At 70.9% G+C, this 47679-nt stretch carries 59 protein-coding genes and 1 pseudogene (1 of these 60 running past the window's edge); 29 read left to right on the forward strand and 31 right to left on the reverse strand.

Annotated elements, in window-relative coordinates; translation table 11 throughout:
* The 3 genes from ACK4YQ_RS09155 to ACK4YQ_RS09165 all read right to left on the reverse strand — a co-directional run.
* Window positions 1-265, reverse strand: the 5' portion of a protein-coding gene (locus ACK4YQ_RS09155) for a cupin domain-containing protein (RefSeq protein WP_409610551.1). 86 nt of this gene lie to the left of the window's left edge; only the first 265 of its 351 coding nucleotides appear in the window; the start codon lies at window positions 263-265; its stop codon lies off the left edge, out of view.
* A gap of 63 nt (window positions 266-328) precedes the next feature.
* Window positions 329-775 (reverse strand): ester cyclase, encoded by a 447-nt coding sequence (locus tag ACK4YQ_RS09160; RefSeq protein WP_409610553.1) that lies wholly within the window; start codon window positions 773-775, stop codon window positions 329-331.
* A gap of 52 nt (window positions 776-827) precedes the next feature.
* Window positions 828-1643, reverse strand: a complete 816-nt coding sequence (locus ACK4YQ_RS09165; RefSeq protein ID WP_409610555.1) for an SDR family NAD(P)-dependent oxidoreductase — start codon at window positions 1641-1643, stop codon at window positions 828-830.
* Window positions 1644-2000: 357 nt separating this feature from the next.
* On the opposite strand from ACK4YQ_RS09165, the pseudogene ACK4YQ_RS09170 reads away from it, so the two are divergent.
* The 3 genes and pseudogenes from ACK4YQ_RS09170 to ACK4YQ_RS09180 all read left to right on the forward strand — a co-directional run bounded on the left by ACK4YQ_RS09170 (window position 2001) and on the right by ACK4YQ_RS09180 (window position 4225).
* Window positions 2001-2885: pseudogene (locus tag ACK4YQ_RS09170) on the forward strand (LysR family transcriptional regulator).
* Window positions 2886-3441: 556 nt separating this feature from the next.
* Entirely contained in the window at window positions 3442-3696 is a 255-nt protein-coding gene (locus ACK4YQ_RS09175) for a hypothetical protein (RefSeq protein WP_409610557.1), read from the forward strand.
* 157 nt (window positions 3697-3853) lie between these two features.
* On the forward strand, window positions 3854-4225 hold the full coding sequence (locus tag ACK4YQ_RS09180) for a DUF1622 domain-containing protein (protein WP_409610559.1): 372 nt from the start codon (window positions 3854-3856) through the stop codon (window positions 4223-4225).
* A 19-nt stretch (window positions 4226-4244) separates the two neighbouring features.
* On the opposite strand, the gene infA is transcribed toward ACK4YQ_RS09180, so the two are convergent.
* From infA to ilvD, 9 genes are all read right to left on the reverse strand, one after another.
* Window positions 4245-4514, reverse strand: a complete 270-nt coding sequence (infA, locus tag ACK4YQ_RS09185) for a translation initiation factor IF-1 (protein WP_409610561.1) — start codon at window positions 4512-4514, stop codon at window positions 4245-4247.
* 71 nt (window positions 4515-4585) lie between these two features.
* Window positions 4586-4780: a hypothetical protein gene (locus ACK4YQ_RS09190; RefSeq protein ID WP_409610563.1), complete on the reverse strand. Its 195-nt coding sequence runs from the start codon at window positions 4778-4780 to the stop codon at window positions 4586-4588.
* Between the two features lie 247 nt (window positions 4781-5027).
* Window positions 5028-5237, reverse strand: a complete 210-nt coding sequence (locus ACK4YQ_RS09195; RefSeq protein ID WP_409610565.1) for a cold-shock protein — start codon at window positions 5235-5237, stop codon at window positions 5028-5030.
* A 284-nt stretch (window positions 5238-5521) separates the two neighbouring features.
* On the reverse strand, window positions 5522-5728 hold the full coding sequence (locus ACK4YQ_RS09200) for a hypothetical protein (RefSeq protein WP_409610567.1): 207 nt from the start codon (window positions 5726-5728) through the stop codon (window positions 5522-5524).
* Between the two features lie 68 nt (window positions 5729-5796).
* On the reverse strand, window positions 5797-6330 hold the full coding sequence (locus tag ACK4YQ_RS09205; RefSeq protein WP_409610569.1) for a DUF6692 family protein: 534 nt from the start codon (window positions 6328-6330) through the stop codon (window positions 5797-5799).
* Window positions 6330-6785, reverse strand: coding sequence for a DUF305 domain-containing protein (locus tag ACK4YQ_RS09210; RefSeq protein WP_409610571.1), 456 nt, complete (start codon window positions 6783-6785; stop codon window positions 6330-6332). Before ACK4YQ_RS09210 ends, ACK4YQ_RS09205 begins: the two co-directional genes overlap by 1 nt.
* Before the next feature lie 15 nt (window positions 6786-6800).
* Window positions 6801-7397, reverse strand: coding sequence for a c-type cytochrome (locus ACK4YQ_RS09215; protein ID WP_409610573.1), 597 nt, complete (start codon window positions 7395-7397; stop codon window positions 6801-6803).
* A 144-nt stretch (window positions 7398-7541) separates the two neighbouring features.
* Window positions 7542-8162: a glutathione S-transferase family protein gene (locus ACK4YQ_RS09220; protein WP_409610575.1), complete on the reverse strand. Its 621-nt coding sequence runs from the start codon at window positions 8160-8162 to the stop codon at window positions 7542-7544.
* Window positions 8163-8237: 75 nt separating this feature from the next.
* A complete protein-coding gene (ilvD, locus tag ACK4YQ_RS09225; protein WP_409610577.1) occupies window positions 8238-10091 on the reverse strand; it encodes a dihydroxy-acid dehydratase in 1854 nt (617 codons plus the stop codon).
* 134 nt (window positions 10092-10225) lie between these two features.
* Between ilvD and ACK4YQ_RS09230 the strand changes: the two genes are divergently transcribed.
* The 10 genes from ACK4YQ_RS09230 to der all read left to right on the forward strand — a co-directional run bounded on the left by ACK4YQ_RS09230 (window position 10226) and on the right by der (window position 17289).
* Window positions 10226-10582, forward strand: a complete 357-nt coding sequence (locus ACK4YQ_RS09230; protein WP_409610579.1) for an ArsC family reductase — start codon at window positions 10226-10228, stop codon at window positions 10580-10582.
* A 60-nt stretch (window positions 10583-10642) separates the two neighbouring features.
* Window positions 10643-11134 carry a hypothetical protein gene (locus tag ACK4YQ_RS09235; protein ID WP_409610581.1) on the forward strand — a complete coding sequence of 164 codons (492 nt, stop codon included), beginning with the start codon at window positions 10643-10645 and terminating at the stop codon, window positions 11132-11134.
* Window positions 11131-11670: an RNA polymerase sigma factor gene (locus ACK4YQ_RS09240; protein WP_409610583.1), complete on the forward strand. Its 540-nt coding sequence runs from the start codon at window positions 11131-11133 to the stop codon at window positions 11668-11670. The genes ACK4YQ_RS09235 and ACK4YQ_RS09240 overlap by 4 nt, the downstream gene beginning before the upstream one ends.
* Complete coding sequence (locus ACK4YQ_RS09245; protein ID WP_409610585.1) at window positions 11657-11965, forward strand: hypothetical protein; 309 nt, start codon at window positions 11657-11659, stop codon at window positions 11963-11965. The genes ACK4YQ_RS09240 and ACK4YQ_RS09245 overlap by 14 nt, the downstream gene beginning before the upstream one ends.
* Before the next feature lie 106 nt (window positions 11966-12071).
* Window positions 12072-12449, forward strand: a complete 378-nt coding sequence (locus tag ACK4YQ_RS09250) for a DUF6249 domain-containing protein (RefSeq protein WP_409610587.1) — start codon at window positions 12072-12074, stop codon at window positions 12447-12449.
* 27 nt (window positions 12450-12476) lie between these two features.
* Window positions 12477-13055, forward strand: a complete 579-nt coding sequence (locus ACK4YQ_RS09255; RefSeq protein ID WP_409610589.1) for an RNA polymerase sigma factor — start codon at window positions 12477-12479, stop codon at window positions 13053-13055.
* On the forward strand, window positions 13048-13428 hold the full coding sequence (locus ACK4YQ_RS09260; protein WP_409610591.1) for a hypothetical protein: 381 nt from the start codon (window positions 13048-13050) through the stop codon (window positions 13426-13428). Before ACK4YQ_RS09255 ends, ACK4YQ_RS09260 begins: the two co-directional genes overlap by 8 nt.
* A 97-nt stretch (window positions 13429-13525) precedes the next feature.
* Window positions 13526-14281, forward strand: coding sequence for a tetratricopeptide repeat protein (locus ACK4YQ_RS09265; protein WP_409610593.1), 756 nt, complete (start codon window positions 13526-13528; stop codon window positions 14279-14281).
* Window positions 14278-15663: a PQQ-binding-like beta-propeller repeat protein gene (locus ACK4YQ_RS09270; protein ID WP_409610595.1), complete on the forward strand. Its 1386-nt coding sequence runs from the start codon at window positions 14278-14280 to the stop codon at window positions 15661-15663. The genes ACK4YQ_RS09265 and ACK4YQ_RS09270 overlap by 4 nt, the downstream gene beginning before the upstream one ends.
* 18 nt (window positions 15664-15681) lie before the next feature.
* Window positions 15682-17289, forward strand: coding sequence for a ribosome biogenesis GTPase Der (gene der, locus ACK4YQ_RS09275; RefSeq protein ID WP_409610597.1), 1608 nt, complete (start codon window positions 15682-15684; stop codon window positions 17287-17289).
* Here the strand turns inward: der and ACK4YQ_RS09280 are convergent.
* From ACK4YQ_RS09280 to radA, 5 genes are read right to left on the reverse strand one after another with little or no spacing between them, the layout of a single operon-like run.
* On the reverse strand, window positions 17237-17986 hold the full coding sequence (locus ACK4YQ_RS09280; RefSeq protein WP_409610599.1) for an SDR family NAD(P)-dependent oxidoreductase: 750 nt from the start codon (window positions 17984-17986) through the stop codon (window positions 17237-17239). The genes der and ACK4YQ_RS09280 overlap by 53 nt on opposite strands.
* 10 nt (window positions 17987-17996) lie before the next feature.
* A complete protein-coding gene (locus ACK4YQ_RS09285; protein WP_409610601.1) occupies window positions 17997-18995 on the reverse strand; it encodes a bile acid:sodium symporter family protein in 999 nt (332 codons plus the stop codon).
* Window positions 18992-20518 carry an amidophosphoribosyltransferase gene (gene purF / locus ACK4YQ_RS09290; protein ID WP_409610603.1) on the reverse strand — a complete coding sequence of 509 codons (1527 nt, stop codon included), beginning with the start codon at window positions 20516-20518 and terminating at the stop codon, window positions 18992-18994. The genes ACK4YQ_RS09285 and purF overlap by 4 nt, the downstream gene beginning before the upstream one ends.
* Complete coding sequence (locus ACK4YQ_RS09295) at window positions 20515-21120, reverse strand: CvpA family protein (RefSeq protein WP_409610605.1); 606 nt, start codon at window positions 21118-21120, stop codon at window positions 20515-20517. The genes purF and ACK4YQ_RS09295 overlap by 4 nt, the downstream gene beginning before the upstream one ends.
* A gap of 5 nt (window positions 21121-21125) precedes the next feature.
* Window positions 21126-22493 carry a DNA repair protein RadA gene (gene radA / locus ACK4YQ_RS09300; RefSeq protein WP_409610607.1) on the reverse strand — a complete coding sequence of 456 codons (1368 nt, stop codon included), beginning with the start codon at window positions 22491-22493 and terminating at the stop codon, window positions 21126-21128.
* A gap of 141 nt (window positions 22494-22634) precedes the next feature.
* Here radA and ACK4YQ_RS09305 point away from each other — a divergent pair, with 141 nt between their 5' ends.
* Window positions 22635-23816 (forward strand): Yip1 family protein, encoded by a 1182-nt coding sequence (locus ACK4YQ_RS09305; protein WP_409610609.1) that lies wholly within the window; start codon window positions 22635-22637, stop codon window positions 23814-23816.
* Window positions 23817-23826: 10 nt separating this feature from the next.
* On the opposite strand, the gene alr is transcribed toward ACK4YQ_RS09305, so the two are convergent.
* The 7 genes from alr to ACK4YQ_RS09340 all read right to left on the reverse strand — a co-directional run bounded on the left by alr (window position 23827) and on the right by ACK4YQ_RS09340 (window position 29001).
* A complete protein-coding gene (gene alr, locus ACK4YQ_RS09310; protein WP_409610611.1) occupies window positions 23827-24915 on the reverse strand; it encodes an alanine racemase in 1089 nt (362 codons plus the stop codon).
* 50 nt (window positions 24916-24965) lie between these two features.
* The gene (locus ACK4YQ_RS09315; protein ID WP_409610613.1) at window positions 24966-26456 is read right to left on the reverse strand and encodes a replicative DNA helicase; all 1491 of its coding nucleotides are present in this window, start codon (window positions 26454-26456) and stop codon (window positions 24966-24968) included.
* An 85-nt stretch (window positions 26457-26541) separates the two neighbouring features.
* On the reverse strand, window positions 26542-26925 hold the full coding sequence (locus ACK4YQ_RS09320) for a GFA family protein (RefSeq protein ID WP_409610615.1): 384 nt from the start codon (window positions 26923-26925) through the stop codon (window positions 26542-26544).
* 80 nt (window positions 26926-27005) lie between these two features.
* Window positions 27006-27590 (reverse strand): 50S ribosomal protein L9, encoded by a 585-nt coding sequence (gene rplI, locus ACK4YQ_RS09325; RefSeq protein WP_409610617.1) that lies wholly within the window; start codon window positions 27588-27590, stop codon window positions 27006-27008.
* Between the two features lie 13 nt (window positions 27591-27603).
* Window positions 27604-27879, reverse strand: coding sequence for a 30S ribosomal protein S18 (gene rpsR, locus ACK4YQ_RS09330; protein WP_409610619.1), 276 nt, complete (start codon window positions 27877-27879; stop codon window positions 27604-27606).
* A 15-nt stretch (window positions 27880-27894) separates the two neighbouring features.
* Entirely contained in the window at window positions 27895-28254 is a 360-nt protein-coding gene (gene rpsF / locus ACK4YQ_RS09335) for a 30S ribosomal protein S6 (RefSeq protein WP_409610621.1), read from the reverse strand.
* 201 nt (window positions 28255-28455) lie between these two features.
* Window positions 28456-29001 carry a peroxiredoxin gene (locus ACK4YQ_RS09340; protein WP_409610623.1) on the reverse strand — a complete coding sequence of 182 codons (546 nt, stop codon included), beginning with the start codon at window positions 28999-29001 and terminating at the stop codon, window positions 28456-28458.
* A 129-nt stretch (window positions 29002-29130) separates the two neighbouring features.
* On the opposite strand from ACK4YQ_RS09340, the gene ACK4YQ_RS09345 reads away from it, so the two are divergent.
* The gene (locus ACK4YQ_RS09345; RefSeq protein ID WP_409610625.1) at window positions 29131-29910 is read left to right on the forward strand and encodes an acyl-CoA thioesterase domain-containing protein; all 780 of its coding nucleotides are present in this window, start codon (window positions 29131-29133) and stop codon (window positions 29908-29910) included.
* Between the two features lie 7 nt (window positions 29911-29917).
* On the opposite strand, the gene ACK4YQ_RS09350 is transcribed toward ACK4YQ_RS09345, so the two are convergent.
* The 3 genes from ACK4YQ_RS09350 to ACK4YQ_RS09360 form a co-directional block, all read right to left on the reverse strand.
* Complete coding sequence (locus ACK4YQ_RS09350; RefSeq protein ID WP_409610627.1) at window positions 29918-30697, reverse strand: dienelactone hydrolase family protein; 780 nt, start codon at window positions 30695-30697, stop codon at window positions 29918-29920.
* 11 nt (window positions 30698-30708) lie between these two features.
* The gene (locus ACK4YQ_RS09355) at window positions 30709-32235 is read right to left on the reverse strand and encodes an MFS transporter (protein WP_409610629.1); all 1527 of its coding nucleotides are present in this window, start codon (window positions 32233-32235) and stop codon (window positions 30709-30711) included.
* A gap of 154 nt (window positions 32236-32389) precedes the next feature.
* Window positions 32390-33469: a zinc-binding dehydrogenase gene (locus ACK4YQ_RS09360; protein WP_409610631.1), complete on the reverse strand. Its 1080-nt coding sequence runs from the start codon at window positions 33467-33469 to the stop codon at window positions 32390-32392.
* A gap of 116 nt (window positions 33470-33585) precedes the next feature.
* Between ACK4YQ_RS09360 and fabD the strand changes: the two genes are divergently transcribed.
* The 13 genes from fabD to ACK4YQ_RS09425 all read left to right on the forward strand — a co-directional run bounded on the left by fabD (window position 33586) and on the right by ACK4YQ_RS09425 (window position 44338).
* Entirely contained in the window at window positions 33586-34530 is a 945-nt protein-coding gene (fabD, locus tag ACK4YQ_RS09365) for an ACP S-malonyltransferase (protein WP_409610633.1), read from the forward strand.
* 21 nt (window positions 34531-34551) lie between these two features.
* Window positions 34552-35289 (forward strand): 3-oxoacyl-[acyl-carrier-protein] reductase, encoded by a 738-nt coding sequence (gene fabG / locus ACK4YQ_RS09370; RefSeq protein ID WP_409610635.1) that lies wholly within the window; start codon window positions 34552-34554, stop codon window positions 35287-35289.
* A gap of 159 nt (window positions 35290-35448) precedes the next feature.
* A complete protein-coding gene (locus tag ACK4YQ_RS09375) occupies window positions 35449-35688 on the forward strand; it encodes an acyl carrier protein (protein ID WP_374570130.1) in 240 nt (79 codons plus the stop codon).
* A 104-nt stretch (window positions 35689-35792) separates the two neighbouring features.
* Window positions 35793-37073, forward strand: a complete 1281-nt coding sequence (gene fabF, locus ACK4YQ_RS09380; protein WP_409610638.1) for a beta-ketoacyl-ACP synthase II — start codon at window positions 35793-35795, stop codon at window positions 37071-37073.
* Window positions 37070-38137 (forward strand): endolytic transglycosylase MltG, encoded by a 1068-nt coding sequence (gene mltG, locus ACK4YQ_RS09385; RefSeq protein ID WP_409610640.1) that lies wholly within the window; start codon window positions 37070-37072, stop codon window positions 38135-38137. Before fabF ends, mltG begins: the two co-directional genes overlap by 4 nt.
* A 77-nt stretch (window positions 38138-38214) precedes the next feature.
* Window positions 38215-39096: a YicC/YloC family endoribonuclease gene (locus ACK4YQ_RS09390; protein ID WP_409610642.1), complete on the forward strand. Its 882-nt coding sequence runs from the start codon at window positions 38215-38217 to the stop codon at window positions 39094-39096.
* Window positions 39097-39138: 42 nt separating this feature from the next.
* Window positions 39139-39783, forward strand: coding sequence for a guanylate kinase (gene gmk, locus ACK4YQ_RS09395; RefSeq protein WP_409610644.1), 645 nt, complete (start codon window positions 39139-39141; stop codon window positions 39781-39783).
* Between the two features lie 120 nt (window positions 39784-39903).
* Window positions 39904-40776 (forward strand): glutathione-dependent disulfide-bond oxidoreductase, encoded by an 873-nt coding sequence (gene yghU / locus ACK4YQ_RS09400; RefSeq protein WP_409610646.1) that lies wholly within the window; start codon window positions 39904-39906, stop codon window positions 40774-40776.
* Between the two features lie 197 nt (window positions 40777-40973).
* On the forward strand, window positions 40974-41543 hold the full coding sequence (locus tag ACK4YQ_RS09405) for an OmpA family protein (RefSeq protein ID WP_409610648.1): 570 nt from the start codon (window positions 40974-40976) through the stop codon (window positions 41541-41543).
* A gap of 170 nt (window positions 41544-41713) precedes the next feature.
* The gene (locus ACK4YQ_RS09410; protein WP_409610650.1) at window positions 41714-42385 is read left to right on the forward strand and encodes a hypothetical protein; all 672 of its coding nucleotides are present in this window, start codon (window positions 41714-41716) and stop codon (window positions 42383-42385) included.
* 72 nt (window positions 42386-42457) lie between these two features.
* Window positions 42458-43048, forward strand: coding sequence for a response regulator (locus ACK4YQ_RS09415; protein ID WP_409610652.1), 591 nt, complete (start codon window positions 42458-42460; stop codon window positions 43046-43048).
* Window positions 43045-43494 carry a hypothetical protein gene (locus ACK4YQ_RS09420; protein ID WP_409610654.1) on the forward strand — a complete coding sequence of 150 codons (450 nt, stop codon included), beginning with the start codon at window positions 43045-43047 and terminating at the stop codon, window positions 43492-43494. The genes ACK4YQ_RS09415 and ACK4YQ_RS09420 overlap by 4 nt, the downstream gene beginning before the upstream one ends.
* A gap of 73 nt (window positions 43495-43567) precedes the next feature.
* Window positions 43568-44338 (forward strand): sulfite exporter TauE/SafE family protein, encoded by a 771-nt coding sequence (locus tag ACK4YQ_RS09425; protein ID WP_409610656.1) that lies wholly within the window; start codon window positions 43568-43570, stop codon window positions 44336-44338.
* Here ACK4YQ_RS09425 and ACK4YQ_RS09430 read toward each other — a convergent pair.
* A complete protein-coding gene (locus ACK4YQ_RS09430) occupies window positions 44335-44988 on the reverse strand; it encodes a glutathione S-transferase family protein (protein ID WP_409610658.1) in 654 nt (217 codons plus the stop codon). The genes ACK4YQ_RS09425 and ACK4YQ_RS09430 overlap by 4 nt on opposite strands.
* 89 nt (window positions 44989-45077) lie before the next feature.
* Between ACK4YQ_RS09430 and ACK4YQ_RS09435 the strand changes: the two genes are divergently transcribed.
* A complete protein-coding gene (locus ACK4YQ_RS09435; protein ID WP_409610660.1) occupies window positions 45078-45278 on the forward strand; it encodes a hypothetical protein in 201 nt (66 codons plus the stop codon).
* Here ACK4YQ_RS09435 and rsmA read toward each other — a convergent pair.
* The 3 genes from rsmA to ACK4YQ_RS09450 form a co-directional block, all read right to left on the reverse strand.
* On the reverse strand, window positions 45271-46098 hold the full coding sequence (gene rsmA / locus ACK4YQ_RS09440) for a 16S rRNA (adenine(1518)-N(6)/adenine(1519)-N(6))-dimethyltransferase RsmA (protein ID WP_409610662.1): 828 nt from the start codon (window positions 46096-46098) through the stop codon (window positions 45271-45273). The two genes, ACK4YQ_RS09435 and rsmA, sit on opposite strands and share 8 nt — an antisense overlap.
* Complete coding sequence (pdxA, locus tag ACK4YQ_RS09445; protein WP_409610664.1) at window positions 46095-47102, reverse strand: 4-hydroxythreonine-4-phosphate dehydrogenase PdxA; 1008 nt, start codon at window positions 47100-47102, stop codon at window positions 46095-46097. Before pdxA ends, rsmA begins: the two co-directional genes overlap by 4 nt.
* On the reverse strand, window positions 47099-47679 hold a 581-nt coding region (locus tag ACK4YQ_RS09450), incomplete at its 5' end, for a peptidylprolyl isomerase (RefSeq protein WP_409610666.1). The genes ACK4YQ_RS09450 and pdxA, both read right to left, overlap by 4 nt.

The following is a 47679-nucleotide window of genomic DNA, read 5'->3' on the forward strand; positions in this document are numbered from 1 at the left end:
CTTCGGGCATGTAGACAATGTCTCCGGGCTCAGCAGTCACTGTTCCGACGTCGCTCGTGACGGAGACCTTCCCCTCGAGCACAATCATCGTGTCGTAAACGGCGATGACCTCTTCCAAGACCGCTCCCGGGCCATAGCGGCCGAATCCGACCGTAACTGGTCCGCCGTGACGCTGATCCACAAGGTTGGCGGTCTCGATCAGCGCGTCCTGCTCATCCAAGCGCTCGAAAGGGGCGTCGGCGACGGCAAACTTCTGCACGGGCATGGAGTTCCTCCATTTCTTGCTGGGACGCGAAAGCGCGCCGGGCCGGCGCGCATTGGCCTTTGCTCAGCGCTTGACGGCGGCGCCGAGATTGTCGAGCGCGCCAAGCTGCTTCAGCCAGACCGAAAGCTGGTTGTAGCAGTGAAAGGCCTCGACCTTGCCGCTCCTGAGCCGGAACACGTCGCAGCAAGGCACATCGAACGTGCGGCCGGTGGCGGGCAACACGCCTTCACCGGTGTGGAAGTCGCCCGAGTGCGTGCCTTGCAGTCTGAGCTCGACGATCACCGCCTCGCCCGTCGTATAGATCCACAGCAGCTCGCGGTGCATGTCGGGGAAGGCGCCCGAGACAGCCTCAATCAGCTGGCCGACGTCCCGACCGTGCAACCGAACGCCCGAGGACTCGTCCTGAAAGTAGCCGCCCTCGTGGAACAGGGAAGCGAACTTCTCGGCGTCGCGGCGATCGCCTTCGGCCAGCGCGTAGAGCTCTCTGATGATTTCTTCGTTCGTCGCCATGTCGAAATCCTGTTCAAGGTGAGTGTTAGCGAGCCCCCTTGGCGAGGGAGCGTCAGGCGCGATCCGCGGACTGGGCGATCTCCTGCCGCAACTGGTCGACCTTCGCGTTGGCCCACTGTCGGACGTCATCGCCGAACACGAACCGCGACGGCGTCTCGTCCTGTGAAGCAAGCGCTACGATCCGCGCGGCGAGCAGCGTCGGGTCGCCCGGCTGATTGCCGTTGGCCCCGTCCACGAAGGCGCGGAACTGCGCGACCGCCTCGGCATAGTCCGGAACGTCGATGCTGCCGAAGCTCGCCGACTTCCTGTCCATGAACTCGGTGCGCAGCATCCCCGACTCGACCAGGAGCGAGCGGATGCCGAACGGCGCCAGCTCCTGTGCGAAGCCCTCCATCCATCCCTCGACCGCGAATTTGGAGGCCGAGTAGACCGCCCCTCCCGCGTTGGAGACCAGCCCGCTCACCGAAGAGATGGTCACGATGAGGCCTGAGCGACGCAATCGCATGTGGGGGGCGACCGCGCGCGCGACGTTCATCGTGCCGAACAGGTTGACCGCGAACTGGCGCCGCACCTCGGCGTCGGTGAAGGTCTCGAAGAAGCCCAGTTCGGCATAGCCGGCATTGTTGACCAGCACGTCGATCCGACCGAACCGCGCAGCGACCTCCGCCGCGACCGATTTCGCCGCATCGCCATCGACGATATCGAGCGCGAGGGCGTGCAAGCGATCGTTGTCGCTTCCGAAGGCCTCGAGCACCGCGTCGCCGGATCGCGCCGTTGCGACCACGGTTTCGCCCGCGTCGAGCGCAGCGCGCGCGATCTCACGTCCAAGTCCGCGGCTTGCGCCCGTCACCAACCAGACCTTGCCCATCGTCTGCTCCTCTTTTCCTTCGAGAACGCGCTTACTGACCGTCGGGCGGCACGGGACCGGGCAGCACCCCCGCCGATCACGTAGTCGGAACCGGTGATGAAGGCCGACCCGTCGGAACTCAGGAACAGCACGAGCCGAGTGATCTCACCTGTCTCGGCCATGCGCCGCGCGGCGAAGGGCTCCGGGGAGAAGTGATCGCTCACCGGCGCCTCTCTGGCCGCAGCGGCTCCGTGATCAGCTTCGTGTTCAGCCCATCGCCAGTTCCTCGCGCGTTGCACTGTCACCGACTAGGTAGCAATGCTAATTGATCGAGATAATGGCCTAATCAGTAATGGGGCTCAGTAGCGAGATTCATCAATGCGTCCGGACCAGCTCGGCGACCTCGCCATCTTCGCCGCGATCGCCTCCGACCGCAGCTTCACGCGAGCCGCGAGGCGGCTTGGGGTCACGCAGTCGGCGTTGAGCCAGACCATGAAGCGGCTGGAAGGCCAGCTCGGTTTCCGCCTGCTCTCCCGCACGACACGGAGTGTCGCCCCGACGGCTGCCGGCGAACGCCTGCTCGCCGCGCTGTCGCCGGCGCTGTCCGCGCTGGACCAGGAGATCGAGGCGCTGTCCCAGACGAGCGGAGCAGCGATCGGGACCGTTCGGATCACGGCAGGCAAGCATGCCGCCGACACGGTGCTATGGCCGATGCTCCCGGACTTCATGCGCCTTCACCCCGGCGTTGAGGTGGAGGTGTGCGTGGAAGATGCGATGACCGATGTCGTGGCGGGCCGATATGACGCCGGCATCCGGCTCGGCGAGCGACTGGAGAAGGACATGATCGCCGTGCCAGTCGGCCCTTAGCTTCGCGTCGCAGTCGTGGCCGCTCCCAGCTATCTGAACGACCGTCCTGCGCCGGTTGAACCCGCTGACCTCGCTGGCCATCGCTGTATCGCCTATCGCGGCGCCAATGGCGACCTGTCTGCCTGGTCGTTCGAGCGCGACGGCCATGCGGTGACGGTCGCGCCGGGACGCGGACCAGTGTTCAATGACGGCGACCTGCTGGTGGCGGCCGCCGTCGAGGGGTTCGGCATCCTCTACATCCTGGAGGATCTGGTGGCGTCCCCGATTGCCGATGGCCGTCTTACCCGCTTGCTGGAGCCGTGGTGCGAGCCGTTCCCCGGCTATCACCTCTATTTCCCCGATCGGCATGGGACGAAGGCCTTTGAGCTATTCAAGGAAGCACTTCGAGCCGCCTAGGGCGAGCTGGGCCCGCTGCGAGTGGCGGCTGTCTGGCGCTTCCAGTCGCCGGGCGGGCACGCCCCCATCGTCGGCTGTTGAGGCTGTCGCTCCGAACAAGTGAGCGGATCGTGGCTCAACGATCCCATTCAACTAGATGTCCGCGCGGCGCGCGTTCCCCGGGCGGGTGTTGCGCTGATGAACGTCCGGCCCGCGCGCGATTTTCGCCCGGCCCTCGAGATGAGCCTGGCGGCGCTGTTCCAGCCCGCTTCCACCTCTTCCAGATCCCAGACCCGGTACACTTCGCGGCGTGCACGGCTCGGATCTGAAGCCGAAAATGGCACGCCGGGAGCCGTCTTAACGGTAGGCTGAACACTCGAGTGGGAGTGAGCCGCAGCGACCCGATCGTGCAGGCGGCCGGGCGTCGGAAGGAGTAGGGTGGAACCACGATGCGCCCGGCGGCCTTAGAGCCTGGACGCCGGTGCGCGCAGGCGGGCCTGCGCCGACGCCGGGCGCCAGTCACAGAAACGCCAGGCCAGAGCCCTGCGCTGGCCGCGCCCTCACCAGATCGGCGATCATGACCTCGCTTCCCGACATCAAAGACCTCGAGCAACGGGCGCTGGCCACCGAGCGGCTTCTGAACACGCTCATCGCGCTGCTGTCCGCCCGCGACCCCAACCTGCTGAGTGACCTGCAGGCCGTGTTCGACGAGCCGGGCTTCGCATCCGACGAGGCCGGCTCTGCGGCAGCGTCCACCTGGCGGCGGATCATGGGCGAGCTCAAGGCCACAGGACGGCTGGTCGAGAGTCTGGGCGACAATCAGGGACACTAGCCGGCCACGCCGGCGCGCGGCCAGGCCAGGCGACGCCGGTTGATCCGCATCGACCCGTCAAACGTTCAGCTCTCCAGGGACGGGCGGGCGCTAGGCTGGTCCGTCGCAAGCCCCCAATAGACGCGCGGCCGTGCGCCTCGGCGGGGCAGGAGGGCGCATGTACGAGCGGGTGCACGGATTCATCGAGCAGCTTGCGAAGCTACTGGAGTTCGCCGGAGTGGGGATCATCGTCGTCGGCGCGGTGGCGGCGAGCGTGTTCTTCCTGCGCCAGGCGCGGCGCAGCGGCGACTGGCGAGCCGCCTACGAGGCCTATCGGGCGAACCTGGGCCGCGGAATCCTGCTCGGGCTGGAGCTGCTGGTCGGGGCCGACATCATCGGCACCATCACCGCGCCCCTGACCTTCGAGAGCGTGGGCCTCTTGGCCCTGATCGTGGTCATCCGGACCTTTCTCAGCTTCTCCCTCGAGACGGAGATCGAGGGCCGCTGGCCCTGGCGGCGCGCCGAGGCCGGAGGGGCGCGGACGCGCTGACGCTGCGGCGGCCGGCCGGTCAGCGGCGCCGGTTCTGCGGGCGCGGGGGGCCGGAGGTGCGGGCGCCTTCGGAACGGTGGCGATAGGTGATGCGGCCGCGTTCCATGTCGTAGGGGGTCATCTCGACGGTGACCCGGTCGCCGACGATGGCGCGGATGCGGTGCTTCTTCATCTTGCCCGCCGTGTAGGCGAGAATCTCGTGCTCGTTCTCAAGGCGCACCCGAAAGCGGCCCTCAGGCAGGAGTTCGGTGATGGTCCCGTCGAGCTCGACGGGGTCTTCCTTGGCCATGTTGAGTCCTCATGGGCCGGCGCGGGCGACGGCTCTCGCCGCCGCCCGTCGCGACCGCGTTGCAGGTGGAATCAGTCGCCCTGGCTGGGCCCGGCGCGGCGCGTGTCGCGCGCCCGCGCTTCTTCGGCCTCGGCCATCTGGGTCCAGGTGGCGGCGGAGTGACGCTGCAGTTCGCGGACCCGGTCCAGGGTCGCGTCCTCGGCCAATGCGAGCGCATGCAGCGCCCGCACACGGTATTCGGCGGCCTTGAGTTCAGCTTTGATCATATGATGACTCCTGCCGGGGCCGCCGCGGCTATTCCTGGAAAGCGAGTTGCTGGCTGTGGCGGATCCGCTCGATCCTCAGGGCGAGGTGGTCGAGCGATTGGGACCGCAGCGCTGGATAGGCGCGCCTCAACTGGTGGAGGCTCGCAGACGGAAGACGCGTGACGAGCCGCTTCAGCGGTTCATCGGCGTCGGTCGGGTATCTGAAGTTCATGACTTAAGCGTGGGGCCGCGGCGCGCCCGGCAGTCGTCAGGCGGCCTGGAGTTGGCCGGCCGAGGTCTTGCCGCTGCGCTGGTCGCGCTCCAGCTCGAAGCCGAGCTTCTGGCCTTCGTGGAGCGAAGGCAGGCCGGCGCGCTCAACGGCCGAGATGTGCACGAAGACGTCGGCGCCGCCCTCATCGGGTTGGATGAAGCCAAAGCCCTTTTGGGCGTTGAACCACTTCACGGTTCCAATTTGCATGATGGTCCCTTTCCGGACACGAGTTCTCACGCCCAGAAGCAGGCGCTGAGATCAAATTTTCGGAGAGGGTCGGTAATCAGAGCGGGCCGAAAGTACGAATTTTCCGGCGGCGCCAAACGAGCCTAAGCGACATTTGATTGTCCTATATTGGCGTATATCCCGGGAATTGCAAGCCAACGACCCGGAAATACTCGCGCCCCCCCCGCCTGCGGCAGGCGCCAGAGGCCCTCCGCGCGTGACGTCGGGAGGCTCCGCGCGAGGGTGGCGCGGCGGCGGGCGGCCCGCTAGGGCGCCGGATTCTGCGCTTCGTCCTCGGCGATCAGCGCGTCGAATTCGAGGATCTCGCGCTTGAGATCGGCGACGGCCCCGGCCGACACGTCCACCCCGCCGGCCCGAAGCGTCAGCGAGCCGCTCTCGAACATCTCCAACTGCTCGATCAGCATCGTGCGAAGGTCGCGCCAGCGTTTGACGATGTCTGAATGGGTCGGCATTCGCGGACTATAGGCCGGCCGCGGGGCGGGAGCGAGCCGCAAGACCGGCGGCCCCGAAATTCGCGAGCTCAGCCTTCTGCGGCGCCGGGGGTGCGATCCGGGGCGCGGGGGCAACCGTAGTAGCCGCGATAGCCCACCGTGAGCCCCTCGCCGGCGCGCACGTCGAAGGTCATGTCGGCCGGGGTGCGACGCGCGTCGCCGACGCGGACGGGGCGGTCCGGGCGGATCCTCAGGGTCACGTCCCCGGCCTGCAGCACCGGCGGGCCGTCGCCGGCGGACGGGCTTGTCCGCAGCGCCACGAGCTTGCCGTTCAGCTTGACCACGCCTGCGCCCGCGGGGGCGAAGGCGAGCACCGGCTTGCCGCTGCTGGTGTAGCGGAACTCGCAGCGGGGGCCGGCGCCGATCACCCGGCGGAGCTCGGCGTCGTCCATGGTGTGGGGGTCAAGGGTCGGCACGTCGGCGCCCTGCAGGGCCGCCGGGGCGGGAACCAGCTCGGCGACCGGCGGCGCTGCGAGCCCGCGGGTCTTGTCGTCGGGGCGGCCGTCGCCGCATCCGGCGAGGGCGGCGCCGGAAAGGAGGAGGGCGAGGGCGGCCGGCCGCATCAGTCCCGCGCCTCCAGGTCGCGCACCAGGTACTTCATCTCGGCGATCTCCCGCTCCTGGGCCTCGATGATCTCGTCGGCGAGCTTGCGGACCCGCGGGTCGGAGATCTGGGCGCGGCTGCTGGTGAGGATGGCGATCGAGTGGTGCGGGATCATCGCCCTCATGTAGGAGGCGTCGTCGACCGTGGCCTGGCTGCGCACGAGCCAGAGGGATCCGGCGAACACGACGGCGGCGCCGGCGAAGATCGCGATGTTGAGCCGCCGGTTCCTGTACATGCCGAGCATGAAGGCGAGCATGACGACGGCCATGGTCGCGCCCATCAGGACGGCCATCCAGACCCGCGTCTGGCTGAAGAGCACGTGCTCGAGCAGGTAGGTGTTCAGGTACATCAGGCCGTACATGACCACGGTCGAGGTCGCGATCATCGCGGCGAAGCGCCAGTAGGACATCTGCATGCGTCTTGCTCCGACCTAGGGCTCGGCGTGGCCGTGGCGGGCGGCGGACCCGCCGGCCCGGGCGTAGCGCTCGGCCTCCATCCCCGGGAGCTGCTTGACGAAGGCCGCCAGGCCCCAGAGCTCGCGGTCGTCGTGTGTGGCGCCGAAGGCGGGCATGCCGGACATCTTCACGCCGTGCTTGGCGATCCAGTAGATCTCCTTGACCTCCCATTGGGCGGCGGCCTCGGCCAGGTGCGGAGGCCTGGGGCGCATGCCGGCCGCCCAGGGCTCACGCTCGGCGCCGGGACCGGCGTGACAGTGCTGGCACATCGCCTTGTAGGCGCCGGCCCCCGACTGGAGCATCTGCGGCGTGATCTGCGGCGGCTCCAGGCCGCGGGCGCGGTTGCGCACCGAGTTGTGGAAGGTGGTGTCCAGGGCCCAGCGGCCGATGGCGGAGTGCTCCTCGCTCGCCGCGACGTCGTAGCCGCCGCTGTAGACGACGATGAGGCCGACGACCGCCCCGGCCGCGAGGAGGCCGCCGGCGCCGGCGGCGACGCCAAGGCCGAAGCGGCCCTTCGGGGGAGAGGAGGACGCTTCCCGCTCGTGCGGTGGACCGGATGTCTGATCGGGCATCAGCGCCGCCTCCCTCGACCGCCGGGCCCGGCATCGGGCCGCTGAGGGGGAGGTAACGGCGCGGGCCGGCCGCGGTTGCGGCCGGGCGCAACCCGGGCCGACGCAACCGGCCGCGGGTCAGGCCCCCGGGGTCAGGCGCCCGGGTCAGGCGTTCGCCGAAGCCTTGGCGATCAGCTCGTCGTCGATCTGGCGGGCCCGCACGGCCGCGGGACGCCCGTCGATCCGCGCCAGATAGGCCTCGAACGCGGGACGCCTGGGCAGCGTGCCGAAGTTCACCCCCCAGCCCACCTGGCTGCCCACATAGACGTCGGCGGCGGTGAAGCGCTCGCCGGCGATGTAGGGATGGGCCGCGACGGCCTTCTCCAGGGTGTCGACGGTCAGGTCGTAATCGCCGTAGCCGACCATGGCGCGGCGCTCGGCCGGGGGCTCGAAGCCGAGGGAGCGGTTGACCACCGCCGATTCCACCGGGCCGGCGGAGAAGAACATCCAGCGATAGTAGTCGGCCCGCTCCTCCGGCTGCGGCGCCAGGCCGGCCTCGGGGAACGCGTCGGCCAGATAGGCGCAGATCGCCGCGGCCTCGCTCACCACGCGCCCCTGGTGGACGATGGTAGGCACCTTGCCCATGGGGTTCAGGCGCAGGAACGCCTCGCTCCTGGCGCCGAAGTCCACGATCACCGTGTCGTACGGGGCGCCGACCTCCTCGAGCATCCAGCGGACGATGCGGCCCCGAGACATGGGGTTGGTGTAGAAGACCAGATCGCTCATGCCGTTCTCCCGGGTTTGCGGCGGCCGGAGGCTAGCACCGCGCCGGGGCCGACGACAGACGAGACGGCGGCCAGCTCAGCCCCGCCGGGACTGATCCACGTCGCGGACCGCGCCGCGGGCGGCGCTGGTGGTGAAGGCGGCGTAGGCCTGCAGCGCCTTGGACACCTTGCGCTCGCGCTTGGCCGGCTTCCAGGCCGCCGCGCCCCTGGCCTCCATCGCCGCGCGGCGGGCGGCGACGACCTCGTCGGCGACGGCCAGGCGGATGGTGCGGCCGGGGATGTCGATCTCGATGACGTCGCCGTCCTCCACCAGGCCGATCAGCCCGCCCTCGGCCGCCTCGGGCGAGACGTGGCCGATCGACAGGCCCGAGGTGCCGCCGGAGAAGCGGCCGTCGGTGATCAGGGCGCAGGCCTTTCCAAGGCCCTTCGACTTCAGATAGCTCGTCGGATAGAGCATCTCCTGCATGCCGGGGCCGCCGCGCGGCCCCTCGTAGCGGATGACCACCACGTCGCCGGCCTTGACCGAGCCGTTGAGGATGCCGCTGACCGCCGCCTCCTGGCTTTCATAGACCTTGGCCGGGCCCGAGAACTTCAGGATGCTCTCGTCGACCCCGGCGGTCTTCACGATGCAGCCGTCGAGCGCGATGTTGCCCTTCAGCACGGCCAGGCCGCCGTCCTTGGAAAAGGCGTGATCGATGTCGCGGATCACGCCGGCCTCGCGGTCCAGGTCGAGGTCCTCCCAGCGCCGGCTCTGGCTGAACGCCGTCTGGGTGGGCACGCCGCCGGGGGCGGCGCGATAGAAGGTGTGGACCGTTTCACTGTTGGCGCGGCGCACGTCCCAGCGGGCGAGGGCGTCGCCCAGGGTGGCGCTGTGGACGGTGGGCACGTCGGTGTGGATCAGGCCGCCGCGCTCCAGCTCGCCGAGGATCGCCATGATGCCGCCGGCGCGGTGGACGTCCTCCATGTGCACGTCGGACTTGGCCGGGGCCACCTTGGACAGGCAGGGCACGCGCCGCGACAGCCGGTCGATGTCCTCCATGGTGAAGTCGATCTCGGCCTCCTGGGCCGCAGCCAGCAGGTGCAGGACGGTGTTGGTGGAGCCGCCCATGGCGATGTCCAGGCTCATGGCGTTCTCGAAGGCCCGGAAGCTGGCGACCGAGCGGGGCAGCACGCTTTCGTCGTCCTGTTCGTAGTAGCGGCGCACGATGTCGACGATCAGGTGGCCGGCCTCCAGGAACAGGCGCTCGCGATCGGCGTGCGTGGCGAGGGTCGAGCCGTTGCCGGGCAGGGACAGGCCCAGGGCCTCGGTCAGGCAGTTCATGGAATTGGCCGTGAACATGCCCGAGCAGGAGCCGCAGGTGGGGCAGGCCGAGCGCTCGATGGCGGCGACCTCCTCGTCGCTCACCTTGTCGTCGGCGGCCGCGACCATGGCGTCGATCAGGTCCAGGGCGACTTCCTTGCCCTTCAGCACGACCTTGCCGGCCTCCATCGGCCCGCCGGAGACGAACACGCTGGGAATGTTCAGGCGCAGGGAGGCCATCAGCATGCCGGGTGTGATCTTGTCGCAGTTGGAGATGCAGACCATGCCGTCCACGCAGTGGGCGTTGGCCATGTACTCCACGCTGTCGGCGATCAGCTCGCGCGAGGGCAGGCTGTAGAGCATGCCGTCGTGGCCCATGGCGATCCCGTCGTCCACGGCGATGGTGTTGAATTCCTTGGCCACGCCGCCGGCGCGCTCGATCTCGCGGGCGACGAGCTGGCCCAGGTCCTTCAGATGCACGTGGCCGGGCACGAACTGGGTGAAGGAGTTCACCACGGCGATGATCGGCTTGCCGAAATCCGAGTCCTTCATGCCTGTGGCGCGCCACAGGCCGCGGGCGCCGGCCATGTTGCGGCCGTGGGTGGAGGTGCGGGAACGGTAGACGGGCATGGGCGGTCCCTGATCGTCGGCTTACGCGGTGACATATGGGGGCGCGGCGCGAAAACGGCGCCCGCGGATGGCGGTAGCGCCTCAGGACGGCTATGTCACCCGCCGTCGTTCCGATTCCCGGCGAAGGAGCCCCGGTGTCCCAGACCGCCACCCTCTACGGCATCAAGGCGTGCGACACGATGAAGAAGGCCCGCGACTGGCTGGACGGCCACGGCGTGGCCTACGCCTTCCACGACTACAAGACCGCCGGGATCGACCGGGCGCGGCTCGAGGCCTGGGTGGACGAGCTGGGCTGGGAGACCGTGCTGAACCGGGCCGGGACCACCTTCCGCAAGCTGCCCGAGGCGGCGCGGCAGGACCTGGACGCCGGCAAGGCGGTCGAGCTGATGCTGGCCCAGCCCTCGATGATCAAGCGGCCGGTGCTGGACATGGGGGACCGGCAGCTGGCCGGCTTCAAGCCGGAACTCTACGCGGCCGCCTTCGGCAAATAGTTCCGGACCGCCGCATCCGTTCGGCGTCGCGGCGGCGACTTCAGTTTGACGGAAGCGGGCATGGGGCCCAGCCTTCCGTCCTGGAGCGCCGACATGGACGAATTCTGGCGGGACTTCTGGTGGCTGATCTTCCCGGTCGGCGCATTCCTCTATGGCGCATGGGACCGCTGGCTGGCCTATCGCCGCCGGCGCGACGCGCTGGACCTCATCAAGACGCTGTCCGCCCAGGGCAAGGACTTGCCCCCCGAACTGCTACGCGAGGTGCGCGAGGAGGCGTTTGACCCGGATCCCTTCGCCGGCGGCGCCTACGCCGGGGACCGCTACGCCCGCCGGGCGGCGCGACGCTACTACCGCTGGCGGCATGCGCCCTACCGGCGCTGGCACGCGGCGATCGTCACCGGCGCGGTGGCGGCGGGCTTCTGGGCGGCCTCGGAGTACTCGGGGGTCGTGGAGGCGGAGGGCGCGTTCCGGGTGGTTGCGATCGTGCTGACCTGCGTGGCCGGGGCCAACCTGCTGCTGGCCCTGCTTGCCGGGGGCCTGCGTGACCGATGAACCCCGAGGGCCTGGACGAGATCCTGGTCCGGGCCGCCCGCGACGGCTCGCCCGAGGCGTTCGGGCGGCTGGTGGAGCGCCACCAGCAGGCGGTGCGGGGCTTCCTGCGGCGGGCGTTCGGCGACTGGTCGCTGGCCGACGACCTGGCCCAGGAGACGTTCATCGCCGCCTGGGAGCGGCTGGGAGAGCTGCGGGAGGGAGCCAGCCTGCGCGCCTGGCTGTGCGGGATCGGCTATCGCAAGGGACTGAGCGCCCAGCGCTCGGCCGGGCGGGCGCGGCGACGCGAGGCGGACTATGCCGCGTCGCGCGAGACGGCGGCCGCGCCGCGCAGCGAGGAGCGGATCGCCCTGGAGGCGGCCATGGCCGGCCTGCCGGTGGAGCAGCGCGCTGCGGTGGCCCTGTGCCTGGCCGCGGACTTCTCGCACGCCGAGGCCGCCCAGGCGCTGGGCGCGCCGCTGGGCACGGTGAAGTCCCACGTGGCGCGCGGCCGCGCGCGGCTGGCCCAAGCCCTGGGAGTGGAAAATGGACGCGCTTGACGAGCGAATGAGGCGCCTGTTCGCCGAGGACGAGCCGCCGGCCCGCGATCCGGCCTTCGTCGCGCGGGTGGCCGAAGCGGCGGCCCGGCGCCGGCTGCGCGGCGAGCTGGCGATGCTGGCCCTGGCGAGCCTGGCGGCGGCGGGGGGGCTGTACGTCTTCTCGCCGGTGCTGACGCCGGCGGTGGAGGCGCTGGCGCGCCAGCTGGCGCCGGTGGCCGCCGGGCTCGTCCTGGCGGCGGCGGCGAGCGCGCTGGTCACCGGGCGCTTCAGCCTGGGCCTTGGTCTGCGATCATGACGAACATTTCATGGCCCGAGGCGCATCCGTAGGGCCTACTCGGCGCCTCTAAGGGGCACAGGACGGGCGCAACGAAGCCCGCGAGCTGAGAAAAGGAGATTTCGGGATGGAGATACTCGTTCCGCTGGGGTTCTTCGCGATGATCGCGGGGATCGTCATCTACCCGCGCTACCTGAAGAGCCAGGAGCGCCTGCGCCTGCAGGACACCCTGCGCACCGCCATCGAGAAGGGCCAGCCCCTGCCGCCGGAGGTGATCGAAGCGATCTCCTCCGACGCGCGGACCAAGCCGGCGCCCTCGCCGCAGCGCGACCTGCGCACCGGCATCGTGTGGCTGGGGGTGGCCGTGGGCCTGGCGGCCTTCGGCTGGATCATCGGCTTCGAGGAGCCGGACGCGACCTATCCGATGATGGGCGTCGCCGCATTCCCGGGATTCATCGGTCTGGCGTTCATCGTCATCGCCCTGCTGGGCCACCGCAAGTCGTAAGCCGGCCGCACGAAGGGGGGTGAGCCCATGGCGGGCGCCCACAGACAGACACTGACGAGCCTGCACGACGTGGAGCTGGCCGCCCAGGCGGCCACCGGCGAGCGGCGCGCCTTCGGCGAGCTGGTCCGGCGGCACGGCTCGGGCGTGCGCGGCCTGCTGCGGCGGATGGGCGTGAGCGCGGCGGAGGCCGACGACGTGGCCCAGGACGCCTTCCTGACCGCCTTCGAACGAATCGCCGAATTCCGCGGCGAGGGCACGTTCGCGGCCTGGGTGAAGCGAATCGCCGCGCGGGCCTACCTGCGCCGGCTGCAGAAGGAGCGCAGGGTGCAGAGCTTCGCCGAGGAGGCGCAGGATGCGCCCGACGCCGCCGCGGTCGATCCGGCCGGCCGCATCGACCTGGACGAGGCGCTGAAGAGCCTGGGCGCGGCCGAACGGCTGTGCGTGTCTCTATGTTACGGCGCGGGTCTGTCCCACGCCGAGGCGGCGGAGTCCTTGAACCTGCCGCTGGGAACGGTCAAATCCCATGTCAAACGTGGTCTGGATAAGCTCAGAGCGCGCCTGGCGCCTGCTGACGTCCTCGAAGAAGGGAGGCGCGAGAATGGCTGAAGTCGATTTCGAGCGCGCCCTGGAGCGGATGTACGCCGAGGCGCCGGCCTTCGCCGACGGGGAGTCCTTCGCCGCCGCGGTCGAGCGGCGGCTCAACCGCGGCTGGACGGTCCGGCGGCTGATGATCGGCGGGGCCGGGCTGGCCGGGGGCGTGATCGGCGCCTCCCAGTTGATCCTCTCGCGGGTGGTGGACCGGCTGGAGACCGCCTCGGAGGGTTCGGCGAAGATCATTTCGGCCGGCTGGCGCGAAGTCTCGCCGTCTGCGGACCTGATCGCCAGCATGCCCGCAAGCTCGCCGATGGTGTGGATGGCCCTGGCCATGGCGCTGCTGGCGCTGGGCTTCGTCGTCACGCGGCTGATCGACGAGTTCTGAGCTTGCGCCGCAGCCGGACGGTCGCGGCGTTGCGGCGCGCGGCCATGCGCTATAGGTTCGCCGCCCATTCCAACGCCCAAGCGCGGAGTCCCCGTTCGTGGTCGATCTGTTCGAAGAGGTCGAGGAGCAGCTCCGCTCCGACCGCTACAAGTCGCTTGCGCTGAAGGCGGTCCCCTGGATCGCCGGACTGCTGGCGCTGGCGCTGGTGGTCGCCCTCGGCGTCTGGGGCTGGCAGGCCTACAACCGCCGCGCCCACACCCAGGCCTCGGAGACCTACGCCCAGGCCATGGAGGCCTTCGGCCGCCAGGACCGCGAGGCGGCCATGCGCCTGTGGGGCGAAGTGGCCCAGTCGCCGTCCAAGGGCTACAAGACCCTGGCCCTGATGCAGCAGGGCGGGGTGAGCCAGAGCGAGGGCAAGACCGAGGCCGCGGTCAAGTTCTTCGACGAGGCCGCCAAGGCCGCGCCGAACCCGCTGCTGGCCGACGCCGCGCGCCTCAAATCCGCCTTGGCGCTGCTCGACACCGCTCCCTACAAGGAGATGGAGGCGCGTCTGACGCCGCTCACCGAAGAGGGCCGGCCCTATCGGGCGCAGGCGCGCGAAGCCCTGGCCTTCGCCAAGCTGATGGCGGGGAACGTCGCCGGCGCGCGCGAGGACTTCGTCATCATCCGCAACATGCTGGACGCCCAGGAGGGCGCGCGCCAGCGGGCCGCCGCGGCGATCGAGCTGATCGATTCGGGCGGCGCCAAGGGCGTGCCCGCGGCGGTGAAGGCCGCGGCGAGCCTGCCGCCCGCCTCCGCCCCGTCCGCCGGCGGCGCGTCCGCCCCGCAACAACAAGCCCCCGGTCCCCAATGAGCTCCAAGCGCCGTCTCGTCCTGACCGCCGCCCTGATCGCCGCCGCCGTCGGCGCGAGCGGCTGCTCGACGATCAACCGATTCAACCCCTTCGACCGGGACGACGAGGTGCAGGAGGTCGCCGGCGAGGGCGAGCGCATCTCGATCGTGGCGGCCGACGAGAAGGTCGAGCCGGCCGAGGGCCTGAAGGGCGCGGACTTCTTCCTGCCCGCGCCCGCGCCGCGGACGGACTGGCCGCTGCCCGGCGGCACGCCCGAGCAGTCAGTGGCCCATGTCGACGCCGCCCCCGAGCTCTCGGTCGCCTGGCGCCGAGGATTCGGCGAAGGCTCCAAGCGTGGGCGCCATGTGACCGCCCCGCCGGTGATGGCCGCGGGCAAGGTGTTCGTGATGGACGGCGAGGCCACGGTCTCGGCGATCGACGCGGCGAGCGGCGGCCAGGCCTGGCGGGTCGACCTGCGGCCGGACCTCAAGCGCGACCGCGAAGCCTTCGGCGGCGGCCTGGCCTACGCCGACGGCAAGCTCTACGTGAGCTCCGGCTACCGCTTCGTCGCCCGCCTCGACGCCCAGACCGGCCAGGTGGAATGGAAGAAGTCCACCGAACAGCCGCTGCACGCCGCCCCGACGGTGGCGCTGGGCCGGGTGATGGTGGTGGCCATCGACAACACCCTGGTCACGTTCGAGGCGGCTGACGGCGAGCCCGGCTGGACCTATCAGGCCCTGACCGAGCCGGCGCGGATCCTGAAGGCCTCGAGCCCCGCCGTGCAGGGCGACACGGTGGTCGCCTCCTTCGGCTCGGGCGAGCTGGTGGCGCTGCGCATCGCCAACGGCAACGAGCTGTGGAGCGAGACCCTGTCGCGGGCGAACCGCTCCAACGCCCTGTCGGAAATCCGCGACATTCCCGGGCGGCCGGTGATCTACGAGGGCGACGTCTACGCGGTCAGCCACTCGGGCGTGTTCGCCGCCACGGACCTGCGCACGGGGGTTCCGCGGTGGACCCTGCCGATCTCCGGGATCACCACCCCCTGGGTCGCCGGCGACGTCGTCTATGTGGTCTCGCGGAGCGGCCAGGTGATCTGCATCGCCCGCGAGTCGGGCCAGGTCTACTGGATCAGGGACCTCAACGAGGGCCAGGCCGCGACCAAGAAGGGCTTCCTGGGCTTCGGCGGCAAGAAGGACGCCCGGCCGGTGTGGTCGAGCCCGCTGCTGGCCTCCAACCGGCTCGTGCTCGGCTCCAGCACCGGGCGCGTGGTCGCCCTGAACGCCAAGACCGGGGAGATCGAGAAGTCGATCGACGTGGGCGCGCCGGTGCTGATCGCCCCGATCGCCGCGGACGGAAAGATCTTCATCGCGACCGACGAGGCCCAGCTCGTCGCCCTGCGCTAGGGCGGGGCCGGGACTCCCATGCCGCTCAAGCTGGCGATCGTCGGGCGTCCCAACGTCGGCAAGTCGACGCTGTTCAACCGCCTGGCGGGCCGGAAGCTCGCCATCGTCGACGACCGGCCGGGGGTGACCCGCGACCGGCGTTTCGGCACGGGACGCCTGGGCGACCTTGACCTGGAGCTGATCGACACCGCCGGCTTCGAGGACGTGTCCGACGAGAGCCTGGAGGCGCGGATGCGCGCCCAGACCGAGCGGGCGATCGACGAGGCGGACGTCTGCCTGTTCGTGATCGACGCGCGCGAGGGGGTCACGCCGCTCGACGAGGTGTTCGCCGAAATCCTGCGCAAGCGCGACAAGCCCGTGATCCTGGCGGCCAACAAGGCCGAGGGCAAACAGGGCGACGACGGCATACTGGAGGCGTTCGGCCTGGGCCTGGGCGAGCCGGTGGCCATCTCCGCCGAACACGGGGAGGGCATGGCCGACCTGTTCGGCGCCATCGCCGCGGTGGCCCCGGCCGAGGACGAGGAGGCCGAGGACGAGGCCGACAAGCCGGTGCGCATCGCCATCGTCGGGCGGCCCAACGCCGGCAAATCGACCCTGGTGAACCGGCTGATCGGCGAGGACCGCCTGCTGACCGGCCCGGAGGCCGGCATCACCCGCGACGCCATTCCGGTGGACTGGACCTGGGAGGGCCGGGCGGTGCGCCTGGTGGACACCGCCGGCCTGCGCCGCAAGGCGCGGGTGCAGGAGAAGCTGGAGAAGCTGTCCACAGCCGACACCATCCGGGCCATCACCTTCGCCGAGGTGGTGATCCTGGTCATGGACGCCACCCATCCCTTCGAGATCCAGGACCTGCAGATCGCCGACCTGGTGGAGCGCGAGGGCCGCGGCCTGGTGTTCTGCCTGACCAAGTGGGACCTGGTGGAGGAGCCGGGCCAGCGGCTAAAAGAGGTGATCGAGCAGGCCGAACGGATGCTGCCGCAGCTGCGCGGCGCGCCGGTGATCGCCCTGTCCGCCGAGACCGGCCGGCACCTGGACCGGCTGATGCCGGCGGTCTTCAAGGTCCACGCCGACTGGTCGACCAAGGTGAAGACGCGGGACCTGAACGACTGGCTGCAGATGGCCATCCAGCGGCACCCGCCGCCGGCGGTGAACGGACGGCGGGTGAAGCCCAAGTACATGGCCCAGACCAAGGCGCGGCCGCCGACCTTCGTGCTGTTCGCCTCGCGCGCCGACCAGCTTCCGGACCACTACCGGCGCTACCTGATCAATTCCCTGCGCGAGAGCTTCGATCTGCCGGGCGTGCCGATGCGCGTGACCGTCAAGTCGAGCAAGAACCCCTACGCCGAGGGCGAGGCCAAGAGCGGGCCGGCCCCGGTGTCGGCGCCGGCGTTCGCGCCGAAGATCGGTCCCAAGGCCAAGACCCCCAAGGGCGTGGCCGCCGCCCGAGCGCGGGCGGCCGGCGCCCCCGCGGCCAAGCCGCAGCCGGCTTCGGCCTCGGCCAAGCCGAAGGCCAAGGTCAAGAAGACCGCGGGCTCGCCGAAGGGCAGGGCGGCCAAGCTCGCCCGGCCGGGGGTCAAGCCGAAGCGAGCGTCCCGGCCGACTTCCAGGCCGCGAAGCTCACGTTGACCTTGGGCAGGCCGAGCTCGGCCTGCGCCAGCTCCACGATCAGCGGACCGATCTCGGAGGGATCGGGCAGGGTCATGGGATCCTCGCCCGGCATGGCCTCGGCGCGCATGCGGGTGCGCATCTGGCCCGGATCGACGATGGCCGCGCGGATCCTGGTGTTCTCCAGCTCGTCGGCCCAGGTGCGCACGATGTGCTCCATGCCGGCCTTGGACGCGCCATAGGGCCCCCAGAACGCCTTCGGACGCTCGACACGGCCCGAGGTGATGAAGATGGCGCGGCCGGCGTCGGAGGCGCGCAGCAGCCGTTCCATGGCCCGGATCAGGCGCCAGGTCCCGGTGAGGTTCACGGCCATCACCTTGTCCCAGGCCGAGGGGTCGATGTGGCTGACCGGCGTCAGGGGACCAAGCACCGCGGCGGCGTGGACCAGGATGTCCAGGCGGCCGAAGCGCTGATGGAGGGCCAGGCCCAGGTGGTCCAGCCCGTCCGGCTCGGCCAGGTCGAGAGGCACGAGGGTGGCGGACTGGCCGGTGGCGGCCTTGATCTCGTCGTCCAGCGCCTCCAGCGCCCCCTGGGTGCGGGCGACGGCGACGACGTGCGCGCCGGCGGCGGCCAGCGCCAGGGCGCAGGCGCGGCCGATGCCGCGGGAGGCGCCGGTGACCAGGGCGATCCTGCCCCGAAGCGGAAGGTGCGAAGTCATGGGCGGCCTTCTAGCTGCTCTTGGCGGCCGTGTCCGCCCGCTTTGCATAGGCCTGGGCGATGACGGCGCAGGCCATGAGCTGGATCTGGTGGAAGATCATGATCGGCAGCAGCACCAGCCCCAGGCTCGCGCCCGGGAAAAGCACCCCGGCCATGGGCACGCCGCTGGCGAGGCTCTTCTTGGAGCCGCAGAAGACGATGGTGATCTCGTCCTCCTTGGAGAAGCCGAAGGTGCGGGCGGCCCAGGTGGTCGCCGCCAGCACGATCGCCAGCAGCGCCGCGCAGAGGACGAGGAGGCGGGCGAGGTCGAGGGCGCCGACCTCGCGCCAGATGCCGCCGGCCACCGCCTCGCTGAACGCCGAATAGACCACCAGCAGGATCGAGCCGCGGTCGGCGTAGGACAGGAGCTTGGCCTTGTCGGCCACCCAGGCGCCGATCAGCGGCCGCAGGGCCTGGCCGGCGACGAACGGGACGAGGAGCTGGAGCACGATCGACTGGGCCGAGTGCAGCGACAGGCCGCCGCCCTGAGAGTGCAGCAGCAAGCCCGCCAGCACCGGCGTCAGGGCGATCCCCAGGAGGTTGGAGGCGGTGGCCGAGGCGACGGTGGCGGCGACGTTGCCGCGGGCGATGGCCGTGAAGCCGATCGAGGACTGGATGGTCGAGGGCAGGCAGCACAGGAAGATCAGGCCTGGCCCCAGGGCGGCGGGCGAGATCGCCGCCGGCAGCGCCGCCAGCGCCAGGCCCAGCAGCGGGAACAGGGCGAAGGTCGTCGCCAGCACCAGCAGGTGCAGCCGCCAGTGCGTGACCCCCTTGATCACCGCCTCGCGCGAGAGCCGCGCTCCGTGCAGGAAGAACACCAGGGCGATGGCGACCTTGGTCGCGGTCTTGAAGACCGGCGCGGCGGCGCCGGTGGCCGGCAGCACGCTGGCCAGACCCACCATCCCGACGATGAGGATGATGTACCAGTCGGGCCTGAGGCGTTGCAGCCAGCCCGCTCTCTTCCCGCTCACGCGTCGACGAGGAACGACAGCTGCCGGTCGGCGGAGTCGTTGCGGCCTTCAGCGATCTCGCGGTCGAGCAGCCGGGTGGGATAATCGCCCGTGAAGTAGTGGTCGGTGAACTGGGGGTCGACGGGATTGCGCGGCTCGGCGTCCATCGCCCAGTAGAGGCCGTCGACCGACAGATAGCCCATGGAGTCCACCTCCAGCAGGCGCGCAATCTCCTCGACCGAATGGTTGGCGGCCAGCAGCTTGTCGCGGTCGGGCATGTCGATGCCGTAGAAGTCGGGCCACTTGATCGGCGGCGAGGCCGAGCGCAGGTGGACCTCGGCGGCGCCGGCCTCGCGGACCATCCGCACCACCCGCACCGAATTGGTGCCGCGCACGATGGAATCGTCGATCAGCATCACCCGCTTGCCGGCCAGGACGGCGCGGTTGGGCGACAGCTTCATGCGCACGCCCAGCTCGCGGGCGCCCTGGGTGGGCTGGATGAAGGTGCGGCCGACATAGTGGTTGCGGATGATGCCCATCTCGAACGGCAGGCCGGTCTCCTGGGCGAAGCCGAGAGCGGCGGGCACGCCGGAATCGGGCACCGGAACCACCACGTCGGCGGAGACCGCGCTCTCCTGGGCCAGGCGCCGGCCCATGCGCTTGCGCACCTCGTAGACCGAGCGGCCGTTCACCACCGAATCCGGGCGGGCGAAATAGACGTACTCGAAGATGCAGGGGCGGGCCCGGGCGGCGGGGAAGGGGCGCAGGCTCTCGACGCCGTTGTGGTCGATCACCACCATCTCCCCGTGCTCGATGTCGCGCACGAAGCGGGCGCCGATCATGTCCAGGGCGCAGGTCTCGGAGGCGAGCACCGCCTTGCCGTCCAGTTCGCCGAGCACCAGCGGACGGATGCCGAGCGGGTCGCGCACGCCGATCAGCTTCTTGTTGGTGATGGCCACCAGGGCGTAGCCGCCCTCGATCTGGGTCAGGGCCTCGATGAAGCGGTCGACGAAGCGGGCTTTGCGCGAGCGGGCCAGGAGATGGAGGATGACCTCCGAGTCCGAGGTCGACTGGAAGATCGCGCCGTCGGCGACGAGCTGCTCGCGCAGGGTCAGGAAATTGGTCAGGTTGCCGTTGTGCGCCAGGGCCACGCCGCCAGCCTCGAGGTCGGCGAACATCGGCTGGACGTTGCGGATGAAGCTGCCGCCGGCGGTGGAGTAGCGGGTGTGGCCGATGGCGGTGCGGCCGGGCAGGCGGGCGACGAGGTCGGGCCCGCTGAAGGCGTCGCCCACGTGGCCCATGTGCCGCTCGGTGTGGAAGCGCTGGCCGTCGAAGCAGGCGATGCCGCAGGCCTCCTGGCCGCGGTGCTGCAGGGCGTGCAGGCCTAGGGCGGTGATCGCGGCGGCGTCGGCCACGTCGAAGGCGCCGAACACGCCGCATTCGAGCCGGGGCGTGTCGTCGTCCGGGTCCCGCTGGGGCGGCGACCACCGCTCGGCGGGGCCGGACCAGTGGCGGCCGAGGCGCGTGTCCAGGACGTCAGTCATCGGGATTTCTCCACCAGATCGTCGATGCCGCTCCGCTCGCGGGAGTCGTAGCCTTGCTGTGTCGAGGTTCCGTCGCCGCCGTTCATGGCGTCGGCGATGGCGGGCTTGAGCTTATCAGCCATGTCAAGTCCCTTGGGCGCGAAGGCTTTGAGCACCTGTGCGGCCGCCGTGGTCAAGGGATAAAGCGCCGCACCCGAGATCCAGCGAGGCACCCGCTCGGGCGGCGTGGCGGCGTTGAAGGCGAGGTTGAAGGCCCCCAGGACCACCAGGGCGCGCAACAGGCCGAAGCCGAGCCCGGCGGTGCGATCGAGGAATCCGAGGACCTCGGTCGCCTGGATCTTCTCGGCCAGGCCGCCGCCGACCAGGCGAAGGACGATGTAGACCACCACGAAGACGACCAGCACCGCGCTGACGGTCGCCGCCCAGTCCGGATCGATCGCCTGGCGCGCGAGCGGGCCGCTGAAGCGCAGGGCGTAGACCGAGGCGATCGCCGCGCCGATCAGGGCCAGCACCGTCACCATCTCCCGCGCGCCGCCGCGCACGAAACCGGCGATCCCCGAAACCGCCAGCAGCGACAGGGCGATGATGTCGAACAGGGTCACAGGGCCTAGTCCCAATCGCCGTCGCCGATGCGGCGGATGGCGTCGGCCAGGCGGGCGACGCCGCTGACGCGCATGCCGCCCGCCCCCTCCAGGTCGCGCGGGCCCAGCGCCCGGCCGAAGCCGAGCTTGGCGGCTTCCTTCATACGCGCGTCCATACGGCTCACAGGGCGGATGTCCCCTGACAGGCTCACTTCGCCAAACACAACGCAGTCCTGCGGCAGGGCCTGATCCAGGGCCGAGGAGGCGAGCGCCGCCGCCGCCGCCAGGTCCGCCGCCGGCTCGCTGATGCGAAGGCCGCCGGCGACGTTCAAATAAACGTCACGATCGCCAAATCCAAGGCCGCAACGGGCCTCCAATACGGCGAGCACCATGGCCAGGCGCCCGCCGTCCCATCCGACCACCGCCCGGCGCGGGGTGCCATAGGCGGACGGGGCGACCAGGGCCTGGAATTCCACCAGCACCGGGCGGGAGCCCTCGATGCCGGCGAACACGGCCGCGCCGGCGGCCCGCTCGCCCGAGGTGTCAAGGAACAGGGCCGAGGGGTTCTTCACCTCGGCCAGGCCGGCGTCGCCCATCTCGAACACGCCGATCTCGTCGGTGGCGCCGAAGCGGTTCTTGGCCCCGCGCAGCACGCGGAACGGATAGCCGCGCTCGCCCTCGAAGGAGAGCACCGCATCGACGATGTGCTCGATGACCCGGGGACCGGCGATGGCCCCCTCCTTGGTGACGTGGCCGACCAGGATCACCGCCACGCCGCGCTTCTTGGCGAGGCGCACCAGTTCGCCGGCGGCGGCGCGCACCTGGGTGACGGAGCCGGGACCGGCCTCGTGGGCGTCGCTCCACATGGTCTGGATGGAATCGATGACCACCAGGTCGAACGGCTCACGCTTCAGCCCGTCCACGATGTCGCGCAGGGAGGTCTCGGCGGCGAGCTTCACCGGGGCGTCGGCGAGGCCCATGCGCTGGGCGCGGGCGCGCACCTGCTCAATCGCCTCCTCGCCGGAGATGTAGGCGCAGCGGGCGCCGCGGCGGGCGGCCTCGCCGACGACCTGCAGGAGCAGGGTGGACTTGCCCACTCCCGGGTCGCCGCCCAGGAGGATGGCCGAGCCGGGCACCACGCCGCCGCCGCACACCCGGTCGAACTCGTCCACCCCGGTGCAGATCCGGGGCGGGGCGGGGGTGGCGTCGGCCAGGCCCTCGAACGCCAGCCCGCGGGCGCGGGCGCCCTTCGCCGGGGCCAGGGCGCCAGGAGGGCGGGCCTGGACCTCCTCGACCAGGGTGTTCCAGCCGCCGCAGCCGGCGCACTGGCCCGACCACTTGTTCTGCGCGGAGCCGCAGGACTGACAGACGTAGACGGCGCCGTCGCGGGCCATGCGTTCTCCTGATTCGGCGAGTTCGCCAGTCTAACCCCGGTGGCCGACACGTCCGACAGGCGAGCGGACGTTGCCGATCCGGGGTCTTGGGTTAGGTTAACGCCTGGGAACGTGGACGGCGGCAGGGCCGGGGAGCTGGTGATGAGCGTGGTCGAGCCGGGGCAGGGCCCTGCAACCTTAGTTGGCCGGGTGAGAAGCATCCTGCTGCAGCCGGGCCGCACGTGGGAGGAGATCGACCCCGAGCCGGCGACCATCGGCGGGCTCTATCGCAGCTACGTCCTGCCGTTGGCGCTGATCCCGGCGGTGTGCGGGCTGATCGGACCGCTGGTGTTCGGCTACCGCGGCCTGTTCGGCTTCCATTTCCGGCCCGCGTTCACCTGGGTGGTGGCCGCGCAGGTCTCCGGCCTGGTCGTGACCCTGATCGGCGTCTATGTGCTGGCGCTGATCATCGACCTGCTGGCGCCGAGCTTCCAGGGCCAGCGGAACCAGGTGCAGGCCTTCAAGGTGGCCGCCTATTCGGGGACGGCCGCCTGGGTGGCCGGGGTGTTCCAGATCCTGCCGGCCCTGGGCTTCTTGAGCATCCTTGGCCTCTACAGCTTCTACCTGCTCTACAAGGGCCTGCCGCGGCTGATGAAGACGCCGCAGGAGAAGGCGGTCCCCTACACGGCCGTGGTGGTGATCGCCGCCGCGGTGATCGGCGCCGTGGCCATGATGATCCTGGGCCCGCTGACGCGGATCGGCCAGGGGCCCGCGTCGATGCACGCCAACCGCGGAGAGGTGACCATGCCGGGCGGCGCGCGCGTGGACCTGGGCCAGCTCGAGGCCGCCTCCAAGCGGGCGCAGGCCGCCGCCGAGAGCATCCAGAGCGGCCAGGGGGGCGAGGCCACCGATCCCAGCCGCCTGAAGGCCTATCTGCCGGCGACGATCGCCGGCTACGGACGCACCGAGCTCACCGCCTCCAGCGGCGGGGTCGGCGGCGTCAACGGCTCGCAGGCCGTGGGCACCTACACCCGCGGCGACGGCCGCTTCACCCTCACGGTCACAGACCTTGGCGCAGCCGGCGCCCTGACCGCCATGGCCGGCGCCTTCAATCTGGAGTCCTCCAGCGAGAGCGAGGGGCGCTACGAAAAGGTCGGCGAGGTCGACGGTCGGATGACCACGGAGGAGTACGACACCGGCGCCCGCCGCGGCGAGTACAGCGTGCTGGTGGCCGACCGCTTCTTGGTGCAGGCCGAGGGCGAAGGCGTCAGCATCGAGGAACTGAAGGCCGCGGTGCGGTCGGTCGGATTCAGCCAGCTGGAGCAGCTGGCCCAGGGGGACTGAAGGCCGGCGGTCAGTCGGCGGAGCCGAGATAGACGCGCTCGCCGCGGCCGCCCAGGCGCACGAGGCACTCGTGGGCGACCGTGCCCGCGGCGTGGGCGAGGTCGTCGATGGCGACGTTGGGCCCCAGCAGCTCGACCATGTCGCCGATGCGTGCGGGCGCCTCGCCGATCTCCACGGCCGTCAGGTCCATGGTGACGAAGACGATGGGCCGGCGCTCGCCCGCCCACCAGGCGTAGCCGCCGCGGGCGGCGCGCAGGAGCCCGTCGGCGTAGCCCGCGCCCAGGATCGCCAGGCGCATCGGCCGCTCGGCCTGCAGGCTCGAGCCGTAGCCCAGGAACTCGCCGGGCGGCGCCACGCGGACGTCCAGGATCGGCGCCTCGAAGGTGGCGACGGCGCGCAGCCGCGGATCGGGCCGCTCCTCCGGTCCGCCGCCGTAGAGGGTGATGCCGCCGCGAACCTGCTCGAAGCGCCAGTCGGGGCCGAGGAAGGCGCCGGCCGAGGCGGCGAAGCTCGCCTGCGCCTCGGGGAACAGGGCGCGGACGGCGGCGAACCGCTCTAGCTGCAGGCGGTTGCGCGGGTCGGCGGGGTCGGTGGCCGAGCCGAGGTGGCTCATCAGGAGGCGCACGTCCAGCCCGCGCAGGCGGTCGCGGGCTGCCAGCAGGGCCTGGGCCTCGGCCGGGGTCAGCCCCTGGCGGTTCATGCCGCTGTCGACGTGCAGGGCGCAGGGCAGGGCGCGGCCGAGGGCGGCCGCAAGGCCTGCCGCCGCCTCCACCTGGACGGGGCTCGCCAGGACCGGACTGAGCCCCGCGGCGGCCAGACGCTCGCCGCCGCCCGGGGTCAGGCCGTCCAGGACGTGGATCACCGCCGGGCGCTCGGGCCCCAGGGCGCGGCGCAGGTCCTCGCCCTCGCCCAGGCGGGCGACGAAGAAGCTGCGCACGCCTTCGGCCCACAGGCGGGCGGCGACGGGGCCTGCGCCCAGGCCATAGCCGTCGGCCTTGACCACGGCGGCGACCTCCGCGCCGGGCGCGGCCGCGCGCAGGACGCCGAGGTTGGCGGCGAGGGCGTCGAGGTCGATCGTCAGGCGGGCGGCGCAGTCCATCCGCCCCCCTTAGCGGGCCGGGCGCCGATGTGCGAGAGGCGGGCCGCCGATCAGTGCGGATCGTAGCGGATGTGGTCGCGGGCGAGGTTGCCGAACTTGGTGAGGTCCTCGTTGAACGACAGTTTCACAGTGCCGATGGGGCCGTGACGCTGCTTGCCGATGATGACCTCGGCGATGCCGCGGACCTGGTCCATCTGCTCCTGCCACTTGAAGTGCTCCTCGGTGCCTTCGCGCGGCTCGGCGCGGCCGAGGTAGTAGCTCTCCCGATAGATGAACATGACCATGTCGGCGTCCTGCTCGATCGAGCCGGATTCACGCAGGTCCGAGAGCTGGGGCTTCTTGTCCTCGCGATTCTCCACCTGACGGGAGAGCTGGGACAGGGCGATGATCGGCACCGCCAACTCCTTGGCCAGGGCCTTGAGGCTCTGGGTGATCATGCTGACCTCCTGCACGCGGTTGTCGCTGTGCCGGTCGCCGCCGGTGATGAGCTGCAGGTAGTCGACGATGATCAGGTCCAGGCCCTGCATGCGCTTGAGCCGGCGTGCGCGGGCGGCCAGCTTGGCGATGGACAGGCCGCCGGTGGCGTCGATGAACAGCGGCGCTTCCTGGATCTCCAGGGCCGCGTCGCGGATGCGGCCGAACTCGACGGCGTCGATCTCGCCCTTGCGCAGGCGGTCGCCGGAGACGCCGGAAACCTCGGCCAGCAGGCGCATGGCGAGCTGTTCGGCGCTCATTTCCAGCGAGAAGAACGCCACGACCCCGCCGCTGACGGTCTTGCGTGAGCCGTCGGGCTGCGGCTCCCAGGCGTAGTGGCGGGCGACGTCGAAGGCGATGTTACAGGCCAGCGAGGTCTTCCCCATGGAGGGGCGGGCGGCCAGGATGATGAGGTCGGAGGGGTGCAGGCCGCCGATCTTCTGGTCGAGGTCGATGAGGCCCGTGGAGATGCCGGCCAGGGCGCCGTCGCGGCTGTGGGCCTCGGCGGCCATGGCCACCGCCCCATGCAGGGCCTCGGCGAAGGTCTGGAAGCCCTGGCTGACGCCGCCGGATTCGGCGAGGTTGAAGAGCTGTTGCTCGGCCTGCTCGATCTGGTCGCGGGCGGAGAGCTCGGCGTCGCCCTGCGTGGCGAGAGCGCCGATTTCGCCGCCGATGCGGATGAGCTCCCGGCGCAGGGCGAGATCGTAGACGGCGCGGGCGTAGTCCGGAGCGTTGGCGGCCGGCGGGGCGCGGTCGACGAGGTCGGCCAGATAGCGGACGCCGCCCAGCTCCTGGAACGCGGCGTCGCGGGCGAACTGCTCGGCGATCAGGATCGGCTCGGCCAACTGGCCCTTGCGCACGGCGTTCTCGATGGCGGCGAACAGGCGCGCGTGGAAGGGCTCGTAGAAGTGGCGGGCCTGCAGGTAGTCGCCGATCCGCTCGAAGGCGGCGTTGTCATAGAGGAGCGCGCCCAGGAGGGCCTGTTCGGCCTCGATGTTGGCCGGGGCGTGTGCGATCGCCTGATCGTTGTGGGCGGGTCGAAGGTCGAGTGCTGGAACGAGCGCCATGGGTTACCGATAGCTTAACGCCGGGGCGGGCGCCCTGCGTCCTTATGGCCTCATGCCCGGGATTCACAGGGGGCCGTGTGGATGTTCACTCCGGTCTTACGGAAAGGTGGAGCCAGGGCAGCCGCTCCTCGGTGAAGGCCTCGCCCGTGGGGGCGAAATCCTGCGGCCGCTCGAAGGCGCCCACGTGGAAATGGATCTCGGTCGGCCAGCGGTCGCCGACGTAGCTGAGCGTGGAGCCGCAGGCGCCGCAGAAGCCGCGCTCGACCCCCGGCGAGGAGGCGTAGACGGCCATCGGCTCGCCGAAGAAGCGGACCATCTCGGCCTCGAAGCCGGCGAAGGCCGACACCGGCGCGCCGCTGTGGCGGCGGCAGCTGTCGCAGTGGCAATAGCCGGTCCACTTGGGCGGACCGCTGGCCTGGAACCGGACGGCGCCGCAGAGGCACCGCCCTTCGTGGATGTGGGCGCCCATGATGCGATAGCCATGCAGCAAAAAGGGCGGCCCGGAAAGCCCGGACCGCCCCAATTTCGGTCGTCTTGAAGACGCCAGGCTCAGGCCTGGACGTAGTCGCCTTCGATCTGGCCGGCGCCGCCTTCGATCAGGTCGGCCTGGGCCTCTTCGGCGGCCAGGCGTTCCTCTTCGAACTGGGCGGCGATGACGTTTTCGCCGCGGGCCTGGCGTTCGGCCTCGTCCAGGCTGCGGGCGATGTTCAGGGTCACCGTCACCACGACTTCGGCGTGCAGGCGCACCTTCACCTCGTGCAGGCCCAGCGTCTTGATCGGCTTGTCCAGCACGACCATGGCGCGTTCGACCTTGCCGCCCTCGGCGTTGATCGCGTCGGCCACGTCGCGGCCGGAGACCGAGCCGTAGAGCTGGCCGCTCTCGCCGGCCTGACGGATCAGGACGTAGCTGGCGCCGTCCAGGCTTTCGCCGGACTTGGCCGCCGCGTCGCGGGCGCGGGCGTTGCGGGCCTCGATCTCGGCGCGCTGGGCGTCGAAGACCTTCAGGTTGGCCGCGGTGGCGCGCAGCGCCTTGGAGCGCGGCAGCAGGTAGTTGCGGGCGAAGCCGTCCTTGACGGTGACGACGTCGCCCAGGCCGCCCCAACCTTCGAGGCGTTCGAGCAGAATGACTTTCATCGGTCCTTCCCCCTTACTTCACGACGTAGGGGAGCAGCGCCAGGAAGCGGGCGCGCTTGATGGCCTTGGCCAGCTCACGCTGCTTCTTGGCGGAGACGGCGGTGATCCGCGAGGGGACGATCTTGCCGCGCTCGGAGACGTAGCGCTGCAGGAGCTTGACGTCCTTGTAGTCGATCTTCGGGGCGTTGGCGCCGGAGAACGGGCAGACCTTGCGGCGGCGGAAGAACGGGCGGCGGGGGGCTCCGGCGGTGGAGCCGACGGCCGGCGCGGCGGAGGTTTCGTCGGTCATGAGGTCCTCCCTTCCTTAGGATTGCTGGGCGTCGTCGCGGGGACGGTCGCGGTCGCGACGCGCCAGGACGGGGGAGAGCTCCAGGTCGAGCTCTTCGACGCGAACGGTCATGTAGCGCAGCACGTCTTCGTTGATCGACAGCTGGCGTTCCATCTCCTTGACCGCCGCCGCGGGGGCGTCGATGGCCAGGAGGGAGTAGTGACCCTTGCGGTTCTTCTTGATGCGGTAGGTGAGGTTGCGCAGGCCCCAGTACTCGATCTTGGCGACGGTGCCGCCTTGTTCTTCGAGCAGTTGCTTGAGCTGGTCGTTCAGGGCCTCGGCCTGTTGCGGCGAGATGTCCTGCCGCGTGATGACGACGTGTTCGTAGAGCGCCATGTTTTCCTTCTTCCGGGCTGGAGGGCGGCGCGTCCGGCGGCGGAAGCTCCGCCGGATACGATGGCTCTTGCGCGGCGGCCGGGAGGTTCCCGACCCATTGGAGCTCCGCGAAAGACCGCTCTCCGTGAAAGGGCGCGCTGATACGGGAAAAAGCCTTCCGGGGCAAGCGATTTGCGCGCTCGCCCCAGGCGGCGGTCCGGGTCAGCGCCGGGCCTTCGCCTTCCAGGCCTTCACCGCGCCGAGGGTGGCGCCCACGTGGCCGTCGGCGGCCATGTTGTCGTAGGCGTGGACCACGGTCCCGTCCGGGGCGATCACGTAGGAGGTGCGGCTGGACCAGCCCGGGCGCATGGCCAGCTGGGCGTCGTAGAGCTTGGCGATCTTGGCGTCCGGGTCGGCGGCGACGGGGAACTTGCCCGAGCACTTCTCGGTGTCGGCCGAGAACGAGGCGAGCTTGTCGAGATTGCCGGCGGTGACGCCGATTACGGTGGCGCCCTGGGCCTTGAAGTCGTCCATCGCCTCGGCGAACAGCCGGGCTTCCAGGTTGCAGCCCTTGGTCTCGGCCGCGGGGAAGAAATAGACCACCACCGGGCCCTTCTTGCGGGCGTCGGCCAGGGAGAACGTCAGCGGCTTGCCGGCCTGATAACCGCGCGCGGTGAAGTCGGGGGCCCGGGCGCCCTCCTTCAGGGCGGCGAGGGCGGGGGAGGCGGCGAGCGCCGACAGGCCGAGCGCAAGGACGATGCGTTTCATGGGAGTTCCTCCGGTTGCCGGGATGATACGGGCGGCGTGCGCGTCTGTCTTCGCTGGGGCGAAACTTTAGCGGGCCCGCCGCCTCTTTGCTCGCCCGGGGGCGCGGAATCACGCAGGGTCGCCGCCGCCATGAACGAACCCTTTTTCAAACGCCAGGGTGAGCATTTCCACCCGACCCCCGCCTCCCGAGGCCCCTGGAACCCCAACTCTTTGCACGGCCGGGTGATCGCCGGGCTCCTTGGCCACGTGCTGGAGGAGCGCCACGGCGACGCGGATTTCATTCCCGCGCGTCTGACCGTCGACATGTACCGCCTGCCCGACTTCTCGCCGGTGGAGGTGAGCACCCGCGTGGTGCGCGAGGGCGGCCGCATCCGGGTGGTCGACGCCGAGTGGATCTCCGGCGGCGTCAGCCAGGCGCGCGCCACCTGCCAGTTCCTGCGCAAGACGGCGAACCCGCCTGGCCGCACCTGGAGCCCCGCGCCCTGGGACGCCCCCGATCCGGACTCCATGCCGGCGCCCGAGGACCCGCGCATGGCCATGAACGGCATGTGGGCGATGCGCCAGGTGGGCGAGGGCATCCGCGGCCACGGCCCGCGCAAGGCCTGGATGAAGGAGGTGCGCGAGCTGGTGGAGGGCGTCCCCCACACTCCGTTCACCCGGGTGGCGGTGGCCTGCGACTTCGCCAGCCCCTTCGCCAACGCCTCGGACTCCGGGCTCGGCTACATCAACACCGACGTGACGCTCTATCTGCACCGGGCGCCGGTGGGCGAGTGGGTCGGCTTCGAATCGATGAACCACCACGCCACCGACGGCGTCGCCATCGGCGAGTGCTTCCTGCACGACACCCAGGGGCCGATCGGCTCGGCCGCCGTGGCCGCGCTCGCCCAGCGCCCGCCGAGCCGCGGGTAAGGCGGGCTCAGTCGGCGAAGGCGTCCTTGAAGAAGGCGACCGCCTCGGCCCTCGCGGCCGTCGCCGCCTGGCGGTGGAACTCCATCAGCACCGGCCCGCCCCGGCCGGCGTGGGCGAAGGGGTCGTTGATCGTCTGCGCCGGCAGGTCGCGGTCGAAGCCGTGGGTCGCGCCCGGATAGCTGACGCCCCGCACCGGCGCTTCGCCACGCGCCTGCAGGCGCGCCACCAGGGCCTTGTCGGCGCCGGGCGGGTCGTAGGCGTCGGCCTCGCCGGTCTGGATCAGGATCGGCGCGCCGGAGAGCCCCGTGAGCCCCAGCCCCGGCGCCGCGTCGTAGGCCCAGCACACCGGATAGAAGGCCGCATGGGCGGCGAAGCCGGGCTCGCCGCCCAGGTGCGGCTCGGCGTTGGCGCGCACCGCCGAGAGCAGGGTCACCACGCCGCCCCAGGAAAAGCCCATGATCCCGACGCGGGCGGGATCGACCTCGGGCTGGGCGCGCAGGAACCGCAGGGCGCCGAAGGCGTCGGCCAGCGTCTCCAGCGGCGAGCGCGGACGCCCGGCGGCGCCGCGACCGGTCCCGCGGGCGGCCCACATGTCGATCTCCAGCGTGACCAGGCCGGCCTCATGCAGCGCCTGGGCGTGGAAGGCGCCGCGGCCGTCCACCCCGTCGGAGCCGTGGCAGATCAGCACCGCCGGCGCGGGCGGTCCCTCGAGCGGGGTGGCCAGGGCCCCGGCCACGGTGAGGCCGCGGCCGGCGTCGAAGGCGACATAGGAGGTGCGCATGCGCATCGCGATCGGCCTCAGCGTGGGGCGGGGGCGACGCCCTCGATCGAAGGCGCGGGCACGTCGGTGGCCGCAGAGACGGCGGTCGTTTCCGGCGCGACCAGTCCCGAGCGACGCTCGGCCAGGGCGGCCTTGGTCGCCTCGTAGGACCTGCGGGTGATGGCGTAGCGGGAGTAGAAGAACACCGCGATGAAGCCGGGCACGCCAGCCAGGATCCCGTCCCACATGGCCAGGTTCCAGACCACCTCGGCCGGCACCTCGCCGACCTTGGCCTTGACCGGGAAGGCGATGATGGTGAGCACGAAGCCGGCGAGGGCCGCGCCGACCGCCTGGTCGACCTTGGCGAAGAGCGAGCGGGTGGAATAGAGCACCCCTTCCTGGCGAACGCCGAACGTCAGCTCGTTCTCGTCGGCGATGTCGGCCAGGGCGGACATCACGCTGATCGACAGCACGCTGGCCGCCCCGTAGCTGAGCACCGAGAAGAGGATCAGGATCTGCAGCAGTCCGGGCGTCTCCGGCGTCAGCATGCCGACGCCGCCGAGCACGATCGGGATCGCTGGCGCGACGGCGTAGACCACCGCCGAGACGATCATGGTGGCGCGCTTGTCGTAGCGGCCGTGCAGGCGGGCGGCGAACAGGAAGGCGCTGAAATAGCCGGCGAAGCTGCCGATCACGAACCAGCGGATCTCCTCGCTGGCCAGCTCCCAGTAGTAGGTGTTGGTGTAAAGGTGCAGGCCCGAGCGCAGGCCCACCATCATGCTCAGGAAGAAGAAGCCGATCAGCAACCACACGTAGTTGCGGTTTGAAAAGGCCTTGCCGAGGTCGCGCAGGAACTCGAACGGGCTGAACTTGGGCAGGTTTTCCGGCGGCTTGGGCAGGATCGGGATGCGGTCGCGGGTGAACCAGGCCGAGGCGAACAGCACGGACAGGGCGATGGCGGCCATGACCAGGGAGTAGGGGGCGTAGGGTTCGGGATTGAGCAGCCCCCGAGGATATTCGGGCGTGGCCTTGAAGAAGTAGCTGAGTGCGATCCAGCTGGTCGCCGCGGCCCCGGCCCAGGTGAAGAAGGCGTTGTAGCTCATCACCTTGGAGCGCTCGGTGTAGTCGCGCGAGAGCTCGCCGCCGAGGGCCAGGTGCGGCGTGTGGAAGAAGGTCATCGACTGGCGCAGCATCACCACGCCCACGGCGAACCAGGCGAACAGGGCGCCGGTCGACAGGCCGTCGGGCGGGTTGAACACGGCCAGCAGCGACAGGGCGATCGGGATGGGCGCGAGGAACATGTAGGGGTGGCGGCGGCCGAAGCGCGAGCGGGTGCGGTCGGAGATCGAACCGACCAGCGGGTCGGAGACGCCGTCGAGGAACAGGCTGACCGAGATCGCCAGGCCGGCCAGGTGCGCGGGCAGACCCAGCACCTGATTGTAGTAGAGCATGGCGTATGAGCCGACGCTGAAGAGGGCGATGGACTCCGCCCCGCTGCCTACGCCGAAGGCCAGCTTTGTCTTGAACGGAAGCGGCGCGCTGGCGCCCGACGTCGACTTATCCAATTCCTGCCTCCCGGGCCGACTGTTCTAGCTTTAAGTATGCCGTATCAGGCGGGCGAAGCGCCCGCGCGTCAATCGGCGTTGACGCTAGGGCGCCCCCGGGGCGGGAAGATTTCCACGATGACACGCGAGGCCCCTCGCCAGGGGCGCCGCGGCCCTAGCGGGACGGCTCCACCAGGATCTTCACATGGGCCTCGGGATCGCCCAGGGCGACGAAGGCGTCGGCCACCCCGTCCAGCCCGACCTTGCCGGTGACGAGGCCGGAGACGTCGATGCGGCCCTCGGCGAGGTCGTCGAGGGTGGCGGCGAATTCTTCGGGCGAGTAGCCGAAGATGAAGGTCAGCTCGATCTCCTTGGTGATCGCCACGGCCGGCTCGATCCGGTCGCTTTCCATGCAGACCCCGGCCACCACGATCTGGGCGCCGGCGGGGGCGGCCTCGATCAGGCCCTGCAGCACGCCTGGCGCGCCGACGCACTCGAACACCACGGGCCGGCCGAACTGGACGCCCATCATGCGGGCCATGCGCTGGGCCGCGCCGGCCATCGGCACGCCGAGCTGCTCCCAGCGACCGTGGGGCGATTCCCGGGCCGGGTCGATGATGACGTCGGCGCCGAGCTTCTCGGCCGCCGCGCGGCGGCGCGGGGAGTAGTCGGCGGCGATCACCGGGCCGAAGCCGCGGGCCTTGAGCATGGCGATCACGGCCAGGCCCACGGGGCCGCAGCCGATCACGACCGCCACCGAGTTCGGGTCCAGGCGGGCCTTGGCCACGGCGTGGGCGCCCACGGCGAAGGGCTCGGTGAGGGCGGCGGCCTCGGTGGGCAGTCCGTTGGGCACGGGCAGCACCATGGCTTCGGTCAGGAGCATGCGTTCGGCGAAGCCGCCCGGCAGACGGTTGGAATAGCCGAGCAGTTCGACGCCGTCGGCGGTCAGGGTCGCCGGCACGCTCACCACCCGGGTTCCCGCCTTGAGCGTCTTGGCGGCGCCGGGGCCGTGGTCGAGGATCTCGGCGCAGAACTCGTGGCCGAACACGGTGTCGGCGGACGGGTCGAAGTTGAGCGCCCCGCCGCCGGCGCGGCGGCTGGTCTCGATCATGTGCTCCATGTGGTGCAGGGCGTGCAGGTCCGAACCGCAGATCCCGCAGGCCAGGGTCCTGACCAGCACCTGGCCCTCGCCCGGGACCAGTTCGTCGATCTCGTCGCAGACGAGCTGCTTGTTGCGTCGGATCACGGCCCGCATCGTCTTCCTCCCAATCACGCCGCCTTGCCGGGGCTCTGCTTATCCCCTAACCCTCCCGCCTCGGAATCGATAGAACGCGCGCAAGCGCCCGCACCCGTTGAATGGGAGCCCCCGCCATGAGCCTCGCCTTCATCTTTCCCGGCCAGGGCAGCCAGGCCGTCGGCATGGGCGCCGAGCTGGCCGCCGCCTTCACCTCCGCGCGGGAGGTGTTCCAGGAGGTGGACGAGGCCCTGGGCCAGAAGCTGTCCAAGCTGATGGCCGAGGGGCCGGAAGCGGACCTGACCCTGACCGAGAACGCCCAGCCGGCGCTGATGGCGGTGAGCCTGGCGGTGACCCGCACCCTGGAGAAGGAGTTCGGCGTCGGGATCGACAGAGCCGCCTTCGTGGCCGGCCACAGCCTGGGGGAATACTCGGCCCTGGCGGCCGCCGGGGCGATCAGCCTCGCCGACGCCGCCCGTCTCCTGAAGCTGCGCGGCCAGGCGATGCAGCGAGCCGTGCCGGTCGGCGAAGGGGCCATGGCCTCGCTGATCGGGCCCAAGACCGACGTGGCCCTGGCCGAGGCGGCGGCGCAGGCCGGAGCCGAGCTCGGCGTCTGCGTCGTGGCCAACGACAACAACCAGGGCAACGTGGTGATCTCCGGCGCCAAGGCGGCGGTGGACCGGGCCATCGAGAAGGCCAAGGAGCTGGGGGCGCGGGCGATCCCGCTGAACGTCTCGGCGCCGTTCCACTGTCCGCTGATGCAGCCGGCCGCCGACGAGATGGCCAAGGCCCTGGCCGCGGCGGCGATCAGCGCCCCGCGCACGCCGCTGGTGGCCAATGTGACCGCCCGGCCGGTGCATGAGCCCGAGGAGATCCGCCGCCTGCTGGTCGATCAGGTCACCGGCCGCGTGCGCTGGCGCGAGAGCATGCTGTGGCTGGCGGGCGAAGGCGGGGTGACCCGCTTCGCCGAGGCCGGCGCGGGCAAGGTGCTGTCGGGCATGGTCAAGCGCATCGCCCCCGACGCCGAGGCCACGCCGCTGAACGCGCCGGCCGACCTTGAAGCCTTCGCCAAGAGCCTCTGAAGAGGCGCAGGAGACGAAACGATGTTCGAGCTGAGCGGCAAGACGGCCCTCGTCACCGGCGCGACCGGCGGGATCGGGGCCGAGATCGCCCGCGCCCTGCACGCCCAGGGCGCCCACGTGGTTCTGTCGGGCACGCGCGAGGCGGTGCTGGCGGAGCTGGCCGGGGAACTGGGCGAGCGCGCCAGCGTCGCGCCGGCCAACCTGTCCGACGCGGCGGCGGTCGACGCCCTGATCGGCCAGGCGGAGGCCGCCGCGGGCCAGGTCGACATCCTTGTGGCCAACGCGGGCGTCACCAAGGACAACCTGCTCCTGCGCATGAAGGACGAGGACTGGGAGACGGTCCTGCGGGTGAACCTGGAGAGCTACTTCCGCCTCAGCCGCGCGGCGGTGAAGGGCATGATGAAGCGCCGCTACGGACGAATCATCGGCATCACCTCGGTGGTCGGCGTCACCGGCAATCCGGGCCAGACCAACTACGCCGCCTCCAAGGCCGGGATGATCGGCTTCTCCAAGGCGCTGGCCCAGGAGGTCGCGACCCGCAACATCACCGTGAACTGCGTCGCGCCCGGCTTCATCGAGAGCCCGATGACCAACGCGCTGAACGAGCAGCAGAAGGCGCAGATCCTCTCCACGATCCCGGCCCAGCGCCTGGGCCAGGGGCGTGATGTGGCCGCCGCATGCGTTTATCTGGCCAGCGAAGCCGCCGGCTACGTGACGGGCCAGACGCTGCACGTGAACGGCGGCATGGCTATGATCTGAGGCCGCGGACGCGCGCTGGTCTCCTCCAAAGGAACATGCTAGGGCGCTTTCCGACGTCAGAATCCGGAGCCGAACGGCCCCAGACCCCAAGTCCCGCAACGGTTGACAAGAGATCGTCCGTCGCGGATGCAGCAAGTGAATAAAGAGGGACTAAACCGAATGTCCGACATCCTCGAGCGCGTGCGGAAGATCGTCATCGAGCACCTCGACGCCGATCCCGAAAAGGTCACCGAGAAGGCCAGCTTCATCGACGACCTGGGCGCTGACAGCCTGGACAACGTCGAGCTCGTCATGGCTTTCGAAGAAGAATTCGACATCGAGATTCCGGACGACGCCGCCGAGCACATCCAGACCGTGGGCGACGCGGTGAAGTTCATCGCCGAGCGCCTGGGCGCCTGAGCCCGTCCGCACCTGCCGGACCGACGACCGCCGCGTCGCTTAAAGGCCTTGCGCCGGTAAGCCGCGGCGGTTTTCGTATGGGCCGGTCAAAAGTGAGATTCTGAATGCGTCGTGTCGTCGTCACCGGCCTTGGCCTTCTGACCCCGCAGGGCCAGGGGGTCGAGCACGTCTGGAAGGCCATCCTCGCCGGCACGTCCGGCGCCGGGAAGATCACCACCTTCGACGCCAGCGACTACGCCTGCCAGGTGGCGTGCGAGGTGCCGCGGGTGGACGGGCGCGGCGGCGGCGGGCCGGACGTGCCTGGCAGCTTCGACCCCGACCAGACGATGTCGCCCAAGGACCAGCGCCGGGTCGACGACTTCATCCTCTACGCCATGGCCGCGGCCGAGGAGGCCGTGCGCGACGCAGGCTGGGCCCCCGAGGACGAGGAAAGCCGCGAGCGCACCGGCGTGATCATCGGCTCGGGCATCGGCGGCCTGGCGACCATCGAGAAGACCTCGGTGGAGCTGCACGAGCGCGGCCCGCGCAAGGTGAGCCCGTTCTTCATCCCCTCGGCCCTGATCAACCTGGCGTCCGGCCAGGTGTCGATCAAGTACGGCTTCAAGGGCCCGAACCATTCGGTGGTCACCGCCTGCGCCACCGGCGCCCACGCCATCGGCGACGCGGCGCGGCTGATCAAGTACGGCGACGCCGACGTGATGATCGCCGGCGGGGCCGAGGCGGCGGTCTGCCCGGTCGGCATCGCCGGCTTCATCGCCTGCCGCGCCATGGCCACCGCCTTCAACGACACGCCCGAAAAGGCGAGCCGGCCCTACGACAAGGACCGTGACGGCTTCGTCATGGGCGAGGGCGCGGGCGTCCTGGTGCTGGAGGAGTACGAGCACGCCAAGGCCCGCGGCGCCAAGATCTACGCCGAGGTGGCCGGCTATGGCCTCTCGGGCGACGCCTATCACATCACCGCCCCGGTCGAGGACGGCGACGGCGGCTTCCGCGCCATGAAGGCGGCGATCAAGGACGCCGGCGTCACCCCGGACCAGATCGCCTACGTCAACGCCCACGGCACCTCGACCATGGCCGACGGCATCGAGCTCGGCGCCGTCGAGCGCCTGCTGGGACCTGCGGCGTCCAAGGCGGCGATGTCCTCGACCAAGTCGATGACCGGGCACTTGCTGGGCGCCGCCGGCGCCATCGAATCGATCTTCACGATCCTGGCGATCCGCGACCAGATGGCGCCGCCGACCATCAACCTCGACAATCCCGACGTCGAGACCGTGCTGGACCTCGTGCCGCACAAGGCCAAGCCGATGGCGATCGAGGTGGCCATGTCCAACAGCTTCGGCTTCGGCGGCACCAACGCGGCCGTGGTGTTCAAGAAGGTCACGTGAGCCGCCGACCGCGATCGCGAACCTCGCGCAAGGGCGGCCTCGCACCCCTGAGGCGGCTTGCGATCATCGTCGGCAGCGCCGGCGCGACCCTGGCGCTGGTGCTGGCGGTCGCGCTGGGCTGGGCCCTGTGGACCTTCCAGGGCCCCGGGCCCAGGGCGGCCGAGGGCGAACAGACCACCGTCGTCCTGCGCCGCGGCGCCAGCCTGCCCGAGATCGCCTCGACGCTGGAGCGGGCCGGGGTGGTGCGCTCCTCGGCCGTATTCATGACCGCGGCCCAGCTGACCGGCGGCGCCCGCGACCTGAAGGCCGGCGAATATGCGATCGCCTCCCGGGCCTCCATGGCCCAGATCCTGAAGGCGGTCCGCGCCGGCGACGTGGTGCGCCACTTCATCACCATCCCGGAGGGCATGACCTCCCAGGCGGTGGCCGACGTGCTCGCGCGATCGGAGGTGCTCACCGGGGTGGCTCCCGTGCCGCCGGAGGGGGCGGTGCTGCCGGAGACCTACCAGGTGGAGCGCGGGGAGGACCGCGCCGCGGTGCTGAAGCGGATGATGGACGAGCGCGACGCCCTGGTCGCGCGCCTGTGGGCCGAGCGCCAGCCGGGCCTGCCCTTCGCGACTCCGGAGGAGGCGGTGATCCTGGCCTCCGTGGTGGAGAAGGAGACCGGCGTCGCCGCCGAGCGCCCGCGGGTGGCGGCGGTGTTCATCAACCGCCTGCGCAAGGGCATGCGCCTGGAGAGCGACCCCACCATCATCTACGGCCTGACCGGCGGCAAGCCGCTTGGCCGGGGGATCCGGCTTTCGGAACTGACCTCCAAGACCCCCTACAACACCTACATGATCGACGGACTGCCGCCGACGCCCATCGCCAATCCGGGGCGCGAGGCGCTGGCGGCGGTGATGGACCCGCCGAAGACCGAGGACCTGTTCTTCGTCGCCGACGGCTCGGGCGGGCACGCCTTCTCGCCGACCTACGACGAGCACCTGAAGAACGTCGAGCGCTGGCGGACCCTGGAAAAGCAGCAGGCGGCCAAGGGCGGCGAGGCCAAGGCCCCGGCGAAATAGCATCGGGCGGCCACGCGCCCGCACCCATGGAAGTGACGCCGGGGCCTCAAGGGGATCGGCGGGAAAGGATCGCGACGATGGCGTTGTCGGGAATGACCGGGTTCGGTCGCGCCGAAGGGGCGGAAGGCGACTGGAGCTGGTCGGTGGAGGCCCGCTCGGTGAACGGCCGGAACCTCGACCTGCGTTTTCGGGGCCCCCCGGGCTTCGAGGGGCTGGAGCGCGCCGCGCGGGAGGCGGCCCAGGCCCGCTTCCAGCGGGGCCAGTTGACCGTCGGAGTGCAGGCCAAGCGGGCCGAGAGCTCGGCCGCGGTGCGGATCAACCTGGAGGTTCTCGAGCGCTACCTGGCCGTGGGCGAGCCCTATATGGCGGCCGGCCGGGCGGGCCCGCCCGCGCTGGACGGGCTCCTGGCCCTGCGCGGGGTGGTGGAGGCCGACGCCGGGGTCGAGGATCCCGAGGCCCTGGCGCGGGTCGAAGCAGCCATGGCGGCCACCCTGGGCCAGGCGCTCGACGGCCTGCTGGAGATGCGCCGCCACGAAGGGGCGAGCCTGGCGCCGGTGCTGGGCGGGCTCATCGACCGCATCGCCGAGCTGACCGCGCGGGCGGAGGACCTGGCCGCGGGCCAGCCCTCGGCGATCAAGGAGCGGTTCGGTCGCCGGCTCGCCGAGCTGCTGGGCGAGGCCGCGCCGCAGGACCGCATCGTGCAGGAGGCCGCGGTGATGGCCGTGAAGGCCGACGTGCGCGAGGAGATCGACCGCCTGTCCGGCCATGTGGCCGCCGCCCGGACCCTGCTGGCCGCCGACGGCGCGGTCGGCCGCAAGCTGGATTTCCTGACACAGGAGTTCATGCGCGAGGCCAACACGCTGTGCTCCAAGTCGGCCCTGGGCGACTTGACCGCCGTGGGCCTGGACCTCAAAGCCGTGATCGAACAGTTCCGAGAACAGGTGCAGAATGTGGAATAGGCCGGCTGCGAGCGCGACCGCCAGCCAGGGGAGCCGAGGCCGATGAGCCACACGTCCGAACGCGGCCGGCGCGGCCTGATGCTGCTGATCTCCAGCCCCTCGGGGGCCGGGAAGACCTCGATGTCGCGGCGCCTGGTGGCCGACCACGCCGAGCTGGAGCTGTCGGTCTCCGCCACCACGCGCGCGCCGCGGCCGGGGGAGGAGAACGGGCGGGAGTATCACTTCGTCACCCGCGAGAGCTTCGACGAGATGATCGCCGCCGACGCCTTCCTGGAATGGGCCAATGTGCACGAGCACCGCTACGGCAGCCCCCGGGGGCCGGTGATGGCGGCGCTGGACGCCGGGCGCGACGTGCTGTTCGACATCGACTGGCAGGGCGCCGGCCAGATCAGCCAGCGCGCGCCCAGCGACGTGGTGCGGGTGTTCATCCTGCCGCCCTCGATGGCCGAGCTGTCGCGTCGGCTGCACGCCCGCGCCCAGGACGCCGAGGACGTGATCCAGCGCCGGCTGGGCCGGGCCTATGACGAGATCGCCCAGTGGGGGACCTACGACTACGTCATCGTCAACGAGGACTACGACCGCGCCTATGCCGACCTCGCCCACATCTACCACGCCGAACGGCTGAAGCGGGCGCGCAACGGCTGGCTCGCCCCCTTCGTGCAGGGGCTCCTGGACGAGCGGCTGTAGGGCGGACGCGCCGCCGGGGCGCAAAGCGCACGCGCCCCCTGGCCAAACGCCGCCTTTGGCCCCACATCGGAACAAAGGGCCAAGGGCGGACAAGCCCGCACGACGTCAGGGAGCCGATGAATGACCGACGAGACCTATACGCCGCCCAAGGTCTGGACCTGGAACAAGGAAAACGGCGGGCGCTTCGCCAACATCAACCGGCCGATCGCCGGCCCCACCCACGAGAAGGAGCTGCCGGTCGGGCGCCATCCTCTGCAGCTCTATTCCCTGGCCACGCCCAACGGGGTGAAGGCGACGGTGATGCTGGAGGAGCTTCTTGAGCTCGGCCACAAGGGCGCCGAGTACGACGCCTGGCTCATCAACATCAACCAGGGCGACCAGTTCGGCAGCGGCTTCGTCTCGGTCAACCCGAACTCGAAGATCCCGGCGCTGCTGGACCGCAGCGGACCCGAGCCGATCCGGGTGTTCGAATCCGGCGCCATCCTGGTGCACCTGGCCGAGAAGTTCGGCGCGCTCCTGCCGACGGATCCGGCGCGCCGCGCCGAGACCCTGTCCTGGCTGTTCTGGCAGATGGGCTCGGCGCCCTATCTCGGCGGCGGCTTCGGCCACTTCTACGCCTATGCGCCGACCAAGATCGAGTACGCCATCGACCGCTTCGCCATGGAGGTGAAGCGCCAGCTCGACGTGCTGGACCGCCGCCTCGCCGAGAGCGCCTTCCTGGCGGGCGACGACTACACGATCGCCGACATCGCCGTGTGGCCCTGGTACGGCAGCCTGGTGAAGGGCGTGATCTACGAGGCCGGCGAGTTCCTCTCGGTGCACGAGTACAAGAACGTGCTGCGCTGGACCGACGCCATCGCCCAGCGCCCGGCCGTGCAGCGCGGCCGCATGGTCAACCGCACCTGGGGCGAGCCCTCGAGCCAGCTGCCCGAGCGGCACGACGCCTTGGACTTCGCCACCAGGACGGCGGACAAGCTGACCCCGGCCCAATAGCGAGCGGCGGGCGCGAAGGCGTCCGCCTCCAGCCATCCTGCAGACCCGGATCGACCGCGCCATCTCCATGGCGCGGTTTCTGCAGCGCGCCACACCGGCGCGCCAACAGCGCCCCATAACCGCCGCTTTCGGAATCGATGCAGGGACGTGTCGAAAAGTTAATGATGGTTCACACGAACCGGAACGGAGAGAGAGCGATGATCCGGCGTGCGTCGAAAGTGCTGATCGCGGGGGCGGTCCTGGTGGGTGTGGCCGGGCTGGGCGGCTGCGCGACCAAGAAGTACGTGAACGAACAACTGAGCCCGGTGTCGAGCCGGGTGGCCGAGCAGGGCGCCCGCCTTGAGACGGTCGACCAGACCGCCCGCGAGGCGCTGCAACGGGCCGAGGCCGCCGGCAAGCTGGCCGAGGGCAAGTTCGTCTATTCGGTGGTGCTGTCCGACGACAGCATGAAGTTCCCGCCGGGCAAGGCGAGCCTGTCGCCCGAAGCCCAGGCGCGGCTGGACGCTTTCGTCGACAAGCTGAAGACGGACAACCGCAACGTCTATGTCGAGGTGCAGGGACACACCGACGCCACCGGTTCCAAGGAAGCCAACGAACGTCTGGGCGCCGAGCGCGCCGAGGCCGTGCGTCGCTACCTGAACATGCACGGCGTCGCCCTGAACCGCATCGGCACCATCTCCTATGGCGATGAGATGCCGGTGGCGCCGAACGACACCCGCGAAGGCCGCGAAGCCAACCGGCGCGTCGTGCTGGTGGTCCTGGCCTAGCCCGCGCAAAGGGGGGCCGCGTCGCGTCCTGGTCCAGAGTGAGCGTACAAAGACCAGCTGAGGCTGCGCTTCCGCGATCCGCGGGGGCGCAGCCGGCCGTTCCGGATGCGGCCCTGCGGTCCCGCCGGCGCGCGGTTCGGCGGCGCGGCGCCCTGGGCGTCAGCGTCAGCGTGGCGGCGCATGCGGCGGTGCTGGCCGCGATCCTGACGGCCCGGGCCCAGGCGCCGGAGGCGCCGGACCTGAGGCTGATGAACGTCACCCTCATCGAACTGCCGCCTCCGGCCGATGTGCCGGCCCCGCCGTCGCCCGCCGAAGAGACGCCGCAGGAGGAGCCGCCGCCGCGCAAGGCGAGCTTCCGTCCCACCCCCGCGCCGCCGCCGGAGGTGGAGCCGATGCCGGCGGGGCACGACGCGGTGACCATGGCCGGCGTGGAGATGAGCGATTCGGACCTGGCCGGCGCGACGAACGCGGGAACCGGCTACGGCGGCGGCGGCTGCAACATGCCCAAGCGGCTGCAGACGGCCCTGCGCAAGGATGGCCGCGTGCGCGCCGCCATGAGCGCCGCCCACCGCGGCAAGGCGATCCGTGTCTGGAGCGGCGACTGGGTGCGCCATCCCGGCCAGGAAGGCGCGGGTCTGGCGGCCGTGCGCGAGGCGATCATGTGGGAAGTGGGCTTTGCGCCCGAAGCCTGCCGCAAGGAGCCGGTGAGCGGGCTGGTGGTGATTTCGCTGGACGATTCGCCGGGCGCGGCGCGGATCGTGCTGGGCGCCGGGGCCTGGCGCTGGACGGACCTGCTCTATTCGCGCTCCACGCCCAAGGGCGAACTGCTGGCCATGCGCTAGCCGTTTCTTAAGGGACGCGCGCCAGACTCGCCTCGGGTCTCTTCGGGGGAGGACGCCCAGGGAATCTAGACTTTGGCGGGCTCCTACCAGGCTCTCGAAAAGGCGACCGTTCTGGTCGTCGACGACAACACCCAAGCGCTCGAAATCGTCGCCGGCGTCCTGATGAGCTTTGGCGTGCGCAATATCCTGCGCGCGAGCGACGGCCTGCAGGCCAAGGACATCGCCACCCGCCAGGTGTTCGACCTGGTCCTGACCGACGCCCAGATGCCGGGGATGGACGGCTACGACTTCGTGCGCTGGCTGCGCCGCGAGGGCCCCGATGCGCTGCGGGTCGTGCCCGCGATCGTGGTGACGGCCCACACCCGCCGCTCGGAGGTCATGCGGGCTCGGGACTGCGGCGCCAATTTCATCGTCGCCAAGCCGCTGACGCCGAAGGTGCTGCTGCAGCGGATCACCTGGGTCGCCCGGGGCGACCGCCAGTTCATCGAGTGCGACACCTATTTCGGGCCGGACCGCCGCTACAAGCACGAGGGGCCGCCGCCGGACTTCCCGAATGGGCGGCGGCGCGACGACGTGCCGATCGAGATCGGCGCCCCGGCCGAACCCAACCTTTCCCAGGATGTCCTGGACCCCCTCGTCAAGCCGCAGAAGGTCTCAGCATGAGCGTCGTGCGAAAGTTCCGGCCCAAGCTGGCCCTGACCGAAATGATGAAGACCGTCGGGGACATCTCCGCGCGCGAGGCGCTGCGCCGGGCCGGCACGGCCCTGCAGGCGATGGAGGAGGACTGCCTGAACGGCGTGGACGCGGCGCTGGAGTCGCTGGAGGCCCAGCTCAAGGCCGCCCAGCCGGACACCGAGCGGATGTACGGCCTGGCCTCGGACGTGGTGGGCCTGTGCGGCGGGCTGTCGGCGCATGGGCTCGACATGGCCGCCAAGTCGCTGTGCGACTACCTGGACCGGGTGGGCGAGGGCGAGGCGCTGGACCAGCGCATCGCCGCCGTGCACGTGGCCTCCATGCGCCTGCTGCATCGCTCGGCCGCGCCGCGCGAGGCGCGCGAGGAGATCCTTGACGGCCTGGCCAAGGTGGTGGCGCGCCACGCCCGCGCCTGAGCCGCCGCCCGGCGCTTTCGCCCGGCGGCGAGGCGCTCTAATCCGGACCGTCTGAACAACGACGGGGCGGGCCGTGATCAGCGATCCGATCTTCTACGCCTTCGCCGTCCCGGCGGTGGTGCTGCTGGGGCTGGCCAAGGGCGGCTTCGCCGGGCTCGGGGTGATCGCCGTGCCGCTGATGGCACTGGTGGCGCCGCCGGTGCAGGCCGCGGCCATCCTGCTGCCGATCCTGATCGTGCAGGACGTGGTGAGCGTGTGGGCCTACCGCCGCACCTGGGACCGCCGCATCCTGGCGCTGATGCTGCCTTCGGCCGGGCTCGGCATCCTGGCGGGGTTCGGCCTGGCGGCGTTCGTGCGGGCCGAGGCGGTGGAGCTGGCCGTCGGGGCGATCTCGGTGGCCTTCGGCCTGCAGCGGCTGTGGCTGGAGCGGCGGGGCGGCCCGGCGCACGCCCCTCGCGCCGAAGGACGCCTGCCCTGGCGCGGCGTCCTGGCCGGAGTGGCGGCCGGCTTCACGAGCCAGATCGCCCATGCCGGCGGGCCGCCCTTCCAGATGTACGTGCTGCCGCGCAGGCTGGCGCGGGACGCCTTCATCGGCACCAGCGCCATCTTCTTTGCGGTGGTCAACTGGATGAAGGTCCCGGCCTATGTGGCGCTCGGCCAGTTCACCCGCGACAGCCTGACGGCGGCGGCCGCGCTCCTGCCCGTGGCGATCGCCTCGACCTGGGCCGGGGTGTGGCTGGTCCGCCGCGTGCCGGCCGAGGGGTTCTATCGGGTCATCTACGCCCTGCTGGTGGCGGTGGGCGCCAAGCTCGCCTGGGACGGGGCGTCCGCCCTGATCGGCTAGATCGAGGCGGTGGGCATGCCCTGGGCCTCGGCGGCGGCGCGCTGGGCCCGGCGGGCGGCCTGATAGCCGGGCCGGGCGCTCAGCCGATCGAAATAGGCGCTGACGGCCGGGGAGAACTCGGGGTCCAGGCCCAAGGTCCGCGCCAGCAGCAGGGCGTAGCCGATCGAGACGTCGGCGCCGGTGAAGCGGCCGGCGGCGTAGTAGTCGCCGGTCTCCAGGGCCGCCTCCAGCCCCTTCAGCCGCGCCAGGAACCAGCGGGCGTAGGCCTCCGCCACCTGGGGCAGGCGCCGCTCCGGCGGCTCCAGGCGCGAGTAGCGCAGCACCAGGGTCTGGGGAAAGGTGAGGGTGGCCTCGCCGTAGACGAGGCCGTTGAGATAGGCGCCGAACCCCGGCTCCCCGGGCCCGACCGACAGCCGGCCGCCGCCGTGGCGTCGCGACAGGTACTCGATCATCGCCGCGGACTCGGTCATCCGCGTCTCGCCGTCCACCAGGAGCGGGATGGTCCCGAGGGGATTCTCCTCCAGGTACTCCCGCGCCAGCATCCGCGGCGGGAAGGGCAGCATCTTCAGCTCATAGGGCAGGCCAAGCTCCTCCAGGGCCCAGAGCGGGCGGAAGGAGCGGGCGTCGGCGCAGTGGAAGAGGGTCAGCATGGCTCAGTTTCCCCTCGCCCGCGGCCGGCCGCAACCGGGAGCGCGCCGTGACCGTTGATCCCTCAGACAAAATCAAAAGGAGACGAGACGTGAGCAAAGAGCAGCATCAGGAAGCCGATCCCAACACGCCGGCCCAGCGGCACGCGCGCAAGCTGAAGCCCGGCGAGAAGCCCGATCAGCTGGCCGAGCGGGCCAAGGACGCCGAAAGCCGCCAGGAGGCGCTGCTGGACGAGGCGGTGGAGGAGAGCTTCCCCGGCAGCGATCCGATCGCGCCGAAGCGGATCACCTGACCGGGCGCAGCGCCGCCGCCAGCGCCAGGAACTCGGCCACAGTCAGGGTCTCGGCCCGGCGCGAAGGGTCGATCCCCGCGGCGGCGCACAGCGCCTCGCCGCCCACGGGCTTCAGGCCCGAGCGCAGCATCTTCCGACGCTGGCCGAAGGCGGCCTGGGTGAGCGTCTGGAGCGCGTCCAGCAAGGGGCCGGGCGGGCGGTCCGGACGTGGCGTCAGGCGCACGACGGCCGAATCGACCTTCGGCGGCGGGGTGAAGGCCCGCGCCGGCGCCTCCATCACCAGGGCCGCCTCGCAGGTGGCCTGGGCCAGCACCGCCAGGCGTCCGTAGGCCGAGGCGCCCGGCCTGGCGACGATCCGCTGGGCGACCTCCTTCTGGAACATCAGGGTCAGGGTCGCGGGGGTGAAGGGGCCGGTCAGCCACTTGATCAGGAGGGGCGTGCCGACGTTGTAGGGCAGGTTGGAGACGACATGCGCAGGCCGGCCGGCGGCGAGCGCGGCCTCGTCCACCTCCAGGGCGTCGGCGAGCCGCACGGTCAGCCGGCCGCCGGCGGCGACCGCCAGCTCGTCAAGGAGCGGGGCGAAGCGTTCATCCTTTTCCACGGCGATCACCTCGGCGCCCGTTTCCAGGAGCGCGCGGGTCAGGCCGCCGGGGCCCGGCCCGACTTCGATGACGAGGTCGCCGGCGCCGACGCCGGCCAGGCGGGCGATCTTGCGGGTGATGTTGAGGTCGAGCAGGAAGTGCTGGCCGAAGCTCTTCTTCGCCAGCAGGCCGTGGGCCTCCAGGCTCTCACGCAGCGGCGGAAGCTGCGCCAGGCTCATGCCTCACGCCGGGCGGCGATCTCGTCGGCGAGGCGGACCGCCGCGATCAGGCTGTCGGGGCGGGCCACGCCCCGTCCGGCGATGTCGAAAGCGGTGCCGTGGTCGGGCGAGGTGCGCACGATCGGCAGGCCGAGGGTGACGTTCACCCCGCCCCAGAAGTCGAGCATCTTCACCGGGATCAGCGCCTGGTCGTGATAGAGGCACAGCGCCGCATCGTAGCGGGCGCGCATCTCCTCGGGAAACAGGGTGTCGGCGGGCCAGGGGCCGCTGGCGTCCACCGCCAGGTCGCGAAGGGTCCGGACCGCCGGCCCGACGATCTCCACGTCTTCGCGGCCGATCGCGCCGCCTTCGCCGGCATGGGGGTTCAGGCCGGCCACGGCCAGGCGCGGGGCGGCGATCCCGAAATCGCGGCGCAGGGCCTGGGCGGTGATCAGTCCGGCGTGGACGATGCGCTCGATGCTCAGCTCCGCGGAGACCCGCGCAAGCGGCGTGTGGACGGTCACGAGGCTGACCCTTAGCCCCGGCGCGCACAGCATCATGATCGGGCCGCGCACGCCGTTGACCGCCGTACGCGCCGTCAGTTCGCCGAGGAACTCGGTGTGGCCGGGGAACTTGAAGCCGGCGTCGTAGAGCGGCGCCTTGGCGATCGGCGCGGTGACGAGGCCACGGACCTCGCCCGACAGGGCCAGGCCGACCGCCGTCTCGATCCAGCCGATGATCGAGGGAGCCGCCGCCGGGGAGGGCTGGCCCGCCACCACCCTGGCGCGCAGCGGCTGGTCGAACACCGGCACGGCCTCGGCGAAGACGGCGCTCGCATCCAAGGGAGAGGTGACCCGCCGGACCACGGACCCGCCCCCGCTCGACGCCGAGGCGAGCGCATCATAGTCGCCGACCACCACGAAGGCCGGGCCGCCGTCGCGCAGCGCCGCCCAGGTCTTCAGGATGATTTCAGGGCCGATGCCGGCGGGATCGCCGAGCGAAAGCGCGAGCGGTCTGATCTTCACCGGGTCTCGATGGTCGCGGAGTTACGCAAGTCTCTCATGTAACGCCTGGAGAGCATGCTTAGCTGCTGACCAAACAGACGACTTTCGATCTCGTCGCGGCTGAGCTCCTCGCCGCCGCTGGCGCGTTTGCCACAGACGGCGATCAGGTGCAGGCCAGCGGAGGTGCGGATCGGCTCGGAGATCTGGCCCGGCTCGAGGCTTTCGGCGGCCTGGCGGAACGCCGGCGCGAGATCCTTCAGCTCGGCTTCGCCGAGGTCGCCGGCGACGACGCCCTCGACCTTGGCCGCGTCGGCCTCCAGGGTGTCACAACCCGTGAGGGTGGGGCGCAGGGCCTCCAGCTTGGCGCGGGCGGCGGCCACGACGCTGTCGGCCGCGCCCTGGGGCGCCGCCACGGCGACCTGCTTGAGGTGGACCAGCGTGGCGCCGGCGCCCGAGCGCTTGTCGCGCAGGTAGATGATGTAGACCCCGTCGCTCACCGGGATCGGCTGGGAGAGCTGGCCCGGCCGCATCTGCTCCAGGGCCTGGTCCACCTCCGGCGGGAACTCGCCGGTGGACACCCAGCCGGCGTCGCCGCCGC

Origin of the sequence: Phenylobacterium sp. (assembly GCF_046291545.1) — a bacterium.
Taxonomy (GTDB): Bacteria; Pseudomonadota; Alphaproteobacteria; order Caulobacterales; family Caulobacteraceae; genus Phenylobacterium.

Excerpts from the sequence above, each read along its gene's own strand:
- ACK4YQ_RS09405 (WP_409610648.1), top strand. The coding sequence starts at position 40,974 with ATGATCCGGCGTGCGTCGAAAGTGCTGATCGCGGGGGCGGTCCTGGTG.
- ACK4YQ_RS09245 (WP_409610585.1), top strand. The coding sequence starts at position 11,657 with ATGGACGCGCTTGACGAGCGAATGAGGCGCCTGTTCGCCGAGGACGAG.
- ACK4YQ_RS09180 (WP_409610559.1), top strand. The coding sequence starts at position 3,854 with ATGTACGAGCGGGTGCACGGATTCATCGAGCAGCTTGCGAAGCTACTG.
- ACK4YQ_RS09390 (WP_409610642.1), top strand. The coding sequence starts at position 38,215 with ATGGCGTTGTCGGGAATGACCGGGTTCGGTCGCGCCGAAGGGGCGGAA.
- rplI (WP_409610617.1), bottom strand. The coding sequence starts at position 27,590 with ATGAAAGTCATTCTGCTCGAACGCCTCGAAGGTTGGGGCGGCCTGGGC.
- ACK4YQ_RS09305 (WP_409610609.1), top strand. The coding sequence starts at position 22,635 with ATGAGCGTGGTCGAGCCGGGGCAGGGCCCTGCAACCTTAGTTGGCCGG.
- rpsR (WP_409610619.1), bottom strand. The coding sequence starts at position 27,879 with ATGACCGACGAAACCTCCGCCGCGCCGGCCGTCGGCTCCACCGCCGGA.
- ACK4YQ_RS09220 (WP_409610575.1), bottom strand. The coding sequence starts at position 8,162 with ATGAGCGATCTGGTCTTCTACACCAACCCCATGTCTCGGGGCCGCATC.
- ACK4YQ_RS09195 (WP_409610565.1), bottom strand. The coding sequence starts at position 5,237 with ATGCAAATTGGAACCGTGAAGTGGTTCAACGCCCAAAAGGGCTTTGGC.
- ACK4YQ_RS09360 (WP_409610631.1), bottom strand. The coding sequence starts at position 33,469 with ATGCGGGCCGTGATCCGACGCAACAAGCAGCTCGTCTGCGACGAGATC.
- ACK4YQ_RS09175 (WP_409610557.1), top strand. The coding sequence starts at position 3,442 with ATGACCTCGCTTCCCGACATCAAAGACCTCGAGCAACGGGCGCTGGCC.
- ACK4YQ_RS09240 (WP_409610583.1), top strand. The coding sequence starts at position 11,131 with ATGAACCCCGAGGGCCTGGACGAGATCCTGGTCCGGGCCGCCCGCGAC.
- gmk (WP_409610644.1), top strand. The coding sequence starts at position 39,139 with ATGAGCCACACGTCCGAACGCGGCCGGCGCGGCCTGATGCTGCTGATC.
- ACK4YQ_RS09375 (WP_374570130.1), top strand. The coding sequence starts at position 35,449 with ATGTCCGACATCCTCGAGCGCGTGCGGAAGATCGTCATCGAGCACCTC.
- ACK4YQ_RS09260 (WP_409610591.1), top strand. The coding sequence starts at position 13,048 with ATGGCTGAAGTCGATTTCGAGCGCGCCCTGGAGCGGATGTACGCCGAG.
- ACK4YQ_RS09280 (WP_409610599.1), bottom strand. The coding sequence starts at position 17,986 with ATGACTTCGCACCTTCCGCTTCGGGGCAGGATCGCCCTGGTCACCGGC.
- ACK4YQ_RS09250 (WP_409610587.1), top strand. The coding sequence starts at position 12,072 with ATGGAGATACTCGTTCCGCTGGGGTTCTTCGCGATGATCGCGGGGATC.
- ACK4YQ_RS09200 (WP_409610567.1), bottom strand. The coding sequence starts at position 5,728 with ATGCCGACCCATTCAGACATCGTCAAACGCTGGCGCGACCTTCGCACG.
- ACK4YQ_RS09270 (WP_409610595.1), top strand. The coding sequence starts at position 14,278 with ATGAGCTCCAAGCGCCGTCTCGTCCTGACCGCCGCCCTGATCGCCGCC.
- infA (WP_409610561.1), bottom strand. The coding sequence starts at position 4,514 with ATGGCCAAGGAAGACCCCGTCGAGCTCGACGGGACCATCACCGAACTC.
- ACK4YQ_RS09320 (WP_409610615.1), bottom strand. The coding sequence starts at position 26,925 with ATGGGCGCCCACATCCACGAAGGGCGGTGCCTCTGCGGCGCCGTCCGG.
- rpsF (WP_409610621.1), bottom strand. The coding sequence starts at position 28,254 with ATGGCGCTCTACGAACACGTCGTCATCACGCGGCAGGACATCTCGCCG.
- ACK4YQ_RS09420 (WP_409610654.1), top strand. The coding sequence starts at position 43,045 with ATGAGCGTCGTGCGAAAGTTCCGGCCCAAGCTGGCCCTGACCGAAATG.
- yghU (WP_409610646.1), top strand. The coding sequence starts at position 39,904 with ATGACCGACGAGACCTATACGCCGCCCAAGGTCTGGACCTGGAACAAG.
- ACK4YQ_RS09255 (WP_409610589.1), top strand. The coding sequence starts at position 12,477 with ATGGCGGGCGCCCACAGACAGACACTGACGAGCCTGCACGACGTGGAG.
- fabG (WP_409610635.1), top strand. The coding sequence starts at position 34,552 with ATGTTCGAGCTGAGCGGCAAGACGGCCCTCGTCACCGGCGCGACCGGC.
- ACK4YQ_RS09340 (WP_409610623.1), bottom strand. The coding sequence starts at position 29,001 with ATGAAACGCATCGTCCTTGCGCTCGGCCTGTCGGCGCTCGCCGCCTCC.
- fabD (WP_409610633.1), top strand. The coding sequence starts at position 33,586 with ATGAGCCTCGCCTTCATCTTTCCCGGCCAGGGCAGCCAGGCCGTCGGC.
- ACK4YQ_RS09345 (WP_409610625.1), top strand. The coding sequence starts at position 29,131 with ATGAACGAACCCTTTTTCAAACGCCAGGGTGAGCATTTCCACCCGACC.
- ACK4YQ_RS09190 (WP_409610563.1), bottom strand. The coding sequence starts at position 4,780 with ATGATCAAAGCTGAACTCAAGGCCGCCGAATACCGTGTGCGGGCGCTG.
- der (WP_409610597.1), top strand. The coding sequence starts at position 15,682 with ATGCCGCTCAAGCTGGCGATCGTCGGGCGTCCCAACGTCGGCAAGTCG.
- rsmA (WP_409610662.1), bottom strand. The coding sequence starts at position 46,098 with ATGAGCCTGGCGCAGCTTCCGCCGCTGCGTGAGAGCCTGGAGGCCCAC.
- alr (WP_409610611.1), bottom strand. The coding sequence starts at position 24,915 with ATGGACTGCGCCGCCCGCCTGACGATCGACCTCGACGCCCTCGCCGCC.
- ACK4YQ_RS09165 (WP_409610555.1), bottom strand. The coding sequence starts at position 1,643 with ATGGGCAAGGTCTGGTTGGTGACGGGCGCAAGCCGCGGACTTGGACGT.
- ACK4YQ_RS09430 (WP_409610658.1), bottom strand. The coding sequence starts at position 44,988 with ATGCTGACCCTCTTCCACTGCGCCGACGCCCGCTCCTTCCGCCCGCTC.
- ACK4YQ_RS09205 (WP_409610569.1), bottom strand. The coding sequence starts at position 6,330 with ATGCGGCCGGCCGCCCTCGCCCTCCTCCTTTCCGGCGCCGCCCTCGCC.
- ilvD (WP_409610577.1), bottom strand. The coding sequence starts at position 10,091 with ATGCCCGTCTACCGTTCCCGCACCTCCACCCACGGCCGCAACATGGCC.
- purF (WP_409610603.1), bottom strand. The coding sequence starts at position 20,518 with ATGACTGACGTCCTGGACACGCGCCTCGGCCGCCACTGGTCCGGCCCC.
- fabF (WP_409610638.1), top strand. The coding sequence starts at position 35,793 with ATGCGTCGTGTCGTCGTCACCGGCCTTGGCCTTCTGACCCCGCAGGGC.
- ACK4YQ_RS09215 (WP_409610573.1), bottom strand. The coding sequence starts at position 7,397 with ATGCCCGATCAGACATCCGGTCCACCGCACGAGCGGGAAGCGTCCTCC.
- radA (WP_409610607.1), bottom strand. The coding sequence starts at position 22,493 with ATGGCCCGCGACGGCGCCGTCTACGTCTGTCAGTCCTGCGGCTCCGCG.
- ACK4YQ_RS09350 (WP_409610627.1), bottom strand. The coding sequence starts at position 30,697 with ATGCGCATGCGCACCTCCTATGTCGCCTTCGACGCCGGCCGCGGCCTC.
- ACK4YQ_RS09235 (WP_409610581.1), top strand. The coding sequence starts at position 10,643 with ATGGGGCCCAGCCTTCCGTCCTGGAGCGCCGACATGGACGAATTCTGG.
- ACK4YQ_RS09315 (WP_409610613.1), bottom strand. The coding sequence starts at position 26,456 with ATGGCGCTCGTTCCAGCACTCGACCTTCGACCCGCCCACAACGATCAG.
- ACK4YQ_RS09160 (WP_409610553.1), bottom strand. The coding sequence starts at position 775 with ATGGCGACGAACGAAGAAATCATCAGAGAGCTCTACGCGCTGGCCGAA.
- ACK4YQ_RS09210 (WP_409610571.1), bottom strand. The coding sequence starts at position 6,785 with ATGCAGATGTCCTACTGGCGCTTCGCCGCGATGATCGCGACCTCGACC.